This is a genomic window from Peptostreptococcus stomatis DSM 17678 (assembly GCF_000147675.1).
Taxonomy (GTDB): domain Bacteria; phylum Bacillota; class Clostridia; order Peptostreptococcales; family Peptostreptococcaceae; genus Peptostreptococcus; species Peptostreptococcus stomatis.
The window spans coordinates 1-56738 of the sequence record NZ_ADGQ01000002.1; the positions used below are offsets into that span (position 1 = coordinate 1).

Consider the following 56738-nt stretch of genomic DNA (forward strand, 5'->3'; position numbering starts at 1 on the left):
AATCCCCCTAGTGGGTGGAGTCTTGTCCTATATTCTCTTCTTAAAATTTAAGATGGGACTTGAGGCAGATCTTCTAAAAGCAGTATTTGTGGGAGTTGTTTTGACTGCTACTTCTGTAAGTATTACAATAGAAGCTTTGAAAGAGTTAGGCTATGCCAATAGCAGGATAGGTAATGCCATCTTGGGAGCAGCTATAGTAGATGACATAATAGGAATTATAATTTTGACATTTGTGACTAGTTTTAAGGATGCAAATGTCAGTCTATCTAATGTGTTGATAAAGATAGTTTTATACTTTATAGCCATCTTTATCTTATCAGTAGTAACAACTTTTCTGGCCAGGTTTTTGGATTTCAAGACGGACCAGAGAAGGGTATCTATACATGTATTTGCCCTGGTAATGTTGGTTGCATACATATCAGAAAAGTATGTTGGTATAGCAGATATTACAGGTGCCTATTTGGTAGGTATGATTTTTAGTAGGTTTAGTGTTAGAAATGAGATTGTTAGAAAGATGAACGTTCTCTCCTATCTATTCTTTGCCCCCCTATTCTTTGCAAGTATTGGGCTAAAGACACATTTGGGAAAGTTTAATAGCAATGTTTTATGGTTTTCTATTATTCTTGTAATTGTGGCTATCATTACCAAGATAGTTGGTGCTGGTTTTGGTGCCTTAATCTGTAAGTATGACAAGTATGAGGCTTTAAATATTGGTATTGGTATGGTATCAAGAGGAGAGGTAGCCTTAATAGTTGCAGAAAAAGGGCATCGGTTGGGCCTTATTCAGGAATCCATGTTCTCTCCGGTAATACTAATGGTGGTAGTAACTACTATATTTGCCCCGGTACTATTGAAGCATACTTTGAAATACCTAGGCAAGGGTAAGGTAGAGACAGGTGACTTGCCTGTATAAGAATTCTTCTGTTGGATAGACAAGCTTGTAGAGAAAAAAATAATTTTTATAAGGGGGACAGGATCCCTCTTTTTTATGAAATTTATTAGGAAGATTCTTTAGGGCATAAAAAAATCATAGGTAATTTACCTATGATTTTAAGCGTCCTCGAGAGGATTCGAACCTCCGACCCCTCGCTTAGGAGGCGAGTGCTCTATCCAGCTGAGCTACGGGGACATATTATCAACTGTTACTATAACATATTAACATAAAATTGTATAAATTACCACCGTAAATTTAAAATATGGGTATCAAATTTTGATATAAAGTTTGATGAAGACGTATTTAACTGAATATAATAAGCCATAGTTTGAGATATTTTTAGCAAAGGTATAGGAAATTGACCTTGTACTTAAATTCTTTACTAGATTAAAAAGCCTATATTTGACAATAAATAATCAGGTTAGAAAATAAGAATACAGAGCCAGAAGCTCTGTATTCTTACGAAAAATATCAGGTTTAAATAATACTCTTATGTTCTAAATAAGTTGGTTTGAGTGTACAAGTATGTTTGTTATTTATCTGTCCTTGTACTTATATTATAGCACTTATAAATAAAAGGTCAATAGCTTTTAATGTTTTTTTTATAATATAATTTTTACTGTATTCTTCATATTTTACTTAATTAACCAGAATAAGATGTTTGTTTTCAAAAATGTGATTTTATTAACTTTAATATTACGGAATTTTTTGAAAATAAACAAATATTCTTAAAATTTCTTTTTTTATTGATTGGTAAAGATGGATGTATATAAAGTTGACGACTAAACTTGAATATAAAAAGCAGGTAGCCTAGTCTACCTGCTTCATCATACGTTTAAGTATATCCAATTCTAACTTTTTCATCTTTATATCTATGTTGGCTATTACCACTACTAGATAAATCCTATCTTCCATCTCGTCCCACTTGTAGGCAGAAGAAGTCTGGATAGTGTATTTTGGGAAAAAGGCCAGGAAGTCTTTTGTAAGAGACTGGGCCTTGGAAAATATATCATCCACTAGCCTGCTCTTATCCCAGTCAAATTTTATACCGGGTTCAAGGTCTTGTGTAGGTATAGATAGCTTAAAGGCCATAACATCTTCCCTCTTGGTAGCCTTGGTGAGGTCTGTTTCCACCCTGAATAAGGTTTTTTCCTGGATTTTATTTTTTATATCATCGCTGCTGATTAGATCTTCCCTAAAAAGTACGTACATAGTCCGCTCCTATAAAATAAAAATGTTAAAAATTAATAAAAAGCACGCCTAGTAGGATTCGAACCCACAACTCACAGATCCGAAGTCTGCAGCTCTATCCAGTTGAGCTATAGGCGCACATTAGACAAGAATATTATATCATAGGACCCCGGTCTAGACAACTTGACTTTTGATTAGCAGTATGCTATAAAGAACTTAATAAAAATTTAAATTTTAATGAGGATATGACTCTTCTATCAGGTCATAGGAATTAAATAGAATGATTAATTTTGAAGGGGTGTCTGTGGCACCTCTTTTTTTAAGGAGAATCAAATGAGAAAAAAAGTGTTAGGAAGATTTTTGAAGTATATATCAATAGACACCCAGTCAGATCCAGAGTCTAAAACCAGTCCATCTACAAGCAAGCAATTTGACCTTGCTAGAATATTAGTTGCAGAGTTGGAAGAAATGGGGCTAGAGGATATTAGCCTGGATGAAAGATGCTATGTCATGGCCAAGTTGCCGGCTAATGAGGATGACCTTGTAGCAATAGGTTTTATCGCTCATATGGATACTAGCCCAGACATGTCAGGTAAGGATGTCAAGCCTAGGTTTATAGAAAACTATGATGGTGGGGATATAATCTTGAATGAAGAAAAGGGAATAGTTACGAGCCTAAAAGATTATCCGGAGATAGGGGACTTCAAGGGACAGACTATAATAGTAACAGATGGAAATACCCTCCTAGGGGCAGATGATAAGGCTGGAATAGCTGAGATTATGACGGGCCTGGAATACCTGGTTGAAAATCCCCATATAAGGCATGGGGATATAATGGTGGCCTTTACCCCAGATGAGGAGATAGGCTGTGGGGCCGATTATTTTGATGTAGAAAAGTTTGGTGCCAAGTATGCCTACACCTTTGACGGGGGCCAGCTTGGAGAGCTAGAGTATGAAAACTTCAATGCTGCATCTGCCGTGGTAAAAATACAGGGAAGGAATGTCCATCCAGGTTCAGCCAAGGGTAAGATGGTCAATTCCATCTATATAGCAGGCCAGGTTATGGAGGCCTTTCCAGAAAACAAAAGGCCGGAGACGACAGAGGGTTATGAGGGCTTCTTCCATCTGAATGATATCAAGGGGTCTACAGAGGAGACAGTCCTTAACTATATAATAAGGGACCACGATAGGGATAAGTTTGAAGAAATGAAAGACTTTTTTGAAACAAGAATTTCCAACCTATCTAAGGAGCATGGTGGTAGGATTAGCCTTACAATCGAAGACTCCTACTACAATATGAGAGAGGTAATTGAAGACCACATGGAAGTGGTAGATATAGCGGTCAAGGCAATGGAAAACCTGGATATAGAGCCAAGAATAATCCCTATAAGGGGAGGGACTGATGGTTCTAGACTATCCTTTATGGGCCTACCTTGTCCAAACCTCTTTGCCGGGGGGATCAATTTCCACGGCAGGAATGAAATGATAAGTGTGGAGGCCCTGGAGGCTGGCGCTAATTTGTTGGTAGAGATTGCCAAGGAGTGGGCCGCTAAATAGCTTGTAATAATGTTTGACACGGACTTAAAAAGTGGGTATAATAGGGGCTAGAGTTTTCTTGTCACCTGCTTAAAAAACAAGATATAGAGTTTTCTTGTCACCTACTTAAAAAACAAGATATAGAGTTTTCTTGTCACCTACTTAAAAAACAAGGATGTGGTTAAATGAATCGTTATAGTGTAATTGACGATAAAAATCCAAGAGAGATAGTTTTACTGCGTTCTCATCCGTGTAGATGGGGGCGCTGTTTTTTTTGCGATTATATCGCCGATAACTCAATTGATGAAGAAGAAATGATTAGTGTGAATAAGAAGGTCCTAGAAGATGTCAAGGGCTCGTATGGCAGACTGGAGGTAATTAATTCAGCCTCAGTCTTTGAATTGCCTAAAGAGACCCTAAAAGACATCAAAGAGGTATGTAAGGCCAAGGGTATCAGGGAGATATTCTTTGAAGCCTACTACAACTACAGGACTAGGTTAGATGAAATTAGGGACTTTTTTGATGGGATAGAGGTATCCTTCAAGTGTGGAATTGAAAGTTTTGATGATGATTTCAGAAATGGCTACTTGAACAAGAATATATACTTCAAGGATGCTAAAGAGGTGGCTTCATATTTTGACAATATATGTCTCCTAGTGGGTATAGAGGGACAGACGAGAGAGATGATAGACAGGGACATGAAACTTCTACAGGAGAATTTTAAGAGGGGCTGTATCAATATATATGTGGAGAATACTACTCCGGTAAAGACGGACCAGTCTATAATTGACTACTTTAGGGACCAGTATTCCTATATGGAAGATATGGAAAATATTGAAATTCTCTGGGACAATACTGATTTTGGTGTAGGAGGAGAATAGGAATATGAATACAAAAACTTTAGTAAAGAGGAAGGTACTGGTAAGACAGGCCATGATAGCTGCTATTTATGCGGTGCTTACATGGATGATTCCATCCCTATCTTATGGACCAATCCAGTTTAGGATATCAGAGGTAATGACCCTATTGGCATTTTTCAATCCTGAATATATAGTGGGATTGACAGTGGGATGTGCAATTTCAAATCTACTGTCATCACTGGGTATGATAGATGTGGTAGTTGGGACCCTGGCCTCTTTCTTGGCCTTGACTGCTATGTCCAAGATAAAAAATATATGGATAGCATCCTTGATGCCAGCAGTCTTTAGTATCTTGATAGGCTTGGAGATAGTCTTTGTTTCTCCGGAGCCAGTATCATTTATATTGGTGACTGCCCAGATAATGTTGTCTGAATTCATAATAGTAACAGTCTTGGGTGTACCCCTATTTAAGAACCTGATGAAGAACTCTACTTTTAAGAATTTAATTTATTAGTTCTTCGAATCTCAAAGTTTATTCACTATATAGCCACCTAGGAAAAATCAATCTGGGTGGCTATAAAAATAAGTGGGTGAAAAAACATTGAAATCATTGACAAAAGAAAGATAGTATGGTATTTTATTTTAGACGGCCGAATAGAGTCGTCAATTTGAGGTGTAAAAAATACAATTTTTGGAAGGTAATAGTTACTTGATTTTTTCAGGAAGCTATATCATCATATATAAAATCAAATTTGGAGGTGTAACAGATGAGAGTTAAAGTAACTTTAGCGTGTACAGAATGTAGTCAGAGAAACTACAACACAACTAAGAATAAGAAGAACAATCCTGACAGAATTGAACTACAGAAGTATTGTAAGTTCTGTAAGAAGCACACTACTCATAAGGAAACTAAGTAATATAGCTAAGTAAAGGATGTGAGTTAATGGCAAAGGAAAATGTACAAGTATCAGAAAAAAAAGTAGGGTTTATAAAGGGTACAGGTCAGGAACTTAGGAAAGTAACTTGGCCCACAGTTGGAGAACTTGCAGGTAAGACTGGTGTAGTACTTGGAGTTGTTATTGTGTCTACCCTATTTGTATGGCTAGTAGATTTAGGATTATCAAAGGCACTTAGTCTATTGATTAAGTAGTCGGTTGATCTTAAGCGTTGAAAGGAATATTTTGATGTCAGAAGAAAGAGATATGCAATGGTATGTTGTTCATACTTATTCCGGTCATGAAAACAAAGTAAAAACTACAATTGAAAACACTGTAAAGAACAGGGGAATGGAAAATATTATCGAACAGGTAATAGTTCCTACAGAAGATGTAGTAACAACTACAAAGACTGGCAAGGAAAAGATGGTTCAGAGAAAGGTATTTCCAAGTTACGTTATTGTAAAGATGGAGATGACTGATGAATCTTGGTATGTTGTCAGAAACACTAAGGGGGTAACTGGGTTTGTAGGACCTGGATCAAAACCAGTTCCACTAACAGTTGATGAGGTAAGGGCTATGGGAATAGAACTTCCGGCATCAAAGATTGTCAGCGGTGAAATAGATTTAAACCCTGGCGATACAGTAAGAGTAATTAGTGGTGCTTTTGTCGACAATGTCGGAGAAGTAGAAGATGTAAACATTGAGAAAAAAGAAGTAAAAGTCTATGTAAATGCATTTGGTAGGAAGGCTTTAGTAACACTAGGGCTTGAAAATATAGAAAAAATATAAGGAGGTGCAACACAATGGCTAAGAAAATAATAGGTCAGATTAAGCTACAGATACCTGCAGGAAAGGCCACTCCAGCTCCACCAGTTGGTCCAGCACTAGGACAGCACGGTGTGAATATAATGGCTTTCACAAAGGAATTTAATGCTAAGACAGCAGATCAGGCAGGCATGATTATACCAGTTGTAATCAGTGTATACCAGGATAGGTCTTTTAGTTTCATAACTAAGACTCCACCAGCTGCTATACTAATCAAGAAGGCTATCAACCTACAGTCAGGTTCTGGGGAACCAAACAAGAAGAAGGTTGGTAAGATAACATCAGCTCAGGTTAGGGAAATAGCTGAGTTAAAGATGAAGGACTTAAATGCTGCTACAGTTGAATCAGCTATGAAGATGATCGCTGGTACTGCTAGAAGTATGGGTGTAGAAGTAGTTGACTAATAAATAGTTGACAACACTGTAAAGACGGTGTCTTTATTAGTGGGAGGTTAAAAACCGTATTACCACAAGGAGGATTATTAAAATGGCAAGAAAAGGTAAGAGATACGCTGAGGCGTTTGCAAAAGTAGACAGAAGTGTTTACTATGATGCTTCACAGGCTCTAGGACTAGTAGTTGAAACTGCAAGTGCTAAGTTTGATGAAACAGTAGAAGCCCACATCAAGTTGGGTGTTGACTCTAGACATGCTGACCAGCAGGTTAGAGGTGCTATCGTGTTACCACACGGTACAGGTAAGACAAAGAGAGTATTGGTTTTCGCTAAGGGTGAAAAGGCTAAGGAAGCAGAAGCTGCAGGAGCTGATTTTGTAGGTGCTGAAGAACTAGTTCAGAAGATCCAGGGAGAAAACTGGTTTGACTTTGATATAGTTGTTGCTACTCCAGATATGATGGGTGTAGTAGGTAGACTAGGTAGAGTACTTGGTCCTAAGGGATTAATGCCAAATCCTAAGTCTGGTACAGTTACATTTGATGTAGCTAAGGCTATTGATGAAATCAAGGCTGGTAAGGTTGAATATAGACTAGATAAGACTAACATCATCCACGTTCCAGTTGGTAAGGCATCTTTCGGCCAGGAAAAATTATTCGATAACTTCAAGGTTCTAATAGAGGCTATAATCAAGGCTAAGCCATCTGCTGCTAAGGGTCAGTACCTTAGAAGCGTAACAGTTGCTTCTTCAATGGGACCTGGTGTAAAAGTAAACCCAGTTAGAGTTACTGAATAATAAAAATACTGTTGACACAGGTTGACATATATGATATATTGTCAATGTTAAAGAAGAATAGATTTGCCGTAGACAGTGGGTGCCTAAGCTTAATTTCCCACCGAGGTTGCGATATACGTGATACTTGCGCCCTTGTTGTCTGCTGATAACAAGGGCTTTAATATTTATACGGTGAGTGCTAAACTTTATTTTTGTGAAGGAGGTGCACTAAGAATATGAGTAAGGCTATAGAATTAAAATCAGCTGTAGTTGCTGAAATAGCAGAAAAGTTTGAAAAGGCTGCTTCTGTTATCGTTGTAGATTACAAGGGATTAACAGTTGAACAGGTTACAGATTTGAGAAGTCAGATGAGAGAAGCTGGTGTTGATTACAAGGTATACAAGAATACTTTGGTAAGAAGAGCTGCTAGCCAGATCGAAGGAGATGTATATGCTAACTTCAACGATGAGCTACTAGTAGGTCCAAACGCAATAGCATTCGGTTATGAAGATGCAGTTGCTCCAGCTAGAGTACTTAAGGCTTTCATGGATAAGAATCCTGACAAGATCACTCTAAAGATGGGTGTAGTCGAAGGTGAATTCTACGATGAAGCAAAGATCGTTTCTCTTGCGTCTATACCATCAAGAGAAGAACTTATCGCAAAACTTCTTGGCAGCTTGAAGGCTCCAATGTCAAACTTTGTTTACCTATTGGATGCTCTTGCAAAGAAGCAGGACGAAGAAGTTACAGAAGCTTAATAAATCTACCTATAAGGCGGGTTGAGGCTGCCGGTTTGGTAGTATAAATCAGCGAGAAATCGCATAAGACAAATTTTAATTTAGAAAAACAAATAATACACGGAGGTGCAATATAATGACAATAGAACAGATTTTAGAAGCTATAGAAAACATGAAAGTGTTAGAATTAAATGAATTAGTTAAGGCTGCAGAAGAAAAATTCGGTGTATCTGCTTCAGCTCCAGTTATGGTTGCTGGTGCTGCAGGTGGTGCGGCTGCAGGTGGAGAAGAAAAGAGCGAATTCGATGTTATCCTAGCATCAGCTGGTTCTTCAAAGGTTGGAGTAATCAAGGAAGTTAGAGCTATAACAGGTCTTGGTCTTAAGGAAGCTAAGGAAGTTGTTGACAACGCTCCAAAGTCTGTTAAGGAAGGCGTATCTAAGGAAGAAGCTGAGCAGATCAAGGAAAAATTGGAAGCTGCTGGTGCAACAGTAGAAGTTAAATAATTAAAGATTTAATTTGCTTATTAAAAGGGTTGTCTGTATCGTTAGGATCGGGCGGCTCTTTTTTAATATAAGCCTAAGGCACTAACCTAGTATTTTCTAGTCAAAACCCGGAAGAAGGGGGTTTTTGGACTTATAGTGAGGTAAATTATGAAAGAATATAGATTTATATTGGGTGGTTATACCAGGAGGTCTAACAAGGGTATACATATCCTTAATATAGGTATTGACGGATTAGGCCATGAAAAGGCAGATAATAAAGGATGTATGAATTCAAGCTTAGCTGGTAAGGAAAAGCTTGCTTGTGATAAGCTTCTTGGACCTAGGGCTAAGGACCAGAGTAGGCTCCTCTTGGAGATAGAAGACCCTTCCTATATGGCTCTTGAGGCCAATAAACTTTTTGTCCTTAGCTCTAGGGATGAAGGTGGAGTCCTAGCCTACGATTTTGATAAGGAGAGGGGACAACTTGATTTTATAAGTGAGGTGGGCAAGTTGGGCAAGGCTCCCTGCCACCTGTATTTTGACCAGAAAAAATCTCTTTTATATGCCAGCAACTACCACCTGGGAAGGTTGGATATCCTATCCTTGGACAAGGTTGGATTGAGCCTGGCCAAGTCCATAGGGCTTGAGGGATCTGGTCCTGTTAGTCCCAACCAGGATGGGCCTAGGTGCCATATGGCTATCAAGGACCCCAATGATAAATATACCTTAGTTGTAAATTTAGGGGGAGATAGGATTGATACCTATTGTATTGATGATAATAGGGCAGTTCTGGTTGCAAGCTACCAGACAAGGCCTGGTATGGGGCCTAGGCATATGGTCTTTGGTCCGGACTCGAAGTATGCATACCTGATGGGGGAATTAGACTCCACAGTTGAGGTTCTAGCCTATGATGATGTCAAGGGTATATTAAGACATGTAAATAGGGTTTCAAGCCTTCCTGTGGGCTCTGAGAGCTTCACAGGCAATAGTGGGGCAGCTATCAAGGTAAGCAAGATAAAAAATAAGGCGGGTAAGTATAACCTATATGTATCCAATAGGGGGCATGATAGCCTTAGTGTATACGAATTAGGTGACGAGGGTGGCATAAGATTTTTACAAAATATAGGGAGTGGTGGAAAAAATCCTAGAGACTTTGCCCTTAGCCCGGATGAAAAATTTATCCTAGTAGGTCACCAGGATTCAAATGATATAGTCCTATTTGAAAGATTGGGAGATGGGAGCCTAGTAAAGAGCAAGAGACTTGACTCTAGACTAGATGAAATTGTGTGTATCATCCCTCTTGATTAGTTTATTGATTGCCTGAATTTAGGTATTTTTGGAAAAAAGGATCTAAATGGGGGATAAATCTGTGTATATGTGGATAAATTAGTCAATTTTTCCACAAATTCTACTTTTTTTATCATTCAGTTATGGTATAATTAAGTATTAGAATATAAGTGTGTTTTGCAATATGCAGTTCAGGAACTTTTAAGGTAATTAATAAGGAATTTATAAAATAGAAATGGGAAGATGTATATGAGAAAAAGTAAGCTTTTAGCACTTAGTGCTGCGATGATTATGACTAGTGCCACGGCATATGGGGCATATGCTGCAGATTCTGCTAGGTCAGGCAAAGCCAGTATAGAGTGGACATTGTCATTTATAAAGAAGCAAGAAAATCAGCGTATTGACGATGTGGAAGAAGAAATCAATAAGGTAAATAAGGATACTTCTATTACTAAGTTTAATATGACCAAGGCCAAATCAAGGTTTGATGATGTGGTCTTTCTTGGGGACTCAATAACAGAATATTTGAAACAGGCTAATATACTAGGACCTACTAGCGTTCTAGCTAGTAAGGGTGAACATGTAAACCAGGCCAGTAAGCACTTAAATGAGATTAAAAACTTAAAACCAAAGCAGATAGTAATCCTTTATGGGGCAAATGACCTAAATACCCAGACACCTGAGGCCTTCAAGGAGAATTACATTAGTTTGGTTAAGAAGATTAAAAAGCTTGACCCGGGAGTGAAGGTATATCTACAGGCCCCTTTACCTGTAAATGAGACTATTACAAGGGCCAAGGATGACAGAATCAACAATGAAAATGTAAAGATTCTGATACAGAAAACCAAGGCTGTTGCATCTGCTACAGGTGCCAACTACCTACCTTCAGATGGCTTGATAACATCAAAAAATCTGTATGAACCGGATGGTATCCATCTAAAGTATGATTTTTACAAGAATTGGCTATACTTCTTGAGTGAAAATATATAAGGGGGGGTGTACTGATTGGATAATAATGATAAAAATAAGAAAAATCCAGCCAAGGAGCCAAATCCGAGCCAGGGCGTAAATTACGAACAGACTGCCAGGCTTAGGATAATAAAGAGCGAGGACATAGAGGCGGATTTGAAGGGGAAGACTATTAAGAATAAGCTAAACAGGATTAAACCTATGAAGACTAGTTCTATCTACAAGAAAAAGTATATGGCCCTAATCTTGGTGGTGATTTTGGTCTTTGTATTGGCCTACCAGTTTGTAAAGGTTAGAAATCTTGATTTTGCAACGCTTGGATCCAATATTGAAAAAAGAATAAGCATGGATAACTTTGTCAAGGGCAATGACCTTAGCCTGAGGAAGTTATATGGTATAAACAAGATAGAGGTGGAAAAGTATATTTCATATGTGCCTAAGAGCAATATGTTGGCCAATGAAATCCTTATAGTAAAGGCCAAGCCAGAGTATGCAGATACCATTTTTTTAAGAATACAAAAGAGGGTGGATGACCAGTCAAAGAGCTTCAAAAACTATGCGCCAGACCAGTATAAGATAATGAGTTCTAGTCTTTTGAAGAAGAAGGGCGACTACATCTATTTTATATCTTATGAGAACGTAGACTTGATAAATAAAATAATCAAGGCAAATTATGAGTAAGGGAGGGAAGATAATTGAGTTTTACTAGTTTAACATTTTTATTTTATTTCTTCCCGATAGCAATTATATTATATTCCATAGTACCAAAGAGGTTTAAAAATGGCCTATTGTTGCTACTGAGTTTATTCTTTTACAGTTGGGGAGACCCTAGGTACCTATTGTTGATTATGGTATCTGTAGTAGTTACTTGGTTTGGAATCAGGTTTATCCACTCCAGGCGAAAAAAGAGGGAAGAGGCCAAATTTTATTTTGTGTGTCTATTGGTATTTAATTTAGCAATATTGGCATTTTTTAAATATTATGGATTCCTGATAGACAACATAAATACGATATTCAGGACTAATCTACAGATAGTAGAGATAGGCCTTCCTTTTGGTATATCCTTCTATACATTTAAGATAATTTCATATATGGCTGATGTCTATACAGGCAAGACTCCTCCTCAGAAGAGTTTTACAGACTTCGCCTTATATGTATGCATATTCCCTCAAATAGGGGCTGGTCCTATAGTCCAGTATTCGTATATGGCCAAGGAACTATTGGTGAGAAGACCATCTCCAGACCTATTTGGTAGGGGGGTAGAAAAATTTATACTGGGACTAGGTAAAAAGGTCCTAATAGCCAATAACCTAGCTTTGGTATGGGCCAGCGTAAAGGCTAGTCCGGACTTAAAGATGTCTGCTATAACAGCCTGGTTGGGTATTATAGCCTTTACCCTACAGATATACTTCGACTTTAGTGGTTATTCAGATATGGCTATAGGTCTAGGTAATATGTTTGGCTTTAAGTGGGCAGAAAACTTTAACTATCCATATATTTCCAAGAGCGCAACAGAATTTTGGAGAAGGTGGCATATATCACTTGGAAACTGGTTCAAGACTTATATATACTTCCCTCTGGGTGGTAGTAAGTGTTCGGCTAAAAAGCACCTAAGGAATATATTTGTAGTATGGATGGTTACAGGTTTATGGCATGGTGCCAGCTGGAACTTTGTGGTATGGGGTCTATATTTTGGCCTTATTATATACCTAGAAAAAGTCAAATTAGCTAAGATATTGCAGAAGTTAAGTCCAAAAATCCAGCTTTTCTACTGCTTGTTAATAGTAGTTTTAGGTTGGGTAATGTTTGACCTGCAGGGAATATCCCAGATAGCTAGCTTCTATAGTAGGCTACTGGTATTCGGATCTAGTGGATTTATAGATGGAAATGCCCTATACATACTAAAAACTTCATGGAAGTTATTTGTATTGGCTATTATAGGTGCTAGTCCTTTTGTTTTAGGCTTGATAAACAATGTAAAGAGTAGGTTTGGCAGGGGTGGATATGCCTTCTTGTCAGTATGCTATCTATTGATAGTACTTCTATCAGTAGCATCCTTGGTAGGAGATAGCTATAGCCCATTCTTATACTTTAAATTTTAGGTGGAGGTGAAATAAATGAATAAAAAAATACGTTATGAAGAACCGAAGATGCCTGAAAGCCTAAGAAAACTAATGGAAATAGAGAATGATCCACCTAGGAAAAAGAAGAAAAAGAGACCTGAAGAAGGTCCTAGAAGTACAAAAACTGCAAAAAAGAGGCCTAGTCAAAAGAGCTCTGCCAATAAAACCAAGAAGACTAGACCTAGTCAGGAAAGACAGGAAAGGACTAAAAAGTCAAGTAGTCAGCCGATAAAACAGCCTACAAGAAAGGTTGCTAAACCAGCTACAAAGCAGGTATCAAAGCAGGCTACAAAGACTAGACCTAGGCCAAATCAGAAGGCCCAGCCAACTAGAAATGCTAGGCCAAGACCAGATCAAGAAGGCCAGAGAAGGCCAGAGAAGGCTAGACCAAGCCAGACTAGACCAAATCAGAAGGCAATCCAGTCTAAAAAGAGGCCAAATAAGGCGGTCAGACCAGCAAAAAGAAGGTCTAGAAACTTTAAGGCCATTCCTTCGACTATCATATATGGACTTACCCTGCTTATAAACTTCTTGGTATCAGGGGGTGACAAGGGCAAGTATATAAAGGGTGACAGAAGAGAAAAGTTGGATAAGACCTTTTATAGGATTCTACCAGTAGCCTTCGTAGGATTGACTATTTTGATAATGTTGGCGGTCCTAGTTCACAGGGACCAGGCCACATCCATAGCAGAAAACAGGGAGTTAGAGCAAAGGCCTAAGTTTACTATTTCATCATTTATAACTGGTAAGTACTCTGATAAACAGGCCGTACATATGTCAGACCAATTCCCAAATAGGGCAGGTTTTATAAAGACCAAGGCCAACCTAGACAGGTTGATGGGCAAGAAGGAGATAAATGGTGTATATCTGGGCTCAGACGGATACCTGATGGAAGGTTTCAAGGCTGAAAATCCAAATATCACCAAGCTAAAGGTTGATGCAATCAATAAGTTTGCTAACTCAAATAAGAAACTAAAGGTATCTATGATGCTTGTACCTAACAAGGTTGATGTTTATAGTCACCTAATGCCTAAAAACGCTCCTGTGGACTCTCAGACGGATTATTTGAAGGCTGTAACATCCATGTTGAGCAACAAGGTGAGGATGGTAGATGTAGAACAGACATTTAATAAGCTTAAGAATAGTGAGCAGTTATACTATAAGACTGACCATCATTGGACTACAGATGGTGCCTTCTATGCATATACAGATTTTTGCAAGGCACTTAATATAGAGCCAACTAGTCAGAACAACTTTAACAGGTCACAAGCCTCTGATTCATTTAGGGGTAGCCTATACTACAAGACAGGGGCAGAAATTGGTAAGCCAGAGGATATATACCTATACCTAACACAGGACAATGCACCTGTAATTACAAAGTATTACGATACTAAGAAGAAGGTGCCAAGTCTTTATGACTCATCAAAGTTATCGGCCAGGGACCAGTATGAGGTCTTTACAGGAGGTAACCACTCTCAGATTAAGATCAGGACGAGTGTAGAGACAGAGAGGAAGATTTTAGTTATAAAGGACTCATACGCCAATGCTATGATACCTTTCCTAGCTACTAGCTTCTCAGAGATAAGCGTAGTTGATATGAGGTACTTTACTGGAAGTCTTAGTGATGTCATTAACAATAATGATGTGACAGATGTCCTATTCTTGTACAATGTTAATACCTTCAATGCGGACTCATCTATATTGAGTATAAATGAGTAATGAGACTAATATCTTATCTGCCTTATTTAAACAAATAAAAAATCGCCCTTAAGCGACTTTGATAAAGAGGGGGGCTTGTATTCTAGATATATTGATAAGAATACAAGCCCTCCTTCTATGGTTTATTTTATACTTCTATGGTCTAATTTTTATAATTTGCTTTTACAAGTTACTCCCAAAGATTTTTTTCATCCTTAGGGATGGAGTAGTTTCTGTGCTTTCGTATAGCCATGACTAAGAAGATAAGTCCAGAAACAATAAGACCTAGGTCGACAATGATTGTAAACACAAATGGAAGGCCCCTATCTTTTACAGTATTCAAAGTACTATACAATAGAAAAATTCCCAAAATCAACTGACTTATGCCGATGCTGAAAAAATGAGCGTATCGCTTGCTTATTTGATTTCTAATTTCCTTGCTGTCGGTATAGAGGTCCAAAGGGCCATCGGCAGTATTCTTTCTAAGATAGACCCTGCCAGCATAGTCTGAAACAACTGATATGCCACTTTCTTCCAAAAATGCAAGATAGTTCTTCCTCTTATAACCAGTATAATTTGGAATATCGATCTTGTACTGGTATTTGGTTGGTGAAACATCTTCAAATTCGTATTCGCCATTGTGGTAACCAATTAACATAAGGCCATTTTCACCCTCTTGGTTCAACCATTCTTCTTCTTTTTGGATGTCCAAAAAAGACTTTTTAACGATAGTTTTCATTTGCTGCCTCCTTTACTTTCTTTGCATTTTGTAACATTTCTTCTAAGCGAACCAAGTCCCTTTCAAAGAATTCCTTTCCTGTATCCGTGATTATGTACTCTTTTTTTCTATCTTGTGGATATTCATCCAAGGCTTTGATCCAGCCCCTTTTTTGAAGGGTGTCCAAGGCTCCGTAGAGGGATCCTGCTCCTAAATTAAGGCGGTCATCTGTCATCTGGGCTATATCCTTCATAAGGGCGTAACCGTGTGCGGGACTGTGAAGTCGTAATAGGATGTAAAAGATAGATTCGGTAAGAGCACCACTGTTTGCTGTTCTTCCCATGTTTTCCCCTTTCTATTACACTATATGATATATCTTTATCTGTAATATATCACAATCCGTAATATATGTCAAGGGCCAAAAGCATAAAATTGGACTATAAAAAAGGAGAATCAGGATTTTTCCTGTCTCTCCTGGGTAAATATTCAATTTTAATAAGGGATTTGTAAGCCATACATATAAACTTGTCAATATGAGACTCTAATCGGGCATATTAGAGAAAATATCCGCTATGCTATCCTTTACCTTGTCACGCTCATTCAAAGGCCTCCTAGGGGCATTCTGTGAGCTCATAAAGGGGGCATTCTGTTGAAAGCCACCACCACTTATAATTCCCCTTAGGAAAGTGACCTCATTTTTTATATATTTAAACTCTATTAACATCCTTTCAAGGGCCTGGCTCTTGGTGGAGATGTTGTTGTCATCCATATAATCCTGTATCAAGTCGTCGAGGTCCGGACTAATGTATGACGTTAATCTGATTCTATTATTTTTCAAGTCCTATCCACCAACCTCTTATTTTTCAAGCTTTACGCCAACTTCATACAGACCCTTTGCAGTGGCCATCTGGCTGTCGTCTACCACCTTGTACTTGGCATTTAGTTTAAGGTTTAGGGCAGTTCCACCTGATACAAATATCTCCATTTCACCTAGGTTGTTCCAGGTTTCTTCGATAATTTCATTAGTATCATCTGAAGTCAATTTATAGGCTAGTTCCTTTAGTTCTGGATAGTCATCTGCTGTGTCTATTTCAGGTAAACTCTTAGTAATACCAATGTCTACAAGTCTTTTCTGAACTATTTTTAGGGCGTTTTGATTACCTGATTCAATAGTTGTACTTAGCTTGTCGTTGAACTTGAAGCCCTTGTCAAAGTAACTAAGCTCAGTAGTTCTGAAGCCTATATTTACCATACCAACTGGATTGTTTTCATTGATTCTGTTGCCCATTGCATAGATAAGAGCAGAGTCTGCCTCCCTAAATATATTTACATTTTCTATTTTTATAGTCTTAACACTGTTGTTTATCTTGTTCTTTACAACTATTGTAGAGTCCCTATATTCTTTTTCAACTTCTTTAAGAGTGGACTTTTTGAAGATCTTGTATGGGACGCCCAGGATAAGGCTGACACTGTCAGATACTGCAATCTCGCTTAGGGCAGCACTTATAAGGATTCTTACAACTGGTGAAACCTTGCTATCACCAGCATTCCTAATGCATTTCATACTTTCTTTTTCAGATAGGTCTCCTACAAAATATTCGTTACCATCCAGCTCTATATAGATTGGGTTTTTCTTGTAGTCTTCTAGAGATATGTTTCTACCATCCCCATATACGCTCTTGAAAAGGCATGAATATTCCTTGTCATTATATAGGGAATAACCCTTTACGTAGCCTCTACCTATGTCTAATCCTATTATTTGTGTGTCCATTTTTTCTTCCTCCCTCTTTTTCTTTTTAGTGGTAGCTGTTTTAAGCCCTTCACTTACTGATTCATCTTTTTTATTTTCTTCATATTCATCTTCTACTGGCTTTCCTGTGGATTTTTCTATATTTTTATTTGAAAAATTCCCTTCTAAAGCCGGATTTTTGTTATCAAGGTTGCTTGTAGCTATATTTTTGTCTTGAATTTCTTTTTTAGTCATAATCCTATAACTCCTTTACCTCATAATTATAACATATTAGTTCCTAAATAGCTACACTTTTATATAAATATACATAAATAGTTCCTTAAAAAGTACTATTTATGTAGCTAAAAGTGTATATTTAGTTCCTAATATGTAACTAATTTAATCTATTATAAAAATACAGTTCCTATTTAGGTACTAATATGGTAATTATAGAGGCTGTTTTTGAAGATAAAATTAAAAGCAGAAATTAGGGAAAAAACAGGAAGAATATCCAATACATTATTAATATACTAGTTTTAATAAATTTATAATGTATACGAATTTTAAAAAGGTATTTAGGTATGGGGAGTAGAAAAATATAGGTATAAAGAATCATGAGATAGATTGAGGAATAGGCCTAAGAGATGAAGTGGGGTCTTACTTATATGGGAATATATCAACTAATGTGTGGAGGACGGTAAAGATGAATAATATAATGGACTATTTAGACTGGAGAGGGGATATAAGCTTTGACCAAGATGGAATAAATGAAGTAGATAATCTAATCTTTTCTATGGTATCATATCTGAATTTTGATATGCTGAGAGGGGCTAATAGCCTAGAGGAGGCCTCTAAAGCCTATGCTGAGTCTAAAAAAAGAGGGACAGGCAAGGAGACAAGAGATTTTATAAAGAAGATAGAAAAGCTTTTAAATAGGCTTGGTCAGGTAGAAAGGTATAGGTCGGTAAGAATATCAGACTACATATACAAGTATGACCATGACAATGAAAGTCAATTTTGTGCCATGACCTTTGCTTTTGGAAACTGGATATATGTAGCCTATAGGGGGACTGATGACAGTTTAGTAGGTTTTAAGGAAGATTTTAATATGTGTTTCTCCGCCCCTGTAATGGCCCAGAAGGATGCTGTGACCTACCTAAGGCATATCCTGGATAAATACAAGGATCAGGAGGTCTATACAGGTGGACATTCTAAGGGAGGTAATCTAGCGGTCTATGCCCATGTAGGTATAGAAGAAGCATACAGAAAGAGGGTTGTTCAAATATATAATAATGATGGTCCGGGTTTTACCGAAGAAATACTAAAGACTCCTGAATATAAGGAAACTGCCAAGAAAGTAGTAAAACTTCTACCCCAGGGATCTGTAGTTGGCATACTCATGGATGATGAAGAAGAGTACTTCATAGTAAATGCCAGGGGTGATAATGGTATAATCCAGCATGATGGCCTTAACTGGGATGTTAAAGGTAGAAAGTTTGTTAAGAAAGACAAGTTCACAGACCAGTCTACCTATATCAACCGTACCCTGAAGATATGGCTTGCCAGTCTTGACAGGGATGAAAGGGGTAAATTTGTAGACGAATTCTATGACCTGATAGTGAAATCAACAGATGCAAACATGTTGGGCGATATATCTGGTAAGGAGGTCCAGGCAGCCCTGGCTATGATTAAGAATCTAAGAAGTATGGATGAAGAAAACAGGGAAATACTGGCATCAGCAATGAAGAAACTCCTAAAAAGTAATTCGAAGTCTATAGGTAAGATTTCAGTGAGGAAGAGGTTCAAGAAAAAGGCAGAAGAAATCATGAAAATAAACAAGTAACACCATTGCTGTAAAAGACAGTCAAACTCAAAAAAATCTTGTAATAGACCCCTATTTATGGTAAGATAATCTGTAAGGTGCAAGAGAGGTCGTACAGAGATGCGACTGCACTAAAAAATAGATTAAGTCTTTTAAGCTGGTCCAGAGAGACTGGTAAGGATAGGACCTGAGAGGTCTAAAATAGAGGATTGTGTTAAACAATCCTAGCTTATGGAGCGTATTTTATCCTTATACCCTTGTATCTCAACTGGGTGTAAGGATTTTTTTGTACCTAAAAGCCTTAATCAGACAGGAGAGAATGTATGATAAGTGGAAAGAGTAAGTTGATGGTGGCAATAGACACCGACAACTATGAAAAGGCAGTAGAACTAATTGACAAACTGGATAATAGTGTAGAGATTTTTAAGCTGGGACTAGAAAACTATATAGCATCTAGGGGGAAGACTCTGGACTACCTAAAATCTAAGGGTAAGAGGGTATTTTTGGACTTGAAATTCCATGATATACCTAATACCATGATGTCGGCTGTAAGGGCCTGTATCAAGGATGGTGTCTGGCTGATGACAATTCATGTATCAGACTACGAAGGAATGAAGATGTGTGCAGATATAGCCAAGGAAGAAGCGGCTAGGCTGGGCATAGAAAAACCCTTAATTGTGGGTGTAACAGTATTGACATCTATGAGTGATGAAGACCTGGCAAGTGTGGGTTGTAACCTATCTACCAGGGAGGCAGCAATAAAGAGGGCCAAGCTGGCCAAGGAGGCAGGCCTAGACGGTGTTGTATGCTCAGCCCAGGAGGTAGAAGATATAGTAGCAGCCTGTGGTGATGACTTCGTGACAGTGTGTCCAGGCATCAGGCCAAAGTCTGCTGAAGTTGGCGACCAAAAGAGGGTTGTAACACCTAGCCAGGCTATAAAAAACGGGGCCAAGCTCCTGGTAGTAGGCAGACCTATAACTAGGGCAGAAGACCCGGCAAAGGCGGCAGACCTTATAGTTGAAGAGATAGAAAAGGCATTAGTATAAATCTTGACCAGGTACTATGGCCAATTAGGGTGGTAGGAGTACCTAGTCTCATTAAAAGGAGAGCATCAAATGAAGGGAAGATTAATTTTAGAAGACGGAACGATTTTTGAAGGCAAGGCCTTTGGTTATATTGAAGATAGCGTTGGAGAAGTAGTATTCAACACTTCTATGACAGGCTACCAGGAAATACTTACTGACCCATCATACTATGGTCAGATAGTAACTATTACATATCCCCTGGTAGGTAACTATGGTATAAACCTGGAAGACAAGGAGTCAGACGGGGTGATGGTAAGTGGCTTTATAGTTAGGGAAAAGAGTGATATGCCATCAAACTTCAGGTGTGAGATGGATATAGACACCTACCTAAAGCAGAGCAAGGTAATAGGCCTAGAAGGTATAGATACAAGGGCCCTTACAAAGATTCTAAGAAATAAGGGAACAATGAGGGGGGTAATAACTACTGAACATACTAAGCTATCTGATGTTAAGTCAAGGATAGAGTCTTTTGACAATAGTCAGGCTGTCAGGATGGTAGGTAGGAAGGCCGTAGAACATATAGAAGGGCCAGGTAAGAGGGTGGCCATAATGGACTTCGGTGTGAAGGAAAATATAATTAGAAACTTTGCAGGAAGAGGCTGTGATATTACAATCTTCCCAGCAGAGACTGGCTATGAAGAAGTTCTGGCTATAGATCCAGACCTTATATTCCTCTCAAACGGGCCTGGAGACCCTGCAGACCTTGAAGATATAGTTGAAAATGTTAGACAGATGATAGGCAAGAAGCCAATAGTTGGCATATGCCTAGGCCATCAGATTCTAGCAATTGCCCTTGGTGGTAAGACCGGTAAGCTAAAGTTTGGCCACAGGGGAGGAAACCACCCGGTTAAGGACTTTGAAGAAAATAAGATATTTATCACATCTCAAAATCACGGCTACTATGTAACTGAGGTTCCTCAGGATATGACGGTTACCCAGGTCAACCTAAATGACAATACTGTTGAGGGTATGAGGCACAATACACTTCCAATTTATAGTGTCCAGTACCATCCAGAGGCTTGTCCGGGACCACTTGATAGTGAGTATGTATTTGATAAATTTTTAGAGATAGCAGAGTAGGGAGGAGTTAAAGATGCCTAAAATAGAGAGTATAAAGAAAACATTAGTATTGGGTTCAGGTCCAATTATCATAGGCCAGGCTGCAGAATTTGACTATTCTGGAACACAGGCTTGTCAGGCCCTAAAGGAAGAAGGGATAGAGGTAGTTCTAATAAACTCAAACCCAGCTACTATAATGACTGACCAGGAAATAGCTGACCATATATATATAGAGCCTTTGACTCTAGACTTTATAGAAAAAATAATTGAAAAGGAAAGACCAGACAGTCTTTTGGCAGGTATGGGTGGTCAGACAGGCCTAAACCTGGCAGTAGACCTATATGAAGCAGGTATCCTGGACAAGTACGGGGTAAAGATAATCGGTACATCTGTTGAATCTATCAAGAAGGGTGAAGATAGGGATACCTTTAGAGAGGTAATGAGGGAAATAGGCCAGCCGGTAATAGAGAGTGACATAGTTACAACCCTAGAAGAGGGTCTAGCCTATGCAAATAGAATCGGCTATCCAGTAGTTGTTAGGCCGGCCTATACACTTGGAGGTACAGGTGGTGGTATAGCAGAGACAGAGGAAGAATTGAGAGAAACCCTGACTCATGGTCTAGAGCTAAGCCCGGTAACTCAGTGCTTGTTAGAAAAGTCTATCAAGGGTTGGAAGGAAATAGAATACGAGGTGATGAGGGACTCTAATGGTAACTGTATTACAGTTTGTAATATGGAAAACATAGACCCAGTAGGTGTACATACAGGAGACTCAATAGTTGTAGCACCTAGCCAGACCCTATCTAACCTAGAATATCAGATGCTAAGGACAGCATCACTAGATATAATAGATGCCATAGGAGTTGAGGGTGGTTGTAATGTCCAGTTGGCCCTAAATCCTAAGAGTCTGGAATATGCAATTATAGAAATAAACCCAAGAGTATCTAGGTCGTCAGCCCTAGCATCTAAGGCTACAGGTTATCCAATAGCCAAGGTTGCAGCCAAGATAGCCCTAGGATACACACTAGATGAAATAGAAAATGCAGTAACTAAGAAGACAAATGCCTGCTTTGAGCCTACCCTAGACTATGTGGTAGTTAAGATACCTAAGTGGCCATTTGACAAGTTTAAGCATGCCAACAGAAAGCTTGGAACTAAGATGATGGCTACCGGTGAAATAATGAGTATAGGTTCAAACTTTGAATCAGCCTTTCTAAAGGGAATCAGGTCCCTAGAAACAGGCAAGTTCTCACTAGTTCACAAGGCATCAGAGGGCAAGACTCTAGCCCAGCTAAAGGAAAGTATAGTAGTTCCAGATGATGAGAGAATATTCGACCTGGCTGAGATGATCAGGAGGGGCTACAAGCTAGAGATGATATCTACTATTACAGGTGTGGATGAATGGTTCCTAAACAAGTTCAAGTGGATAGTAGACCAGGAAGAAAAGTTAAGAGTCATGAAGATTGAAGACCTTAACAAGGAATACCTTCTAGAACTAAAGAAGAAGGGCTTCTCTGACAAGGGTATGGCAGACCTTATGAAGATAGACACAGAAGACCTGGTAGAGTTGAGAAAGCTATATAAGATCAGGCCTTCTTACAAGATGGTTGATACTTGTGCAGGTGAATTTGATGCCGTATCACCTTATTACTACTCAACTTATGAAGAGTATGATGAAGTAGAAATCAGCGACAAGAGAAAGGTCATCGTTCTAGGTTCAGGGCCTATAAGGATAGGCCAGGGTATAGAGTTTGACTATTGTTCAGTACATGCTGTAATGGCACTCAGGAAGTTGGGAATAGAGACTATAATCATCAACAACAACCCAGAAACAGTAAGTACAGACTTTGATACATCTGACAAGCTATACTTTGAACCATTGACAGAAGAAGACGTATACCACATCATAGAAAAGGAAAAGCCAGAGGGAGTAATCCTACAGTTTGGTGGCCAGACAGCTATAAAGCTAGCTAAATTCCTTAGTGAAAAGGGTGTAAAGATCCTGGGAACAGACTTCAAGGATATAGATGCAGCAGAAGATAGGGAAAAGTTCGAAGACCTATTAGAAAGCTTGAATATAAATAGACCTAAGGGTAAGGGTGTATGGTCAGTGGCTGAAGGTGTAGAGGTTGCTACACAGCTTGGTTATCCAGTCCTAGTTAGACCATCATATGTCCTAGGAGGCCAGGGTATGGAGATAACTTATGATGAAGTAAGGTTGACTCAGTACCTAGAAGACGCCTTTGATAGGGACCCTATGAACCCTGTCTTGATAGACAAGTACTTGACTGGTAGGGAGATAGAGGTTGATGCTATCTGCGATGGTAAGGATATACTGATACCAGGTATTATGGAGCACTTGGAGAGGGCAGGAGTCCACTCTGGAGACTCTATAACAATGTATCCTAGCCAGGGTATATCAGACAAGATAAAGGACAAGATATATGAATATACAAAGATGATGGCCCTTAACTTGAATGTAGTAGGTATGGTAAACATTCAGTTTATAGAATACAAGGATGAGCTTTATATTATAGAGGTAAACCCAAGAGCCAGCCGTACAGTACCATATATCTCAAAGGTAAGTGGTGTACCAATTATAGACCTGGCTACTAAGTGTATGATAGGCTATGACCTAAAAGACCTAGGCTTCGGCACAGGAGTCTACAAGACACCTTCACACGTATGCGTAAAGGTACCTGTATTCTCTATGTCAAAGTTATCTAAGGTAGAGGTAAGCCTAGGACCAGAAATGAAGTCTACAGGTGAAGTATTGGGTGTAGGAGAGACTCTTGAAGAGGCCCTATACAAAGGCTTCTTGGCATCAGGCCAGAGGGTATCTGAAGAAAAGAAGAAGGTCCTAGCCACTGTTAACAACAACGACAAGGCAGAGTTCATAGAATTGGCTAAGGACATGCAGGATATAGGTTATACATTTGTAGCCACTCAGGGAACTGCCAAGTCCCTAGATGAAGCAGGTGTTAAGTGTGAGGTAGTAAACAGGGTAGAAGAGCCTAGACCAAACATACTTGATGTAATCAGAAACAAGGAAGTTGATATGGTTATCAATACACCAACAAAGGGTAACGACTCTACTAGAGACGGTTTCAAGATGAGGAGAACTGCCATAGAGTTCCAGACAGAGATAATGACTTCTCTAGATACATTAAAGGCTATGGTAGCAGTAAATAGAAGGCATATAGATTCACAGGACAAGAGGGTATATAGCCTGAGAGAAATCAATAAATAAGACCCTTACTGCCCTCATTGCGGTCAAAGAATATAGTTTTTTGAATTTTGGAGACCATAAAGCTAACTAGCTTTATGGTCTTTTTTTATAGGCTTTTCATATTCCTGCCAGGGTAGATTTATAAAAAGGTGCTTGAAATTAGCTATCACTTCATATATCATATAGTTATAGCTTTAAATATTTAAATTTGTATAGATATATATTTTCTACATTAGGAGGTGGATGTAAATGAAATCAAGAAATAAGGTAATATTCCCTCTTCTAGTTGTACTAATAACTATATCGTCTTCTTTTTACGCTTATAGTAATACTCATATAAGCCAAGAGGACGAAAGAAAGATCAGGGAAACCAGTGAAAGTTTTATAAAGACTGATTTTTCTAGCCTGAGAGGTAGCAACGATTTTTCAACTCTTGGAAATGATAAATTCAAGGAATACTTGAGAGTCAGAAATGATATCAAGAGGGCCTATGCTGAGCTTATAAGGTCAGACTCTCAAACCGAGAAGCTAGATTATAAGTTTAAATTTATAGAGATTTCTAGGGTAGGAAAGTATGTCAAGGTAGATCTAGATACAAGTGAAATAGGATTAGACCCTATAGAGGTTTCATATGCTGGTAAGAAGGTGAGTACTAAGAGTGGTAGGACTAACCATTCTATCATTTATCTTGCAAAGATAGGAGACCAGTACAAGGTTATTTCTGCCAGGATGGATACGGAAGCCGACCTTATTGATGATGAATTTAATGCCAATAAAGAATTAGGTTTTGAAGATGGTTTTGCCGATAATGATGGCTTGACTAGTAAAAATCTAAAGAAGATGTTGAAGGCTATGGAAGAACGTAAAGGAAGACTCTTGGACTATTATAAGAAAAAGGGAATATAAATAAAAAAGGCGTAACACTCATTTTTTGGGAGAGTGCACGCCTTTTTGCTTTATGATCTTATTAACTCTAAATATATACTAAATGAAGTACATAGAACCTTCAGCAGCCAACCTTTCGTTTAGGTTGATCACCTTTGAACTAGTATTCTTTATCTTTACAATCTTGCCGGGTATACCTACGACTGTAGCCCCGTTTGGTATATCGTGTAGGACTACGCTATTGGCACCGACCTTGACCTCGTTTCCAAGTGTCACAGGACCTAATACCTTGGCTCCTGAGCCTATTATAACGTCATTACCTACTGTAGGGTGCCTTTTGCCTGTGTGGTTGCCTGTGCCCCCTAGAGTGACTCCCTGATAGATTGTAACCCTATTACCTACCTCTGCAGTTTCTCCGATTACAACACCCATACCATGGTCTATCATGATACTATGGCCTATAGTGGCTCCTGGGTGGATTTCTATACCAGTTAGGAACCTAAATATCTGGGATACCAGCCTGGCTAGGAATTTTAAGCCCATATTGCTAAGGGCATGGGATATGCTGTGGCCTATTAGGGCATGGACAGATGGATATATGATAAATACCATCAGTCTATTCAAAAATTTTATCTTACCCCTGCTGGATGCAGGGTCATTAGCTATAATATAATCAATGTTCTTTATAAATTTCATCTACATCACCATCTCAATCTCAAACAAAATACTCGGCGACATCCGATTAAAATATACCCATTGACATATACTTATCTGCGCCATCTGGAGCAACTGTAACGATCTTCTTATTTGGGAACCTTTCAGCCAACCTCTTGGCAGCAGCTATATTAGCTCCGGCAGATATACCTAGTAGAATACCCTCATCATTGGCTACTTGTCTTACCATTTCATAGGCCTCGTCATCAGAAATTAAGATTAGATCATCTACAATATCAGCAAAGTAGTTCTTTGGTATAAAGTTCGCACCAATTCCCTGAATCTTATGTGGTCCAGCCTGGCCCTTTGTAATAATTGGAGAGGCTTCTGGCTCGATACCATAAACCTTAACATTAGGATTCTGGTCCTTTAGGTAAGACCCTATACCTGAAAGTGTACCACCAGTACCTATACCAGCCACAAATATATCCACATCCTTTAATTCGGTGTATATTTCTGGTCCAGTTGTCTTGTAGTGGTAGTCAGGATTGTCCCTGTTGTCGAACTGGCCTAGAGACTTGTAATCACCAGTGGCTAGTAGCTCGTTCATCTTGTCTATGGTTCCCTGCATGCCCTTGGCTGCCTCAGTCAAAATAAGCTCAGCCCCATAGGCCTTAATCATGCTTCTTCTTTCGACGCTCATGGATTCAGGCATTATTATAGTTACCTGGTAGCCCCTGCTCTTACCAATCATGGCAGTAGCTATACCAGTATTTCCACTAGTTGCTTCAACGATTCTATCACCAGCCTTCAATAGGCCCTTTTCTTCGGCACCTAGTATCATACCTAGGACTGCACGGTCCTTAATAGATCCTCCTGGATTCTTGTTCTCCAATTTTACAAATATGTTTTTGTCTATTTTTTCCAAATTTATAAGTGGTGTATTTCCTATTAATTCTATTACGTTCTTTTTCATCTTTATTTCTCCTTATCTTATCTGTTGTTGAGGTAACTAGGCTATGGGGCCTGAGTATTCCTGTGAAATTATAGCGGAATATACCTATATTTTTCATTGCACAGGTATATTTCTGTTACTCTTAGCGATTACAAGAACAGCAACAACAGCAAGAGATGCCTCCAAATGCAGTGAATATGAAATTTTTAGTTTGTAAATTTTTCATTTGAACATCTCCTTTACCTTTTGGTAATCAATAAATAGAAATTTAATTGATAGAACCCTTTTTTGATTTTTCTTTTTAGAAACTTGCCTTTAATCCCTTTGAAATATAAGGAAGTAAGTTTGAAAATTTAATTCCGATTAATTTACTAGGGATTAATAAATATTGTATACCAATAGCTTGGCTTTGTCCATACCTAAAGGGAAAAAAGAAATTAATAAAATATTCGAAAAATTCCCCCTATCACTAGAAATTAATTTGACTATGGAGTATAATATTTTTTAAAATACGAGAAAAGAGGTGTTGTTTATGGGATATATACCAAATTATGACCAAGCCTTGGAAATTTTGAAAAAGTACAACAAGGAAGACTTTCATATACATCATGGCAAGACAGTAGCTGGTGTTATGAGGTACTTTGCAAACAAGTTTGATCCAGATAGGGCAGACTTTTGGGAAGTAGTTGGACTCCTGCACGATTTGGACTTTGAGTTGTATCCAGAAGAACATTGTGTCAAGCAGGTAGACCTAATGAAGGCAGAGGGGCTTGACCAGTCTATTATCGATTCAACTATTAGCCATGGATATGGTCTGACAGGATCTACAGTCAAGCCAGAAAAAGAGATGGAGAAGATATTATTTGCTACTGATGAGCTTACAGGTATTGTTGGGGCAGCTGCCTTGATGAGGCCTTCCAAGAGTGTGTCAGATATGGAGTTAAAGTCCCTAAAGAAAAAGTTCAAGGACAAGAAGTTTGCGGCTGGATGTTCTAGGGATGTGATAAGGCAGGGGGCTGAGGACCTTGGTTGGGAATTGGACCACTTGTTAAATGAAACTCTTGAGGCTATGAAGTGGCTTGAAGAAAATAAATAGGGGGGAGTACTTATGTCAATAGAAAAGGTGAGAGAGTATTTTGATCAGTTTGGTATGAAGGATAGGGTCCTGGAGTTTGATAGGTCTAGTGAGACTGTTGAACTGGCTGCCCAGACTGTCGGTTGTGAGCCAAAGCAGATAACCAAGACCATGTCTTTTTTGGTTGGGGATGACCCAATTTTGATATGCCTGGCAGGTGATGCCAAAATAGCCAATGCCAAGTATAAGAAACAGTTTGGAATGAAGGCCAAGATGATTTCTTTTGATGATGTGGAAGACCTTATAGGCCACCAGGTCGGGGGAGTATGTCCCTTTGCCATCAAGGAGGGGGTCAAGGTCTACCTGGATGAGTCCCTAAAGAGGTTTGAAACTGTCTATCCGGCTGCAGGTAGCGGTAACTCTGCCATAGAGCTAACTATACCGGAGCTGGAGAAGTATTCCAATTATACAGAATGGATAGATATAGCCAAGGATTGGGAATAATCCCATTAAGTAAAAATTTGAAGAAGTAGAAAAATTATATATGACCATATAAAAAGGGCGACCGCATCCAAATGGATGTAGGGTCGCCCTTTTCTGTGTCTTTATAGACCTGCCATGGGTACTGGCAGGATATTTTAATATATTTTCTAGGCATTTGTAGGTGGTATATAAACCCTAGTTGCCAATTCGTCATCAATCATAAATAGGTTAGTCTCGTTGTCGCCTGCTCTCTTGATCTTCTTAACTAGGTTAGTGAAGTTTTCTTCTTCTTCAACCTGTTCGTCAACAAACCATCTCAAGAAACTCATAGTAGCGTGTTCCTTTTCTTCAAGGGCTATATTGGCTATTTCATATATTCTCCTAGTGACCTCCTGTTCGTGCTTTAGGCCTTCTTCAAAGATTTCTAGCAGGCCCTTGTATTCTTCCCTAGGCCTATCTATAGCCCCTAGGGTAACCCTACCACCCTTCTGGAAGACATAGTCATACATCTTTCTTGCATGGTCTAGCTCTTCCTGGGCCTGGATTTTGAAGAAGTTTGCTGCTCCTGAAAAATCCAAGTCTTCAGCATAGGCAGCCATGGCCAGGTATGTGTAGGCTGAATAAAATTCAAAATTAATTTGCTCGTTTATTGCTTTTTCTAAAGTCTTACTTAACATTAAGACACCCCTTTCTCGCTTTAAGCGTATCATTATATATATTTTATACCAAAAAGACAGATATGATAAGGGTTATTTTATGTATTATTATGAGATTATCCAAGATATATATAAACTTCTAGATTATTTGAAAAAGCTTACGAAAATAAAGTATAATAAAACATTTTTAAAGTTATTGGGAGTTAATACCAAAATACTATAAGGTTTAAAGGGGGTGGTTTATAAAAAAGTTTAATAAAGGTGGTTTTTTGGAAAACAAATCGATTTGACTATTGGAAGTAATAGTACTAGTATGTAAGTATATAGATAAAATATACACCTTTATATAAAGTATATAAAGATTTAGTAGTGGATTTATGAAAAGAGGTGTCACATTATGGGAATTGCGCACAGTTTAGAAAGAGCAGTAGCCAGCAAGGGGATTGAAGCAGTTATAAAGAGCTTGAAGTCCAAGAATAATGATGAAAAGGAAAAAGCAATGCTAAATCTTGTGGATATCTATCAAAAATTTGCTGGAAGTATGTTCGAAGAGTCTACCTACGATACGGTTAGGGAGATGATTAGGGACAAGGATGGAAAGTGGATTAATTATGCTTATGGTCTTTTAGATAGGGTTGATACAAATGTATTGAAGATGACAGCCCTAAACTTAGGCTTCACTTCTTCCTATTACGGCAAAAAAATCATAAATGAAAAAAGGCTTGAACATGGATGTAACGTGCCATGGTTGATTCTGATGGATCCTACTAGTGCCTGTAATTTAAAGTGCAAGGGATGTTGGGCAGCTGAGTATGGTCATAACCAAAGTCTAAGCTTTGAAGAGTTAGACGATATTATTGAACAGGGCAAAAAGCTAGGTATATATTTTTATATGTATACAGGCGGAGAGCCTTTGATGAGAAAGAAAGACTTGATTAGACTTTGTGATAAACACAGAGACTGCTATTTCTTGGCCTTTACAAATGGTACACTTATTGATGATGACTTTGCCAATGAGGTTGCTAGGGTAGGTAATTTTTCAGTAGCCTTGAGTATAGAAGGCTTTGAAGAGACTAACGATGCCAGGAGAGGTAAGGGGATATATCAGTCTACCTTGAAGGCCATGGATATAATGAAGGCCCATGGACTGGTATATGGCACATCTATCTGTTATACTAGTCAAAATTTGGAAACTGTAGTATCTGATGAATTCATGGACTTGTTAATTGACAAGGGTGTGATGTATAGTTGGTTCTTTAACTACATGCCAGTTGGAAATGATGCGGTTCCTGAATTGATACCTAGTCCTGAACAGAGAGAATATATATATCACAGGATTAGAGAAATCAGAGCTAAAGATGGTGGAAAGCCGATTATGTTAATAGACTTCCAGAATGATGGTGAATTTATTGGTGGATGTATAGCTGGTGGTAGAAACTATCTACATATAAATTCTGCCGGAGATGTAGAGCCTTGTGTATTTATACACTATTCAAATGCAAATATAAGAGAAAAGTCTTTATTAGAATGTTTGAAACAACCTATATTTATGGAATACAGGGCTGGACAACCTTTTAATGATAACCATCTAAGACCATGTCCAATGTTGGAAAATCCAGAGTTGTTGAGAGAAATGGTAAAGAGGTCTGGAGCTCATTCGACTGACCTGATATCACCAGAGACTGTGGAGCATTTGACTGATAAGTGCAGGCCTTATGCTGATTCATGGAAGCCTACAGCAGATAGGCTATGGTCTGAAAGTTTAGATAAAAAAATGAAGGCCAATAAAAATATATCAGACCACAAGCAGGTGATATAAACACATATATTAGATATAAAAGTCAGAAATATATCAGAAATATAGATGTATTTTAATATATAATCTGTATTTCATAACCTTATATATAGAACTGCCGGTTTCATAAGAGGCCGGCAGTTCTTCTTTTTAGCCTATCATTATTGCTATTATCCACCATAGTCTGTATAATATGAGTAGTGTAATTGTTGAAATTTAGAAGTTTTAAAGGAGAAAATATGTTATTACTTGCAGACAAGTGGAAAGAATATGAATTAATAGATTTAGGTGGTGGAGAAAAGCTGGAACGTTGGGGAGATTATGTCCTAAGAAGGCCAGATCCCCAGGTAATCTGGCCTGTAGAAAGAGAGTGGTCCCTATGGAAGAATCCGCATGGCCACTACCACAGGAGCAATAGGGGTGGTGGTAGCTGGGAGGTTAAGAAAAAATACCCAGACCAGTGGACTATCAACTACGGGCCACTAAAGTTTAAAATCAAGCCAACAGGCTTCAAGCATACAGGCCTATTTCCTGAGCAGGCAGCCAATTGGGATTGGATGATAGACAAGATAAGGACTGCCAAGAGACCTATAAAGGTCCTAAACTTATTTGCCTATACTGGTGGGGCATCTGTGGCCTGTGCCTATGCTGGTGCAGAGGTATGCCATGTAGATGCTGCCAAGGGTATGGTAAACTGGGCCAAGGAAAATATAGACCTATCTGGCTTAAAGGACAGGACAGTCAGGTTTATAGTAGATGATGTGGTTAAGTTTGTGGAGAGAGAAATCAGGCGTGGCAACAAGTATGATGCCATTATAATGGACCCACCTTCTTATGGCAGGGGCCCTAAGGGAGAAGTTTGGAAGATAGAGGACAAGTTGTTTGAATTTGTGAGTTTGTGTATGCAGGTCTTATCAGACAAACCCCTTTTCTTTTTGATTAACTCATATACTACGGGCTTTTCACCAATTGTTCTGGAAAATGTATTAGAAACAACTATTGGCAAGAAGGCCAAGGGTGGAAAGATATATGCCGGTGAAGTCGGCATACCAGCATCTAGAAACGGTATGGTCCTACCTTGTGGTATATTTGGCAGATGGGAAAGATAGGAAGCGATAAGATGGATTTAAAGGTGATATATGAGGACAACCATCTCTTGGTGGTGGAGAAGCCCGTAAATGTCCTTTCACAGGCGGATAATACTCAAGATATAGATATGGTGTCTATGTGTAAGGTCTATGTAAAGGAAAAGTACAAGAAGCCGGGTAACGTCTATATAGGCCTGGTCCACAGGCTAGATAGACCAGTCGGAGGGGTTATGGTTTTTGCAAAAACTTCAAAGGCGGCATCAAGGCTGTCAGACCAAGTAAGGACTAGGACTATGAAGAAGACCTACAGGACAGTGGTTGTGGGCAAGTGTCAAAAAGCTGGGGATTGTGTGGATTACTTGTACAAGAATACAAAAACCAATATGGTAAAGATTGTTGATAAGTCCAACAAGGATGGTAAGATGGCCAGCCTATCCTATAAGAAGTTGGGGGAAACCTATTCTGATAAGGACAAGCTAGATTATTCCCTTCTTGAGGTAGACCTGCATACAGGCAGGCCCCACCAGATCAGGGTCCAGTTTTCTAGCCGTAATCACCCCCTTTATGGGGACCAGAGGTATTCTAAGTTCTCTAAGGTTGGCCAGCAGATAGCCCTTTGGTCAGCCAGGATAGAGTTGGTCCATCCGACAACCAAGGAAGTAATGGCCTTTGAAGCTAAGATGCCAAATGCCTACCCCTGGAATATCTTTTAGGAGGCCAGTATGATTGATTACGGTGGTTTTTATATAGACAGGCCAGTAGGCAATAATGCCTTCTCCTATCAAGAGAGGGCCAAGAAGAGAATATATGTACCTAAATTGATAGATGCCAGGATAGACCAGGTAGAGCTTGGTGGACCGGCAGCCTTTATAGAGGTTGAAGACGGACAGGAGAAGGAGTGTCTTGGTATGAAAAATATCTACCACCTGGTGGATAGGGAGATTACTGAAATGGGCAAGGAAGTCTACCTCTTTGACAACCACAACCATGCCTTTTTCTTTTGGTGTCAGGCCCTAAAGAGGGGCCTTATGGAGAGGGGGCAGGTCCTCCTGCATGTGGACCAGCACAAGGATACCAGGATACCTCCAGACTATGATGTGGATATAGGGGACTTGGAGGACGTGAAAAGGTACACCAATGAGGTCTTAAATGTGGGGTCCTTTATCAAACCAGCCCTACACCATGGTATATTTTCAGACCTTATGATAGTTGACTCAACCTACTCTATGGATATGGAATACCCAGAGTCTTATGTCTTGGATATAGACCTGGATTTTTTCTCTAGGGATATGGATTATATAGATTACGACCTAAAAATAGGTAGGATCAAGGAATATATAGAGGGGGCAAGCCTAATTACAATAGCAACTAGCCCCTACTTTATCGAGCAGGAGAGGGCCCTAAAGGCACTTAGGGACCTATTTGACTTATAAGGCAGATTATACCCTAAGGCAGAAGCCACCTACTCTAGGCCTTCTATTATGTGAGTCTAGAAAAAAGGTGGATATTATGTTATCATTAGGGGTGTAACTATAAAATAATGTGAAACAATATGGAGGTAATTATGTTATTTCAAGAATGGAAGAATATTAGTGAAAATCAGGCAAGTGAAGAGGCCGAAGTAAAGTTCTGGGAAGAGTTTTTAAGGGCTGAAACTTATATATACAATGATATATTAAACAACAAGACTCAGCTTGTAGCTGGAAAGGTATCAGACCTTGCAGAAAAATACAATACTAGCCCTGAGTACTTTATGGGATTTTTAGATGGTATAAATGAAAGTATAGAAATGACCCAGGATTTGGAAAAGATAGAACTGGATACTCAAATCAATATTAAGATAGACTGGGAAAAACTATATTACAACATGGTAAATGTTGAAGCCCACTGGCTATATGGCCTAAAGGGTTGGGAAGATATTCTGACAGAAAAGGTCAGAAAGCAGATAAAGAAAGACCACAACAGGTCAAAGATGGTTATCAAGGATGATAAGGTAGGAAGAAATGACCTATGTCCATGTGGTAGTGGTAAGAAGTACAAGAAGTGTTGTGGAAAGTAGTATAGAGGCTTATTAGATAAAAAACACAAAAAAACATAAAAAAAATAGAAAATAAATTGACAAAAACATTTTCATGATGTAGAATATACTGTTATACCTTGACTCGAACCTTAAAATATGCTATAATGAGGCATAGACTGAAAGGATAGGTGATACTTTTGGCAACAACAGCTACATTAGACAATATCAGGCATACTCTTGAGAAGTATGTGGGCAGGAAAATTTTGCTAAAGGCAAACAAGGGAAGAAAGCAGATAGTCACAAAGCAGGGTATACTGGAAACTCTATATCCAAGTGTATTTGTAATCAAAGTAGGTCATGGAGATGAAGGCTTTGAGAGGGTGGCATATAGCTACTCTGATTTATTGACTGAAACAGTCAAGATAAAAGTGTTTAAAAATAAGGCAAGTTAGAAGATAAGAGATTGGGTAAAGTTACACAATCTCTTTTTTATTTGAAGGCACAAGACCCTATCCTAAAACTTATCATATTTTTTCGACCAAGAGGACCCTATTCTAGGTGAGAAAAAATATACCGACCTCCCAGCTTAGGTTTAAATATCTAAGCTGGGAGGTCGGTACTTTTATGTGTAAGTTTTATACGAGCGTACTTATCCTTATAGGGGAAAATTGAAAGTTCTTATACTACTTAAAAAAATAACTTATAATAGCAATTATCCATAAGTGGGCCGGATAGAAAACATAGAAGAAATATTTTGTAAACTTGCTATTTTTACCACGCTGGCCATTATAAAGGTATAGGAAGGGCAATACAGAAATAAAGAACCAGTCAGAGTTGAATAAAATCATTTCTATATTAGTTCTTGGATTATCATAAATAAAGGCTCCATTTAGGTACAAGACTGCAAGAAGGATTGTAGCGATGGTATAAACCACATTTCTTTTTTTAGGAGAATTCCTAAATATATAGGTAATAAGCATAAAAGGAATTAGAATTAAACCACCTTCTGATAACATAATTCCTATAAGTAAAACGATAGCACCCAATACAACTCGTAAAAATTTTAGTGGTAGGCCTTCTTGACTAGTAGCCTTCTTAATTGGTCGACTTATTATATTTAGAAGTAAAACACCTAGGGCCAGAGTTAAAAATATATTATTGTTGACATGGATATCCTTGCTCTTTAGTAGAAATTCTATAAGGAAATTTCCAAGCTGCATAAATGTTGCCCAGACAAATAGCCTTATATTGTACTTGGTTTGGTTTCTAGTGTGTAGAAAGCCTTCCACCGCATTAAATGCGAACCAAGCACCTACACATCGTGTCATGACATGAAAGATTCCTTCCCATAGGGGTGGAACCAAGCCAGGTATATGTGGTAAATGATCCAGGACCATAAGCGATGCCATAAATAACTTAATTTGAAACGCATTTGCTTTATATCCTTTTATATTTTCTTGATACATGTTCGTAACCTCCTTTGTTCTTATGTGTCCAGTATAGTTGATAGCCTAAAAAATAGAAATTGAAAAATATTACAGAAGGTGACAATTTTGCAATCTTTATCCAAACTAAAGATTTAAATTTGTAAAGCATATCCCAAAAAGTAATATTTTATGCTAGCTTTATATGATATAATAAGTAAAGCGAAATAATGCATATTGAATACAATAAGACAAGTATAAAAAATAGTAGGCCATGCCTATTAGGAGTGATGATATGGACAGTATTAGACTGAGGGCTATGGGTAAGATAAACCTATCCATAGATATAAGGGGTATATTAGATGATGGTTACCATGATGTTGAAATGGTAATGCAGTCTGTGAACTTAGCAGACAAGCTGCTGATTAGGAAGTCTAGTGGGAATTTCTCTATGAAGTGTTCCAACTCAGATGTACCGGTTGGCAAGAAAAATATAATATACAAGACTTGGATGCTGATGAAAAATAAATATAAGATAGATGGTGGAATAGAGGTCTTTCTAGAAAAGAATATTCCTATTGCTGCTGGTATGGCAGGAGGAAGTGCCAATTCAGCAGCTGTCTTTGTGGGTATAAACAGGTTGTTTGAGCTGGGGCTAAGTGATGAGGACCTGATAGACCTGTCCAAGGAATTGGGGTCCGATATAGCCTTTTGTGTTAAGGGGGGAACCTATTTGGCTACAGGTAGGGGGACTGATTTGAAAAAGTTAGATGACCTGGACCTTGACTTGGATGTCTTGGTGTGTAGGCCAAATATTTTTGTATCCACCAAGAAGGTCTACAAAAAGTTTGATAGTTTGTATGAAAGAAATATAGAAATAGATAGGCCTGACAATGAAAAGTTGATTGAGGCAATTAAAAATAAGAATATGGATCTTTTGGTGTCCAGTATGTCTAATGTACTGGAACCAGTAACAAAAGAGTGGTGTTCAGATATAGGAAGTATAGAGAAAATAATGCTTGAGGAAGGTGCAGAAAAGGCTATGATGAGTGGTAGTGGACCGACAGTATTTGGTTTTTTTAAGGACAAAAAAAAGGCCAAGAAGTGTGCGAATATCTTGAGAAAGCAATATTTACAGACCCACTTAACATCTATGTCCAGCAAGGGGGTAGAGATATATGGGAATAAATAAATTGAACCTGGATGACTATAAACCTCTAAGAGAGGTTGTTTTTGAAAATATAAGGAAGGCTATTATAGAGGGTGTCCTAAAGCCAGGAGAAAGACTCATGGAAATCCAGTTGTCTGAACAGTTGGGTGTCAGCAGGACCCCTGTCAGAGAGGCCATAAGGATGTTAGAATTAGAAGGCTTGGTGGTCATGCTTCCAAGGAAGGGGGCCTATGTAGCCAATATTAGTAAAAAGGACCTTATGGATATCCTAGAAGTAAGGGTGGGTCTAGAGGGTCTGGCGGCATATTGTGCTACAGACAGGATGACCAAGGACCATATAAAGAAGTTGGAAACAATCTCTCAAGAGTTGGAAGAGGCCGTCTACAAGAATGATGTAGGGACCATGCTAGCCAAGGATGAGGAATTCCATACCCTTATATTTGAGGCGACTGGTAACAAGAGGCTCATTAGCATGATGATCAACATATGGGAGACTGTCTACAGGTTTAGGCTCATGTACATGTCCGACTATAGTTCGGCTGTGAATATAGTGGATGAGCATAAGAAGATAATTGAAGCTTTTAAGAAAGGAAAGGCTAATCTTGCAGAGAAGCTAGCCAAGGAACATATAGAGCTAGCCCAGCAATTTATGATAGAAAAGCTAATGCAGGATGACAGGGTGTAGTTTATGGATAATAGGGCAATAGGAGTGTTTGACTCTGGTTTAGGGGGTCTGACAGTCCTTAAGGAAATAAATAAATACTTGCCAAATGAAGATACTATATACTTTGGTGATACAGCCAGGGTTCCGTACGGGTCTAGGTCTAAGGAGACTATAATAAAGTATACCTTCCAGGCCATAAACTTTTTGGCAAGTCAAAATGTAAAGGCTATTGTAATTGCATGTAATACTGCATCTGCAAGGGCCTTGCTAGAAGCAAGAGAAGAATACGATATACCGATTATGGGTGTTATAGAGGCAGGGGCAAGAACTGCCGTATATTCAACCAGAAACAAGGTTGTAGGTGTGATAGGAACAACTGCTACAGTCAGGTCTAAGGCCTACAACAAGGCTATAAAAGCAAAGGATTCTGGCATAAGGGTTATAGGTAAGGCTTGTCCAATATTTGTACCCCTGGTTGAGGAGGGTTGGTCCAACAAGGAAATATCCACTATGGCAGCCCATATGTACCTGGATTCTTTAGTGGAAAAGGGTATAGACTCCCTGGTATTGGGCTGTACCCATTACCCGATCCTAAAGAGGACTATTGGAGAGGTGGTAGGCAAGGATGTAAAATTGATAAATCCAGCCAAGGAAACTGCCCTGGACTTAAAGGATGTCCTAGAGAAGAGGGATATGATGAACGATTCAGACCAGAAGGGGTCTTGTAAGTACTTCGTATCCGATATAAATGAACAATTCTCAAAGGTGGCATCTGAATTTTTAAAGAAAAAGATAAAGAATGAGAATTTAGAAAAGGTAGAGATACACAAGTACTAGCGGATGGAATGAGGTGAAAATATGAAGGTAAAACTCAAGATAAAGACATCCCAATATTTAGACGGAAGTGACTTTCAGACCATAGAATCTTATTACAAGGGTGAGCAGATAGAAAAGAATGGCAATATTTACATAACCTTTTCAGAATTTGACACATCAAAGGAGAGGTCCAGTACCATAAAGATATCTGATGAGGAGGTCCTCCTACTTAAGTCTGGAGATATTACGACCAGGATGAAGTTCAGGGAAGATAGGGACTTCAGGTCCAAGTACAGGACTCCATATGGTGTATTTGATATGAACCTACATACTTATAAGATATCCAAGAGGATATCAGACAAGGAACTCAAGTTGAATTTGGACTATAAGATATCCATAAGTGGGCTCATGAATGCCAACAACAGGTTGGAGATGAAGGTAGTTCCGGAGGTGTAGTATGGTATATGATAGGATGAAACAAACTGTACTAGACCATCAACTAATTGAAGATGGTGACGGCATAGTAGTAGGCCTGTCTGGTGGCCCAGATTCGGTCTGCCTATTGCATACCCTGTATAGGTTGTCAAAAGAGAAGGATATAAAGATTTATGCAGTCCACCTAAATCATATGATAAGGGGGCTGGATGCCTTTTTAGACTCCCTCTATGTGATGAAGCTATGTCAGAGTCTATATATTCCTTGCTTTATAAGGACCATTGATGTACCAAAGTACTGTCAGGAAAATAAGTTGGGCCTGGAAGATGGGGCAAGAAAGTTGAGATACCAGGTATTTTCTGAGGTAAGAGACAGGCTTGGTGCCAAGAAGATAGCCATAGGTCACAATAAGAATGACCAGGCAGAAACTATACTTATGAGGATAATGAGGGGGACAGGCCTTCAGGGTTTGAGGGGTATAGAATACAAGAGAAAAGACGGGGTTATTAGGCCTATTCTAGATATCGACAGGGAATCTATAGAGGCATATTGTATGGAACACAAGCTCTTGCCTAGGATAGATTCCAGCAACCTGGAGCCTATATACTCAAGAAACAAGATAAGGCTAAAGATTTTGCCTTATATGAAATCTGAATTTAACGACAATATAGTGGAAAGCATAGTCAGGATGGGTGACAGCCTAAGGGTTGACAGTGACTATATAAACTTCCAGGTGGATAAGATAGCTGAATATGCGGTAAAGACCTACAAGGACGGGTCTTATATATTTGTCGATTATATAAAGGATACCCATCCAGCAATCAAGACTAGGATAGTAATTATGGCCATTAGGAGTCTCCTTGGAAATGTGACTTCCATAGAAAAAAAGCACATAGATGAAGTACTAGAATTGATGCCGGGAGAGAAGCGCTACAAAAAGTTAGACCTGCCAAGAGGCCTACATGCCTACAGGTTTGCCGATTACATCCTCATAAGTCAAAAGGAAATCAGGATAGAAGATGTTGAATACGACTACAAGATAAACCCTGGTACTTCTCAATACATAGAGGAGATCGATAAAACTTTGAGGACAAGGTTGATAAGTCAAAACGATTTTGATAGGAGTAACTTTAAGAGTGGTAAACAATACATTGATTTTGACAAAATAAAGGGTCATATTAGATTGAGAAATCGTCGTCAAGGTGATAAAATAAAATTGTTAGGTGGAACTAAGAAGGTTAAAGACCTGTTTATAGGCCTTAAGGTGCCTAGGGAGGAAAGGTCTTTTGTACCATTTGTAGTGAACAATGATACTGTTGTGTCTATATATGGCTATAGGATAAATGTGGACTACAAGGTAGACGATGATACAAAGAGGATTTTAGAGATATCAATCGACTAAGATGTCGATTGTGGAGGAGGTAAAATTTGAAGAGAGCATTAAGAGGGGCAGGTTTATACCTAATCCTACTGTTGGTTATATTCTTTGGCGTTCGATATAGTGCAAACCAGACAGTGGATGTCAAGAATATGGAATTTTCCAAAGTGTACAAGGAACTAAAGGCAGGTAATATAAAGACCTTGCACATAGTTGATGAAACAGGTATAGAAGGAACCCTAAAGAATTCAAAGGTAAAATTTAAGTCCTATATACCAAGTGAGGTTAAGGGTGAAGAGCTATCTAAGGATCTACTAAAGAGTGTTCAAAAGAATAACCTGGTTCTTGAAGGGGAGTCAAAACCAAAAACTCCTTGGATAGTAGAAATGATACCAACAATACTACTGTTGATATTTATGGCTGTGGCATTTTTCGTACTGATGAACCAGAGTCAAGGTGGAGGTGGGGGAAGAATGATGAACTTCTCCAAGTCCAAGGCGAAACTTCACAAGGGTGATGAAAAGGTAAATGTGGTATTTGATGATGTCGCAGGTTTGAGTGAGGAAAAGGATGAATTACAGGAAGTAGTAGACTTTTTGAAGAATCCAAAGAAATATATGGACCTAGGTGCCAGAATACCTAAGGGTATCCTGATGGTAGGGCCTCCAGGTACAGGCAAGACCTACCTATCAAAGGCAGTTGCTGGTGAGGCAGGGGTTCCATTTTTCAGCATCAGTGGTTCTGACTTCGTAGAAATGTTTGTAGGTGTCGGTGCATCAAGAGTAAGAGACCTATTTGAACAGGCCAAGAAAGAGTCTCCAGCCATAGTATTTATAGACGAAATAGATGCGGTTGGTAGAAAGAGGGGGGCAGGCCTGGGAGGCGGTCACGATGAGAGAGAACAGACCCTAAACCAGCTACTAGTAGAGATGGATGGCTTTGGTATAAACCAAGGTATAATCATAATGGCTGCTACTAATAGACCGGATATATTGGACCCGGCCCTACTTAGACCTGGTAGGTTTGATAGGCAGATAGTTGTTGGTAGGCCAGATGTTAAGGGGAGGGAGGCCATCTTCAAGGTTCACTCTAAAAATAAGCCTTTAACAGATGATGTAGACCTGTCTGTTCTGGCTAAATTTACGGCAGGCTTCACGCCAGCAGACATAGAGAATGTAATGAATGAAGCTGCTATCTTAACTGCTAGAAAAAGAGAAAATAAGATTTCTATGGAAACGATAGAAGAAGCTATCACTAAGACGGTGGTGGGCGTTGCCAAGAAGTCTAGGATAATTACTGAAAAGGAAAGAATTTTAACAGCCTATCATGAGGCTGGTCATGCTGTTTGTGCCCATGTCCTAAACTTGATGGACCCTGTCCACCAGGTTACTATCATACCGAGGGGTATGGCAGGTGGATTTACTATGCAGTTGCCTACAGAAGACAAGTATTATGCGACAAGGGGAGAAATGTTGCAGGAGTTGATAGTCCTATTGGGTGGTAGGGTCTCAGAGGAGATTAACCTGGATGATATATCGACAGGAGCATCAAATGACCTAGAGAGGGTAACCAGTCTGGCTAGGAGCATGGTAACTAAATATGGTATGAGTAGCAAGTTAGGTCCACTGACATTCGATTCAAATGATGAAGTCTTCCTAGGAAATAGTATAGGTCACTCTAGACAGTATTCTGAGGAAGTTGCATCTCAAATAGATATAGAGGTAAGGAAGATAGTTGTGGATGCCTATGAAAAAACTAGGGAAATCCTGAATGATAACCAGGATAGGCTGGATTATATAGCCAAGGCCTTGTTAGAGTATGAAACTCTTAATGATAAGCAGTTTGAAGAGGCCTTTGAAATGAAACTGGAACTTGGTCAAAACAACAAGTCTGAAGAGGCCGGCACTCCAGAAAAACCTGCAAATGACAATAAACCTGTCATTTCTGAAGATACTGGCAGTGAAAACATGCTACTTGCTTCTCAAGACCTTGTAAGTGAAGACAAGGCTACAATTTCTCAGGATTTAGCAAGTGATGACAAGCCAATTGGTAGTGACAATCCTGTAAGTGAAGATAGAAGAGATGAAGAGTAAATCATGAATAGTAAGGGGGTTGGGTATTTATAACCAGCCCTTTTAATATACAAAATTTACTTGAACTTTTTTATAAATAGGATATTATAGGCCCATACATGATATAATATAGGGGTAGGGTAACTACGAATCAATTTTTGAACGGGGGTTTGATTATTATGAGTAATAAGGCAAGAGTAAGCGAATTTTTAGGCAAGGCTGGTGTGTATTATCTAACTACAGTAGATGGTAACAAGCCTAAGTGTAGACCAATTGGTTTCCAGATGTTGGTTGATGATGAAATATATTTTTGTGTAGGAGATTTCAAGGAAGTTTACAAACAGATGCAGGCCAATCCATACGTAGAAATATGCGCTACAATAGAAACTGACTTTATCCGTTACTTTGGTAAGGCAGTATTTGTTGAATCAGCAGACCTAGAAGCCAAGGCCTTTGAGGTACTACCAATGTTAAAGCAGCTATACAACGAAAAGACAGGCTTTAAGATGAAGATCTTCAAGCTAGAAGAAGCTGTTGCTGAGTTCAGGTCAATGATGAAGGTTGAAGAAAGAATAGAATTCTAAGAGACCAAATTTATTGATCTGGGGGACTAGAGTTTAAGAGCTCAAGTGTAAAAGTAAACGTAAGACGATGTAAATAAAACAGAGGTCAGCATTCTCCTTTTTAGGCATAGAATACAACCTCTGTTTTTTATTGATATTTATACTAATATAAATTATAATAAAAATAATAATCGTTATAATAAAAACATGATATTTGAAAGGGGTTTTATATGAAAAAAAGAGTTACTTTTATTCTATCATTTATTATTATATTTTCAATATCAATTATAATTTTTGCATCGCCAACAGCTTTCAATAATAAAATTGAAAAAAGTGAAGATGAAAACTTAAAAAATGTGGTTGAAAGTTTTATTTCTAGTAATATGTCAGTAACATTTTTATCAAAAGGAAATTATGACATGGTCGATAAAGATGCTATTTTTTTCAAAGAATATCTTATCAAAAGAAATAAGGCAATGGATTTAATATTAAGAAAGTCAAAAGAAGTTACAGTTACTGGAAATTCTACAAACGAAGAAACTTTATTCGAAGAATATGATATTTCCGATGATGAAAATAATGAAAACATCAAAAATATATCTGTAAAGGTTACAGAGCTATTTAACTATAAAGGGGAAGAGTCTAAACCAAAAGCATCCATAAGTTATAATGTAAAATTGCTTATGGTAAAAAGAGAAGATGGATGGAAAGTTTGGGTAGCAGATACTGATAACAAATTATCCAATCCGTATGATTCAAATTACGATATATTTTCAAAAGTCCCTCGTCCTGTTTCAGATGTAAATGCAAACTCAGATGTGAGAAGAACTTTTAAACATAATAACATGGGAAAAAATCTTTATGATCTTAATAAGTATTCATCTGATTGGGAAAAAAATATAGTTGATGCTTATAAAAATAAAGTTGATTTAGAAAAGTTTCATTCCGTAGATGATGAAATTACTTACGAGTCTCATAAAAAATAAAGATATGGTTAGTGTGAAGGCTAGCAAAAAGCAGGGGATGCAGGATTAATTTACATACCCACAAAATCCGCAGACCCTGCTTGAAGATAGCCATTTAAACTATATATAAGAATCTAGTCCTCTGACGGAAATTTCTCCAGTAAAGACCTCTTCCAAGAAACCTAATTCATTTCTAACTATCAAATTACCGTATTCATCTATATTTTCAGCAAAGACCTTGTCCTTTTGTCCATCCCTAATCAAGTAGATTTCCTTGCCAAGGACTGCTGACTTGTCCTTTAGTATCCCTAATATACGGGTATAGTCCTTGTTTTTGAAATCCTCATAAAGGTCTTCAAAGTCTATAAAGAAGGCCCTTAAAAGGTCTAGGTCTTGAATTTGGTACCCTTCATTGGCCAGGGATGTAGCAACCGTGCTTATGGACTCTTCAAAGGTCTTAGGACCAATATTTACCCCTATTCCAACTATTATATAGGAAATACTCTCTATCTCTGCCCTCATCTCTGTTAGGATGCCAGCTATCTTTCTCCCATTTAAAACCAGGTCATTGGGCCATTTTATCTGGCAGGCTACACCGAGCCTTTCCAGGCTAGTAGCCAGGGCTGCACCTGCTACCTGGGTAAGGAAGGAGGCCCTACTAATAGGTATGGAAGGTTTAAGTATTGTAGAAAAATAAATTCCCTGGTCATTGTCAGAAACCCATACCTTGCCAGACCTACCCTTTCCCTGAGTTTGTTCCTTGGATACCACTACAGAGCCCTCAGAAGCCTGATTGGCTATGGTATTGGCATATATATTGGTAGAGTCAATGGAATCAAAGTAGTAGACCTCCTGGCCCATGTAGGAAGTCTTTAGCTTGTGTTTTATCTCGTAGGAGCTAAGCCCCCTTTTTTCTTTTCGATGTAGCCTGTATCCGTGTCCAGCCTTCGATTCTATGTCAAAACCTTCGCCCTTTAAGGCCTTGATATGTTTCCAAATAGAGGCCCTCGATAGGCCTAATATATCTGACATATATTCTCCGGATATATATTTATCTGAATTATCTATTAGTATATTTATCACCTTTTCTCTGGTTTTAGTCATCGTGTCACCGTCCTAATAAAAATTTGGTATTATATATATTATACTATCATATATATCATTTGATGGGGGTATTTTATTGTAATAAAATTATAAAGTTAAGTAATACTTGGTAATAATATAATAATTATTATATATGGTTGACTAGGAATAAAAAAATTTCTGTACCTAAAGGTATATTAATGATATAATGAAAACGTCATAAAAGGGCAGTTTCAAGCCTGTAGACAAGTATTTGTAAAAATTTTGAAAATAATTTTTAATAATTAAGAATAAAGGAATGGTAAATATATATGTTATTGGTTTTTGATATAGGAAATACAAATATGGTATTAGGTGTATACGATGGAGATAACCTAGTCAGGGATTGGAGAATAAACACAGACTTGAATAAGACTTCTGATGAATACGGTGTACTTATTAAGAACTTGTTTGATGCAAGTGATATATCTTTGAGTGTAATAGATTCAATTATAGTGTCATCAGTAGTGCCAGCTGTAATGCACTCTTTGGAAAACTTCTGTAGGAAGTACTGTAACATTAGTCCCTTGGTGGTAGGTCCGGGTATAAAGACCGGTCTGAACATCAAATATGAAGACCCTAAGATGGTTGGTGCAGACAGGATAGTAAATGCTGTTGCAGCCATATCAAAGTATAATTGCCCGGTTATAATTATAGACTTTGGTACAGCGACTACATATTGTGCCGTATCCAAGAGGGGCGAGTATATAGGAGGGGCAATTTCTCCGGGTATGAAGATTTCTAGTGAGGCCCTTTTCCAAAAGGCATCTAAGCTTCCTAGGGTGGAGCTAGTTACTCCTGATACAGTTATTTGTAAGGATACAGTATCAGCCATGCAGTCTGGTATAATATATGGTTATGCTGGCCAGGTAGAAAAAATAGTAGGCCTAATGAAGAAGGAATTAAAGGATGAGGAGACTCTGGTAATTGCTACTGGTGGTTTAGCCAATATGATATCCCAGGAAACAGATGCTATAGATGTCATAGATCCTAATCTTACCTTGGAGGGCCTAAGGATAATATATGAGAAGAATATATAGGAAGGATAAAGTATATATAGTTCTTTTATTTAGATAGGAGAAGCAATATAGTGAAATTTAGAGATTTTGAAGTTGAAAATGAAGTTTTTTTAGCACCAATGGCAGGAGTAACAGACCTGCCATTTAGGTTAATATGCAAAGAATTAGGCTGTGGCCTTCTCTATACGGAGATGATAAATGCCAAGGCCCTTTGCTATGATGATAAAAATACAAAGAAGATGCTTAATATATTAGACGAGGAGCATCCGGTTGCCGTCCAGATATTTGGAAGTGAACCTGAATTTATGGGCAAGGCAGCCCAAATTTTGAATGACTACCCGAATGAAATCCTGGATATAAATATGGGATGTCCTGCACCTAAGGTAGTAAAAAATGGTGATGGTTCTGCCCTTATGAGAAATCCCAAGCTTGCAGGACAAGTCCTAGATCAGGTTGTAAAAAACTCAAAGAAGCCAGTGACTCTAAAGATACGCAAGGGATGGGACGACAATTCTGTAAATGCCCTTGAAATAGCCAAAATAGCAGAAGACTGTGGTATATGTGCCATTACAATACACGGTAGGACCAGGGAGCAGTATTATTCTGGTCAGGCTGACTGGGATATTATAGGAGAGGTAAAGTCACAAATATCAATACCAGTTATAGGTAATGGAGATGTCACTAGTGTCGAGGATGCAATTAGGATCAAGGACCATACTGGCTGTGATGCCATTATGATAGGTAGGGGGGCCCAGGGCAATCCTTGGATATTTAAGAGGATAGACCACTATATGAAGACAGGCCAGCTATTAGACCCACCTAGCAAGGATGAGAAGATAGATATAGCCATTAAACACATGGACCTAGCTATAAAGGAGCATGGTGAATATGTGGCTGTCAGGGAAATGCGTAAACATATAGGTTGGTACCTAAAGGGGATGAAACATTCTGCGAGACTTAGGGACCAGATAAACCATATGGTCACTGCGAAAGAGGTAATAGATACCTTGAACCAGTATAGGAACTACTAGGGGGAAATATATGAACAAGCTGATGGATTTTGACCAGGCTATTGACCTGATAAAAGATGGGGATACAGTAGCCTTTTCTGGATTTATGCTGGCAACTGCTGCCAGGGAGATGATGGTAAAAATTGGACAGAGGTACCTAAATGAAGGGAAACCTAAAAACCTAACCCTATATCAGGGAGCTGGTCTTGGTAACAACAATGACCAAGGCATATGTGAGTTATCATATCCAGGCCTGATAAAGAGGTATGTGACAGCCCATTTTGCCAATAATAGACCAATGATAGAAATGGTCCTGAAAAATGAGGTTGAGGCCTATAACTTTCCCCAGGGGGTAATTGCCCACCTATACAGGCAGGCAGCAGGTGGAAAGGACTTTGAGATAAGCAGGATTGGCCTAAAAACCTACTGCGATCCCAGGTTAAGGGGTGGCAAGGTCAATGAAGCTGCCAGGGAAGACCTTGTAGACCTAATAGAAATAGATGGAAAAGAGTATTTGAAGTACAAGGTTCCCAATTATGATATAGGTATTATCAGGGGGACAAGTGCGGATGAATTTGGAAATATAAGTATGGAGGAGGAATCATCCATAATAGATTCCCTGGATGTTGCCATGGCTGTCAAGGCTTGTGGTGGTAAGGTTATAGTCCAGGTGAAAAATATAGTTTCTTCTCAATCTATCAATAGGCAGGACGTGGTGGATTTATAGATATTACCCAGTCTACCAAGGATATAGTCTTTTGTGGAACCATGACTGCTGGTGGCCTGGTAACAGAAGTTAGGGATGGTAGGTTAGTTATAGTCCAGGAAGGCAAAAAGAAAAAATTTATAGAGACTATAGAAGAGATTACTTTCAGTGCAGAAGAGAGTCTTGAGAGTGGCCAGAATGTAATTTTTGTGACAGAAAGGTGTGTTTTTGCCCTGAGAGAGGGTGGAATAGAGCTTGTGGAAATAGCACCTGGTGTAGACTTGGATAAGGATATCCTAGGTCAGATGGACTTTAGACCTATGATAGCAGAGGACCTAAAAGTCATGGATTTAAGGATATACCAAGAAGGCCTGATGGGCATAAAATAAAAGTGGATTTTAAAGATCCAATATTATATTGTAATTAAATATAATAGTAAGTAGAATTCAGTAAAGAGGTTAGGAGGTAGTTTTTATGGTTAAGGAAGTTTATAAGAATATATATACCTTTCAGGTGGTTTTGCCCAAGAGTCCCCTAAAGGCTACAAATATTTATATAATCAAGGATAGGGACAAGAACCTAGTCTTGGATACGGGTTACCACACACAGGAGACCCTAGATTCTATGTTAGCAGGTCTAGCAGACCTTGGTCTTGAAATGTCGGATACAGACTTGTTTATTAGCCATATGCATGCCGACCATTCTGGCCTGGCATCAAACTTTAAGAGTGCTGGTTGTAAGGTCTATGCCAGTGCTACCGATGGAAAGATAATCAACGATGCTGCCAATGGTAGCTACTGGCAGCTTTTGTATAAGCTTCTAGACTACTTTAATGTGACTGGCGGTGAAATAATGTTAGAAGACCACCCAGGCTATTTATTCCAGGCACCCGATGAGGTAGACATGGACATAGTAGCACCAGGAGACATAATAAGAACGGGCGAATATGAATTTGAAGTAATGGACCTAAAGGGGCACACACCGGGACATATAGGCCTATATGAAAAGAAGCACAAGATATTTTTCTGTGGTGATACAATCCTAGAGACGATTACTCCTAATATCACATTCTGGGGCTTTGAAGAGGGGGATGCCCTGAATACCTATATGAATACCCTGCTAGGTTTGAGAAAGATGGATTTTGACCATGTATTTTCAACACATAGGGACCCGGTATTAGACTATATAAAGAGGATTGATGAGATTATAGACCACCATATCTTGAGGCTACAGGAAATACTAGATGCCATGGAACCTGGTGTAGAATACACTATCAGGGACCTATCTCCTAGGATTACCTGGAGGATTAAGGCGGATTCTTGGGATGATTTCCCACCAGCCCAGAAGTTCTTTGCATCCGGTGAAACAATGGCCCATGTATTTCATATGGTAAAGAGGGGACAGGTCCATATGGATGAAAGGGAGGGAGTCCTATACTTTACCAAGTTAGACGATAAGTATGACCCTAGCTGGTTAAAAAGGGTATAATGAGTAACTAGATTATTATTTGTTACATTATATTATGAATAAATAATAATCTACATAGTGAAAACCTAGGTAAATAATGCTAAAATACGAATATATAGTGAAACAAATCGTCCTTTTTCATCTAAGTGGAAGATACTTGTTTTCAATGAGTATATATCATCAAGTAGGGGTAAAAATATACAAATAAAAAATAGGAGGTCAGATATGGACAGGAAATTTTACGAAGAAATGCTGACAAGGCATCAAAATAAGGATATAGATTCAGAAAAGATGTGGGATATGAGGGCCGCTAGTTTCAATGAAGCAGTAAAAACGGACAAGTCGGGCTTTGTAGATGAGGTAGTGAACAGGCTGGCAGAGGCCGGTATACTAGAGGGTGCCAGCGTGCTTGATATAGGTGGAGGTAGTGGTAGGTATGCCATCCCTATGGCAAGACTAGCCCAGTCGGTGACTATGACTGATATTTCTAAAAATATGCTGGACTTGGCAAGAGAGAATGCTAATAGTCAGGGAATAGATAATATAAATTACGAAAAGATGGTATGGGAGACAGCAGACTTGGCCAAGATAGGTTGGGATGCTAAGTTTGACCTAGCCTTTGCATCAATGTGCCCAGCAGTTAGGACTCCGCAAGGTCTCAAGAATATGGTATACTCATCAAGGAAGTACTGCCTGATAAACCAGTTTATAGAGGCAACAGATTCGCTGAGCGACTTTTTGATTGAGAGGTCAGGAGTCAAGAGAGGATATAATCCCCACAATGATAGGAATGCTGTCATGGCTAGCTTTAATCTTTTATGGATGGATGGCTATAGCCCAGAGATTTCCTACCTGACTAGGGAAGATAGGGATGTTCTGTCTGTTGAAGATATATTGAGGGGCTATGCCTTTGTCTTTGAGGATATTAGGGAAAAAACGGGGCTTGAAGCTGAGGACTTGATCAGGGAGTACAAGGAGACTTATTGTCCTGAGAGTCAGGGTATAGAGGTTGCTAGCAGGACTGTGCTGGCTATGATTCTGTGGAAGGTATAAGATACAAAAAGGCAACATCCATAACTATAAGTTTGCTATGGATGCTGCCGCATAATTTAATAGATTTTGTTGATTTAAATTATCACCAACGTTATTTGACATAGAGCCATTTTTTAAAAGAGAATAGTAATACTACCTTTAATTATGCTATATTTTGTTTAAATTATTTATTTTCTAGCAGATCAAATTCCTTGGCTAGGGCCTGGACAGCATCCTGGCACTTGTCTGATTCTACTATTACAGAAATTGTAATTTCAGAAGTTGATATCATGTCTATATTTACTCCAGCTCCAGCTAGGGCAGAGAACATCCTAGATGCTATATTTGTATGAGTCATCATACCAGCACCTACTATACTCACTTTGGCCAGATTATCAGTTATTACTACTGACCTGGCACCTATTTCCTTTACAACCTTTTCTAGGGCATCCTGGGCCTCTTTAGCTTCCTCTATAGAGCAAGTAAAGGCTATATCGTTCATATTTTCTGTCTGGGCAGACTGGACTATCATCTGTATATTTATATCTAATTTTGATATTTCTCCAAATATCCTGGCAGCTATACCAGGCTTATCAGGTACTCCAAAGACAACGACCTTGGCCACATTGAAGTCGTGGGCTATACCTGTTATTATTCCGTTATGTTCCATAGAAGTATCCTCCTTGACTACTGTTCCTAAATTATGATTAAAACTTGATCTAACATGGACGGCTACCTTGTGAGTCTTTGCCAACTCAACAGAGCGGTGTTGCAATACCTTGGCACCTAAGATAGCGAGTTCTAGCATCTCATCATAAGACACAACCTTTAACTTTTTAGCCTTAGGTACTATTCTTGGGTCACATGAGTATACACCATCAACATCTGTGAAAATCTCACATAGGTCTGCATCTACTGCAGCAGCAATTGCTACTGCTGATGTATCCGAGCCACCCCTACCAAGGGTAGTGATATCGTAGTCAGCATTTTCACCCTGGAAGCCGGCAACTATGATTATATTATCTTCTTCAAGTTCCTTTTTCAACCTGTCAGCTGCCACATTTTTGATCCTGGCCTTGCTATGGTAGGCATCTGTCATAATACCTGCCTGGGGGCCTGATAGGGAGATTGCCTTTTCTCCCATGGCCTGTATAGCCATAGCTAAAAGTGACATGGATATCTGTTCACCAGTAGACAGGAGTCTATCCATTTCTCTTTTGGGAGGCACTTCTGATATTTCCCTAGCCATTTGTATCAGCTTGTCTGTAGTCTTACCCATGGCAGACACAATGGCTATAACCTTGTTACCATCCCTCTTAGTTTCGACTATTCTCCTTGCTACATTTAGGATTCTTTCCTTGTCGGCAAGAGAACTTCCTCCGTATTTTTGTACAATTAGTCCCATTTAGACCACCTCACAGACTGCACCCTGGCTGCAAGGTGCTATTATTTTGCTAGTTCCACTTATGGAATATTTCTGGCTGACCTCTTCAAAGGCCCTCTTGACATGGGGGGCAGAGTCGTGGTCACAGTAGGCTATGATAGTTGAACCAGACCCACTCAATGAAAAGGCAAAGGCTCCAACTTCTAGGGCAGAGGCCTTAAAGTCATCAAAGTTCTTGATTAGGCTCTTTCTATAAGGTTCATGAAGCCTGTCTACCATAGTCTGACCTATTAGGTCCTTGTTTCCAGTCATAAAACCTGCCAGCATTAGGCTCAGGTGACCACTAGTATGGACTGCATCTGCCATACTTATAGACTGGGGCAGGACAGCCCTTGACATGCTAGTAGATACATCATAATCAGGTATAAATATGACACAAGTCAGATCATCAAACGGCTTGATAGAGTGGTAGATAACCTGGTCGTCAGGTGCCTTTGTAGATAGGACTATATTTCCCATTAGGGCTGGGGCCACATTGTCAGGATGACCCTCTATCTGAGTAGCCAGTTTTAAAATTTCATCTTGGTTAAGATTTGCACCTACCAGGTAATTTGCTACTAGTAGACCACCCACTATGGCTGAGGCACTAGACCCCATCCCTCTGGCCAGGGGGATATCATTTATAATTTCAAGCTTATATCCCTTTGGGTACTTGTCAACGTACTTAAAGAGATGGTTCATAGACCTTACAACTAGGTTAGCTTCATGGTCTTGGTTAACTAATTTTTCGCTTTCTAGTCCCTTGATAGAAAGGGAAATTTTGTCATCTTCCTGGCACTGGAATGTTGAATACTGTGATAGGGCCATACCTAATACGTCATATCCAGGCCCCATATTTGCTGTAGTTGCTGGTACTTTTACTCTAATCATAAGACCACCTAACCTTCTATTAACTTCAGTACACTTTCCAGGTTGGCTGGAATAGACTGAGGTTTAACTGCTGATTCTAGGCAAGTATCTGGATCTTTTAGGCCGTTACCAGTTAGGATACAAACTACCCTTGCCCCCTTTTCAATATCCCCATTTTTTACTGACTGGATGACACCGGCTAGGGATGCTGCTGAGGCAGGCTCTGCAAATATACCTTCTTGGTTTGAAAGTAGCTTGTAGGCTGCCAGGATTTCTTCATCTGTAACTGCCTTAATAGATCCTCCAGATTCGTCCCTAGCTGCCAGGGCCTTGTCCCAAGATGCTGGATTTCCTATTCTTATAGCTGTTGCCACAGTATCAGGATTTTCAAAAGGATGGCCCTCTACTATTGGAGAAGCCCCCTTGGCCTGGTAACCCTTCATCTTAGGTAGTCTTGTAGACTTTTCTGCTTCCTTGTACTCCTTAAAGCCCTTCCAGTAGGCAGTAATATTACCCGCATTGCCGACTGGTATAGCCAGGTAGTCTGGTGCATCACCCAGGTCATCCACTATTTCAAAGGCACCTGTTTTCTGGCCCTCTATCCTGTATGGGTTTAGGGAATTGACCAGGGTAATAGGGTGGGACTCAGTAATTTCCTTGACTAGGTTTAGGGCATCATCAAAGTTACCCTGGATAGCTACCACCTGGGCCCCATACTGTAGGGCCTGGGCTAACTTGCCCATTGCTATATAGCCATCTGGTATTAGGACTATAGTCCTTAGGCCATACCTAGCACCGTAAGCAGCAGCTGAGGCTGATGTATTTCCTGTACTGGCACACATGATAGTATCTGACCCTTCTTCTATTGCCTTGGCGATTGCCATAAACATGCCACGGTCCTTGAATGAGCCTGTAGGATTTAGACCTTCAAATTTGAAGTATAGGTCTATGCCAAGCTCCTTACTTAGGTTTAAACTCTTAATTAGGGGAGTGTTACCCTCGTATAGGGATACTAAAGGTGTATTTTCATTAACTGGTAAAAATTCCTTATATTGATTTATTAATCCTTGCCATTTCATATATTAAATCTCCTTTTATCTAAATATCTTCTTCTATTCTAATAACTGTTATCGAATTACTGATATCTTCCAAGTCCTTGATTGCTTTTTTGAAATCTTTCTCTCTCACTCTTTCTGTTACAATTACAAATTGATCTACATTGACCAGGTTTTGACCTAAATCAGTGTTTTCAGGTATTTTATCTATATCGGATATCTCTAGGTTTCTATTAGTTTTATCCATTGACCTTATCTTGAGACCCTTTTTATCAAGTAGGTCTACTAGACCACCCTGACCAAGTTTGTCGTGGTCTGTAACCAGTCTGATGTAGTAGGCAAAGTCAAGATCTTCAATATCTATTAGGTCCTTGTTTCCCATACTAGCATAGGCTAATTCCGGTTTTGTCTGAGATAAGATAGCCTTGCCAATAGCTATTATATCGCTTACAACGGCTGAACCTGTTGGATTTCCACCAGCTCCCCTACCATAGTACATCGTCTGACCTAGGTAGTCTCCATCTATATATACAGCATTGAATTCATACTGAACTCCTGCCAGAGGGTGGTTTTCTCCTATTAGGACTGGGTGAACTCTAGCAACGATACCACGGTCCTTATTTTCAGCTATAGCCAATAATTTAATTTTATAACCTAATTTCTTTGCTTGATTAATGTCTTCTAGAGATATGTTTCTAATTCCTGATACGTATACTTGATCTGATTTTACAAGATTGTGAAAACCAAGGCTAGCAAGTATTGCACACTTCCTTGCTGCATCTAGGCCATCAAGGTCAGCACTTGGGTCTGCCTCTAAATAACCTAGGGCTTTGGCATCTTCTATGATTGATTCCAATGATAAACTTTCTATTTCCATTCGAGTGAGAATATAATTTGTAGAACCATTTACGATTCCGCTGATTTTATTTATATGATTTCCTGTAAGGGAAGTTTGTAGAGTTCTTAGAATAGGGATTCCACCGGCAACTGCGGCTTCAAAAAAGAAATGACAATTGTTTTGTTTGGCGAGTTCTGATAATTCTTTGCCGTAGAGGGCTATTAAGTCTTTATTTGCCGAAACAACGTGTTTTCCATTTTTAAAGGCGGCTTCGATAATTTCCTTGGATTTCTCTATTCCTCCCATTACTTCAACCACTATATCTATCTTTGGGTCTAGAAGAATGTCTTCGGGCCTGGAGGTAAGTATGCTGTTGGATGTATCAACGGAGCGGGTCTTCCCGGTATCTCTGACACATATTTTACTTATCTGCGTGGTGCAGCCTAATTGACTCTCCAACAATTCACGGTTGGAGGTAAGTATCTCCACTGTTGAGGAGCCCACGGTCCCGAGACCAAATAATCCTATCTGTAATGTTTTCAAAATAAATTCCTCCTTCTTATCAAAGTTGACCTCGACTACCCTTATGTAGTCGTAAATAAAATAAAACTAGGTTTGTCTTACTTTATGTGTTAAAAAACATTCTAACACTAAATATGGAAAGTTACAAGTTAAAACTTTCATTTGTTGTAAAATTACATTTTTTAAACTTGTTTTTTTGCCTCTAGCATCTCTGCTATTTGGATGGCATTACTAGCTGCTCCCTTTCTGATATTATCTGCTACACACCAGATGTAGAAGCTATTATCTTGGGAAATATCCTTCCTGATTCTTCCGACATAGACCTCATCGTGACCGCTGGCATCTAGTGGCGTAGGGTAGATATTTTCCTGTGGCTTGTCAAGTAGAACTAGGCCTGGGGCATTTTTTAATATTTCCCTGATTTCCTCAACGCTAGTTTCCTTCTTAAATGTTACATTGATGTCTACTGAGTGTGAATTTAAGACTGGTACACGAACACAAGTAGCCGTAATCTTGACATCCTCGCCAAGGGATAAAATCTTCTTAGTCTCATCAATCATCTTCATTTCTTCTTTTGTATAGCCGTTATCCAAGAAGACGTCTATATGTGGAAGAACATTGTTGTAGATTGGGTGAGGGTATTTCTTTGGCTCTTTTCCATCCTGCCCGTTTAATAGGTCGTCTATACCACCCTTGCCTGAGCCTGAAACAGCCTGGTAAGTTGTGTAGGCTACACGGTCTAGACCAAAAGCATCAGCCAACGGTTTTAGTGGGACTACCGACTGGATAGTAGAGCAATTTGGGTTAGCTATTATCTTTCTCTTTAATAGGGGCTCATTGCACTCTGGAACTATAAGGTCTATATCTTCTTCCATCCTCCAAGCACTTGAGTTATCAATCACTATAATTCCCTTGGATTCTGCGATAGGGGCAAACTTACGAGAAGTATCTCCTCCTGCAGAAAAGATTGCGTAATCGATTTCCTTGTCAAAAGAACCTTCGTTTAGTTCTTCTACGATGACATCTTGTCCCCTAAATTGAAGGACCTTTCCTGCTGACCTGGCTGATGCCATAAGGTAGATATTATCAACCCTTAGCTTGCTTTCACCAAGTCTTTCAATCATCTTTGTTCCTACGAGCCCTGTAGCTCCTACAATTGCGAAATTAGCCATAATATAATTTCCTCCTTATGTAAATTTATAAAAAAAGCAAGTGCAGTTAGCCCGCCTTGCTTGATTTGCTAAATCGCATGTATGAATTCCTATAAAGTTTGTAGAATATTATAAGGGATATAAATGCATTTGTAAATAGAAAAGTCTAAAAAATGAATAAATGTGATAAAATTTGTGCAATTTTTTGATATATTATAGGGAGGAGGTGATCTAATGTACTATTCAAGAGAATATAAGTCACCCCTGGGAAAGTTGACCCTAGTGTGTGACCAGAATAAAAAGTATATAGTAGGCCTATGGACTGAAGGTCAAAAGTACTTTGCAGGTGGTCTAGAAGGGGGCCAGATAGTTTCAACCAAGGGTAAATCGTCAAATCACAGTTTAGATATACTGGATGAAGCGGTATCTTGGCTTGATAAGTATTTTTCAGGCCAAAGACCACCTATAGGTGATTTAAAATTAAGGCCAGAGGGGACAGACTTTAGGCAAGGGGTATGGTCAATATTGATGGACATACCCTACGGTCAAGTTACAACTTATGCCGGTATAGCCAGGCAGGTGGCCAAAAAGTTGGGCAGAAAGTCCATGTCAGCCCAGGCAGTTGGTGGAGCAGTAGGCCATAACCCTATATCTATAATTATACCCTGCCATAGGGTCATTGGAAGCCATGGAGACCTGACAGGGTATGCTGGGGGAATGGATAAGAAGACCTGGCTCTTGGACCATGAGGGTATAAAAATCAAGGATGGTAAGGTGGATTGTATGGCCTCGGGGGACAAGATTATTTTTAAAGGAGACATTTAGTAGTAGTAATATTGGCAAAAAAATGATATAATATTTATGATATATAATGTTATACAGCTAAAAAAATTGAATTATTGGAGGTATATGAGTATGAAAAAGTTTGTTGCATTAGCCTTAAGTTTGATTTGTGCCATTTCATTAGTGGCTTGTGGAAGTAAAGACAGGGATAGGGTAGAGGTATATGATAAAAATCAGAAGATGATTTCAGAGA

At 38.9% G+C, this 56738-nt stretch carries 60 protein-coding genes, 2 tRNA genes and 1 other annotated feature (1 of these 63 running past the window's edge); of the genes, 45 read left to right on the forward strand and 17 right to left on the reverse strand.

Features of this window, described 5'->3' with window-relative positions:
* The coding region (locus tag HMPREF0634_RS00235; RefSeq protein WP_040565549.1) for a cation:proton antiporter at window positions 1-913 on the forward strand (913 nt) is incomplete at its 5' end.
* 142 nt (window positions 914-1055) lie between these two features.
* On the opposite strand, the gene HMPREF0634_RS00240 is transcribed toward HMPREF0634_RS00235, so the two are convergent.
* The 3 genes from HMPREF0634_RS00240 to HMPREF0634_RS00250 form a co-directional block, all read right to left on the reverse strand.
* Window positions 1056-1129 (reverse strand) — tRNA-Arg (locus HMPREF0634_RS00240).
* 615 nt (window positions 1130-1744) lie between these two features.
* Window positions 1745-2146 (reverse strand): hypothetical protein, encoded by a 402-nt coding sequence (locus tag HMPREF0634_RS00245; RefSeq protein WP_007787911.1) that lies wholly within the window; start codon window positions 2144-2146, stop codon window positions 1745-1747.
* Between the two features lie 43 nt (window positions 2147-2189).
* Window positions 2190-2263: transfer RNA gene (locus HMPREF0634_RS00250), tRNA-Arg, on the reverse strand.
* Window positions 2264-2458: 195 nt separating this feature from the next.
* Here HMPREF0634_RS00250 and pepT point away from each other — a divergent pair.
* The 15 genes from pepT to HMPREF0634_RS00325 all read left to right on the forward strand — a co-directional run bounded on the left by pepT (window position 2459) and on the right by HMPREF0634_RS00325 (window position 14767).
* Window positions 2459-3682, forward strand: coding sequence for a peptidase T (pepT, locus tag HMPREF0634_RS00255; RefSeq protein ID WP_007787907.1), 1224 nt, complete (start codon window positions 2459-2461; stop codon window positions 3680-3682).
* Window positions 3683-3846: 164 nt separating this feature from the next.
* On the forward strand, window positions 3847-4542 hold the full coding sequence (locus HMPREF0634_RS00260) for a radical SAM protein (RefSeq protein WP_040565550.1): 696 nt from the start codon (window positions 3847-3849) through the stop codon (window positions 4540-4542).
* Window positions 4543-4546: 4 nt separating this feature from the next.
* Entirely contained in the window at window positions 4547-5035 is a 489-nt protein-coding gene (locus HMPREF0634_RS00265; protein ID WP_007787901.1) for a QueT transporter family protein, read from the forward strand.
* Between the two features lie 253 nt (window positions 5036-5288).
* On the forward strand, window positions 5289-5438 hold the full coding sequence (rpmG, locus tag HMPREF0634_RS00270) for a 50S ribosomal protein L33 (protein WP_007787992.1): 150 nt from the start codon (window positions 5289-5291) through the stop codon (window positions 5436-5438).
* A 26-nt stretch (window positions 5439-5464) separates the two neighbouring features.
* Window positions 5465-5671 (forward strand): preprotein translocase subunit SecE, encoded by a 207-nt coding sequence (gene secE, locus HMPREF0634_RS00275; protein ID WP_007787989.1) that lies wholly within the window; start codon window positions 5465-5467, stop codon window positions 5669-5671.
* A gap of 34 nt (window positions 5672-5705) precedes the next feature.
* Window positions 5706-6248 carry a transcription termination/antitermination protein NusG gene (gene nusG / locus HMPREF0634_RS00280; RefSeq protein ID WP_007787987.1) on the forward strand — a complete coding sequence of 181 codons (543 nt, stop codon included), beginning with the start codon at window positions 5706-5708 and terminating at the stop codon, window positions 6246-6248.
* 14 nt (window positions 6249-6262) lie between these two features.
* Window positions 6263-6688 carry a 50S ribosomal protein L11 gene (gene rplK / locus HMPREF0634_RS00285; protein WP_007787943.1) on the forward strand — a complete coding sequence of 142 codons (426 nt, stop codon included), beginning with the start codon at window positions 6263-6265 and terminating at the stop codon, window positions 6686-6688.
* 82 nt (window positions 6689-6770) lie between these two features.
* On the forward strand, window positions 6771-7469 hold the full coding sequence (rplA, locus tag HMPREF0634_RS00290) for a 50S ribosomal protein L1 (protein ID WP_007787998.1): 699 nt from the start codon (window positions 6771-6773) through the stop codon (window positions 7467-7469).
* A 48-nt stretch (window positions 7470-7517) separates the two neighbouring features.
* Window positions 7518-7639 (forward strand) — a sequence feature (ribosomal protein L10 leader region).
* Between the two features lie 45 nt (window positions 7640-7684).
* Window positions 7685-8206: a 50S ribosomal protein L10 gene (gene rplJ, locus HMPREF0634_RS00295; protein WP_007787978.1), complete on the forward strand. Its 522-nt coding sequence runs from the start codon at window positions 7685-7687 to the stop codon at window positions 8204-8206.
* A 115-nt stretch (window positions 8207-8321) separates the two neighbouring features.
* Window positions 8322-8690, forward strand: a complete 369-nt coding sequence (gene rplL / locus HMPREF0634_RS00300; RefSeq protein ID WP_007787921.1) for a 50S ribosomal protein L7/L12 — start codon at window positions 8322-8324, stop codon at window positions 8688-8690.
* Between the two features lie 147 nt (window positions 8691-8837).
* The gene (locus tag HMPREF0634_RS00305; RefSeq protein WP_007788002.1) at window positions 8838-9977 is read left to right on the forward strand and encodes a lactonase family protein; all 1140 of its coding nucleotides are present in this window, start codon (window positions 8838-8840) and stop codon (window positions 9975-9977) included.
* Between the two features lie 228 nt (window positions 9978-10205).
* Window positions 10206-10946, forward strand: a complete 741-nt coding sequence (locus HMPREF0634_RS00310) for a GDSL-type esterase/lipase family protein (protein ID WP_040565551.1) — start codon at window positions 10206-10208, stop codon at window positions 10944-10946.
* A 15-nt stretch (window positions 10947-10961) separates the two neighbouring features.
* Complete coding sequence (locus tag HMPREF0634_RS00315) at window positions 10962-11606, forward strand: DUF4358 domain-containing protein (RefSeq protein ID WP_050786317.1); 645 nt, start codon at window positions 10962-10964, stop codon at window positions 11604-11606.
* Between the two features lie 14 nt (window positions 11607-11620).
* Complete coding sequence (locus HMPREF0634_RS00320) at window positions 11621-13027, forward strand: MBOAT family O-acyltransferase (RefSeq protein ID WP_007787980.1); 1407 nt, start codon at window positions 11621-11623, stop codon at window positions 13025-13027.
* 15 nt (window positions 13028-13042) lie between these two features.
* Window positions 13043-14767 (forward strand): DHHW family protein, encoded by a 1725-nt coding sequence (locus HMPREF0634_RS00325; protein WP_007787947.1) that lies wholly within the window; start codon window positions 13043-13045, stop codon window positions 14765-14767.
* A 169-nt stretch (window positions 14768-14936) separates the two neighbouring features.
* Here the strand turns inward: HMPREF0634_RS00325 and HMPREF0634_RS00330 are convergent, their stop codons facing one another.
* From HMPREF0634_RS00330 to HMPREF0634_RS00345, 4 genes are all read right to left on the reverse strand, one after another.
* On the reverse strand, window positions 14937-15485 hold the full coding sequence (locus HMPREF0634_RS00330; RefSeq protein WP_007787930.1) for a DUF2812 domain-containing protein: 549 nt from the start codon (window positions 15483-15485) through the stop codon (window positions 14937-14939).
* A complete protein-coding gene (locus HMPREF0634_RS00335) occupies window positions 15469-15807 on the reverse strand; it encodes a PadR family transcriptional regulator (RefSeq protein WP_007787993.1) in 339 nt (112 codons plus the stop codon). The genes HMPREF0634_RS00330 and HMPREF0634_RS00335 overlap by 17 nt, the downstream gene beginning before the upstream one ends.
* 198 nt (window positions 15808-16005) lie before the next feature.
* A complete protein-coding gene (locus HMPREF0634_RS00340) occupies window positions 16006-16302 on the reverse strand; it encodes a hypothetical protein (RefSeq protein WP_040565552.1) in 297 nt (98 codons plus the stop codon).
* A gap of 18 nt (window positions 16303-16320) precedes the next feature.
* Window positions 16321-17448 carry a ParM/StbA family protein gene (locus HMPREF0634_RS00345; protein WP_243440488.1) on the reverse strand — a complete coding sequence of 376 codons (1128 nt, stop codon included), beginning with the start codon at window positions 17446-17448 and terminating at the stop codon, window positions 16321-16323.
* 448 nt (window positions 17449-17896) lie between these two features.
* Here HMPREF0634_RS00345 and HMPREF0634_RS00350 point away from each other — a divergent pair, with 448 nt between their 5' ends.
* From HMPREF0634_RS00350 to HMPREF0634_RS00370, 5 genes are all read left to right on the forward strand, one after another.
* Window positions 17897-19036 (forward strand): Mbeg1-like protein, encoded by a 1140-nt coding sequence (locus HMPREF0634_RS00350; protein ID WP_007787982.1) that lies wholly within the window; start codon window positions 17897-17899, stop codon window positions 19034-19036.
* Window positions 19037-19338: 302 nt separating this feature from the next.
* Window positions 19339-20061 (forward strand): orotidine-5'-phosphate decarboxylase, encoded by a 723-nt coding sequence (gene pyrF, locus HMPREF0634_RS00355; RefSeq protein WP_007787970.1) that lies wholly within the window; start codon window positions 19339-19341, stop codon window positions 20059-20061.
* A 69-nt stretch (window positions 20062-20130) separates the two neighbouring features.
* Window positions 20131-21180 carry a glutamine-hydrolyzing carbamoyl-phosphate synthase small subunit gene (carA, locus tag HMPREF0634_RS00360; protein WP_007787925.1) on the forward strand — a complete coding sequence of 350 codons (1050 nt, stop codon included), beginning with the start codon at window positions 20131-20133 and terminating at the stop codon, window positions 21178-21180.
* A gap of 13 nt (window positions 21181-21193) precedes the next feature.
* Window positions 21194-24409 carry a carbamoyl-phosphate synthase large subunit gene (carB, locus tag HMPREF0634_RS00365; protein ID WP_007787928.1) on the forward strand — a complete coding sequence of 1072 codons (3216 nt, stop codon included), beginning with the start codon at window positions 21194-21196 and terminating at the stop codon, window positions 24407-24409.
* 228 nt (window positions 24410-24637) lie between these two features.
* On the forward strand, window positions 24638-25294 hold the full coding sequence (locus tag HMPREF0634_RS00370) for a hypothetical protein (protein WP_040565553.1): 657 nt from the start codon (window positions 24638-24640) through the stop codon (window positions 25292-25294).
* Window positions 25295-25372: 78 nt separating this feature from the next.
* Here HMPREF0634_RS00370 and cysE read toward each other — a convergent pair whose 3' ends face one another.
* Both cysE and cysK read right to left on the reverse strand, forming a co-directional pair.
* Complete coding sequence (gene cysE, locus HMPREF0634_RS00375; RefSeq protein WP_007787916.1) at window positions 25373-25969, reverse strand: serine O-acetyltransferase; 597 nt, start codon at window positions 25967-25969, stop codon at window positions 25373-25375.
* Window positions 25970-26015: 46 nt separating this feature from the next.
* The gene (gene cysK, locus HMPREF0634_RS00380) at window positions 26016-26903 is read right to left on the reverse strand and encodes a cysteine synthase A (protein WP_007787988.1); all 888 of its coding nucleotides are present in this window, start codon (window positions 26901-26903) and stop codon (window positions 26016-26018) included.
* A gap of 511 nt (window positions 26904-27414) precedes the next feature.
* Here cysK and HMPREF0634_RS00385 point away from each other — a divergent pair.
* Window positions 27415-27978: a hypothetical protein gene (locus HMPREF0634_RS00385; RefSeq protein ID WP_007787955.1), complete on the forward strand. Its 564-nt coding sequence runs from the start codon at window positions 27415-27417 to the stop codon at window positions 27976-27978.
* A 12-nt stretch (window positions 27979-27990) separates the two neighbouring features.
* On the forward strand, window positions 27991-28461 hold the full coding sequence (locus HMPREF0634_RS00390; RefSeq protein WP_007787903.1) for a YbaK/EbsC family protein: 471 nt from the start codon (window positions 27991-27993) through the stop codon (window positions 28459-28461).
* A 146-nt stretch (window positions 28462-28607) separates the two neighbouring features.
* Here the strand turns inward: HMPREF0634_RS00390 and HMPREF0634_RS00395 are convergent, their stop codons facing one another.
* Window positions 28608-29117 carry a ferritin gene (locus HMPREF0634_RS00395; protein ID WP_007787973.1) on the reverse strand — a complete coding sequence of 170 codons (510 nt, stop codon included), beginning with the start codon at window positions 29115-29117 and terminating at the stop codon, window positions 28608-28610.
* Window positions 29118-29493: 376 nt separating this feature from the next.
* On the opposite strand from HMPREF0634_RS00395, the gene HMPREF0634_RS00400 reads away from it, so the two are divergent.
* From HMPREF0634_RS00400 to HMPREF0634_RS00425, 6 genes are all read left to right on the forward strand, one after another.
* Window positions 29494-30915, forward strand: a complete 1422-nt coding sequence (locus HMPREF0634_RS00400; protein WP_007787900.1) for a radical SAM protein — start codon at window positions 29494-29496, stop codon at window positions 30913-30915.
* A 215-nt stretch (window positions 30916-31130) separates the two neighbouring features.
* Window positions 31131-32000 (forward strand): class I SAM-dependent methyltransferase, encoded by an 870-nt coding sequence (locus HMPREF0634_RS00405; protein ID WP_007787919.1) that lies wholly within the window; start codon window positions 31131-31133, stop codon window positions 31998-32000.
* Between the two features lie 11 nt (window positions 32001-32011).
* On the forward strand, window positions 32012-32692 hold the full coding sequence (locus tag HMPREF0634_RS00410) for an RluA family pseudouridine synthase (RefSeq protein ID WP_007788009.1): 681 nt from the start codon (window positions 32012-32014) through the stop codon (window positions 32690-32692).
* A gap of 9 nt (window positions 32693-32701) precedes the next feature.
* Window positions 32702-33412 carry a peptide arginase family protein gene (locus HMPREF0634_RS00415; RefSeq protein WP_007788000.1) on the forward strand — a complete coding sequence of 237 codons (711 nt, stop codon included), beginning with the start codon at window positions 32702-32704 and terminating at the stop codon, window positions 33410-33412.
* 131 nt (window positions 33413-33543) lie between these two features.
* Complete coding sequence (locus tag HMPREF0634_RS00420; RefSeq protein WP_007788001.1) at window positions 33544-34038, forward strand: SEC-C metal-binding domain-containing protein; 495 nt, start codon at window positions 33544-33546, stop codon at window positions 34036-34038.
* A 158-nt stretch (window positions 34039-34196) separates the two neighbouring features.
* Window positions 34197-34451, forward strand: coding sequence for a Veg family protein (locus tag HMPREF0634_RS00425; protein WP_007788004.1), 255 nt, complete (start codon window positions 34197-34199; stop codon window positions 34449-34451).
* 231 nt (window positions 34452-34682) lie between these two features.
* On the opposite strand, the gene HMPREF0634_RS00430 is transcribed toward HMPREF0634_RS00425, so the two are convergent.
* Window positions 34683-35465, reverse strand: a complete 783-nt coding sequence (locus HMPREF0634_RS00430) for a TraX family protein (RefSeq protein WP_007787938.1) — start codon at window positions 35463-35465, stop codon at window positions 34683-34685.
* 253 nt (window positions 35466-35718) lie between these two features.
* Here HMPREF0634_RS00430 and ispE point away from each other — a divergent pair, with 253 nt between their 5' ends.
* The 8 genes from ispE (at window position 35719) to HMPREF0634_RS00470 (ending at window position 43508) form a co-directional block, all read left to right on the forward strand.
* Window positions 35719-36615 (forward strand): 4-(cytidine 5'-diphospho)-2-C-methyl-D-erythritol kinase, encoded by an 897-nt coding sequence (gene ispE / locus HMPREF0634_RS00435; RefSeq protein WP_007787905.1) that lies wholly within the window; start codon window positions 35719-35721, stop codon window positions 36613-36615.
* Entirely contained in the window at window positions 36602-37279 is a 678-nt protein-coding gene (locus HMPREF0634_RS00440) for a GntR family transcriptional regulator (RefSeq protein ID WP_007787937.1), read from the forward strand. The genes ispE and HMPREF0634_RS00440 overlap by 14 nt, the downstream gene beginning before the upstream one ends.
* Window positions 37280-37282: 3 nt before the next feature.
* Window positions 37283-38095, forward strand: a complete 813-nt coding sequence (murI, locus tag HMPREF0634_RS00445; protein WP_007787941.1) for a glutamate racemase — start codon at window positions 37283-37285, stop codon at window positions 38093-38095.
* 21 nt (window positions 38096-38116) lie between these two features.
* Window positions 38117-38530 carry a DUF1934 domain-containing protein gene (locus HMPREF0634_RS00450; RefSeq protein ID WP_007787945.1) on the forward strand — a complete coding sequence of 138 codons (414 nt, stop codon included), beginning with the start codon at window positions 38117-38119 and terminating at the stop codon, window positions 38528-38530.
* Window position 38531: 1 nt separating this feature from the next.
* The gene (tilS, locus tag HMPREF0634_RS00455; RefSeq protein WP_007787991.1) at window positions 38532-39911 is read left to right on the forward strand and encodes a tRNA lysidine(34) synthetase TilS; all 1380 of its coding nucleotides are present in this window, start codon (window positions 38532-38534) and stop codon (window positions 39909-39911) included.
* 26 nt (window positions 39912-39937) lie between these two features.
* Complete coding sequence (ftsH, locus tag HMPREF0634_RS00460; protein ID WP_007787995.1) at window positions 39938-41980, forward strand: ATP-dependent zinc metalloprotease FtsH; 2043 nt, start codon at window positions 39938-39940, stop codon at window positions 41978-41980.
* A gap of 158 nt (window positions 41981-42138) precedes the next feature.
* Window positions 42139-42543 (forward strand): pyridoxamine 5'-phosphate oxidase family protein, encoded by a 405-nt coding sequence (locus HMPREF0634_RS00465; protein WP_007787962.1) that lies wholly within the window; start codon window positions 42139-42141, stop codon window positions 42541-42543.
* Between the two features lie 209 nt (window positions 42544-42752).
* On the forward strand, window positions 42753-43508 hold the full coding sequence (locus HMPREF0634_RS00470; RefSeq protein WP_040565555.1) for a hypothetical protein: 756 nt from the start codon (window positions 42753-42755) through the stop codon (window positions 43506-43508).
* A gap of 99 nt (window positions 43509-43607) precedes the next feature.
* On the opposite strand, the gene HMPREF0634_RS00475 is transcribed toward HMPREF0634_RS00470, so the two are convergent.
* Complete coding sequence (locus tag HMPREF0634_RS00475) at window positions 43608-44591, reverse strand: biotin--[acetyl-CoA-carboxylase] ligase (RefSeq protein ID WP_007787975.1); 984 nt, start codon at window positions 44589-44591, stop codon at window positions 43608-43610.
* A 290-nt stretch (window positions 44592-44881) separates the two neighbouring features.
* Between HMPREF0634_RS00475 and HMPREF0634_RS00480 the strand changes: the two genes are divergently transcribed.
* The 6 genes from HMPREF0634_RS00480 to HMPREF0634_RS00500 all read left to right on the forward strand — a co-directional run bounded on the left by HMPREF0634_RS00480 (window position 44882) and on the right by HMPREF0634_RS00500 (window position 49864).
* Window positions 44882-45649, forward strand: a complete 768-nt coding sequence (locus HMPREF0634_RS00480) for a type III pantothenate kinase (RefSeq protein ID WP_007787960.1) — start codon at window positions 44882-44884, stop codon at window positions 45647-45649.
* A gap of 50 nt (window positions 45650-45699) precedes the next feature.
* On the forward strand, window positions 45700-46659 hold the full coding sequence (gene dusB / locus HMPREF0634_RS00485; protein WP_007787940.1) for a tRNA dihydrouridine synthase DusB: 960 nt from the start codon (window positions 45700-45702) through the stop codon (window positions 46657-46659).
* A gap of 10 nt (window positions 46660-46669) precedes the next feature.
* Entirely contained in the window at window positions 46670-47365 is a 696-nt protein-coding gene (locus tag HMPREF0634_RS00490) for a CoA-transferase (protein ID WP_007787996.1), read from the forward strand.
* Between the two features lie 41 nt (window positions 47366-47406).
* A complete protein-coding gene (locus HMPREF0634_RS09890; protein WP_007787927.1) occupies window positions 47407-47733 on the forward strand; it encodes a hypothetical protein in 327 nt (108 codons plus the stop codon).
* 85 nt (window positions 47734-47818) lie between these two features.
* Entirely contained in the window at window positions 47819-48832 is a 1014-nt protein-coding gene (locus HMPREF0634_RS00495; RefSeq protein ID WP_007787994.1) for an MBL fold metallo-hydrolase, read from the forward strand.
* A 279-nt stretch (window positions 48833-49111) separates the two neighbouring features.
* Window positions 49112-49864: a methyltransferase domain-containing protein gene (locus tag HMPREF0634_RS00500; RefSeq protein ID WP_442630119.1), complete on the forward strand. Its 753-nt coding sequence runs from the start codon at window positions 49112-49114 to the stop codon at window positions 49862-49864.
* Between the two features lie 163 nt (window positions 49865-50027).
* On the opposite strand, the gene HMPREF0634_RS00505 is transcribed toward HMPREF0634_RS00500, so the two are convergent.
* The 5 genes from HMPREF0634_RS00505 to HMPREF0634_RS00525 all read right to left on the reverse strand — a co-directional run bounded on the left by HMPREF0634_RS00505 (window position 50028) and on the right by HMPREF0634_RS00525 (window position 55723).
* On the reverse strand, window positions 50028-51248 hold the full coding sequence (locus HMPREF0634_RS00505; protein WP_007787918.1) for an aspartate kinase: 1221 nt from the start codon (window positions 51246-51248) through the stop codon (window positions 50028-50030).
* Window positions 51249-52157: a homoserine kinase gene (gene thrB, locus HMPREF0634_RS00510; protein WP_007787909.1), complete on the reverse strand. Its 909-nt coding sequence runs from the start codon at window positions 52155-52157 to the stop codon at window positions 51249-51251. It lies immediately after the preceding gene.
* 8 nt (window positions 52158-52165) lie between these two features.
* Entirely contained in the window at window positions 52166-53215 is a 1050-nt protein-coding gene (gene thrC / locus HMPREF0634_RS00515) for a threonine synthase (RefSeq protein WP_007787967.1), read from the reverse strand.
* Window positions 53216-53234: 19 nt separating this feature from the next.
* A complete protein-coding gene (locus HMPREF0634_RS00520) occupies window positions 53235-54572 on the reverse strand; it encodes a homoserine dehydrogenase (RefSeq protein ID WP_007787985.1) in 1338 nt (445 codons plus the stop codon).
* A gap of 161 nt (window positions 54573-54733) precedes the next feature.
* Window positions 54734-55723 carry an aspartate-semialdehyde dehydrogenase gene (locus HMPREF0634_RS00525; protein WP_007787951.1) on the reverse strand — a complete coding sequence of 330 codons (990 nt, stop codon included), beginning with the start codon at window positions 55721-55723 and terminating at the stop codon, window positions 54734-54736.
* A 213-nt stretch (window positions 55724-55936) separates the two neighbouring features.
* Here HMPREF0634_RS00525 and HMPREF0634_RS00530 point away from each other — a divergent pair, with 213 nt between their 5' ends.
* Complete coding sequence (locus HMPREF0634_RS00530; RefSeq protein WP_007787949.1) at window positions 55937-56527, forward strand: methylated-DNA--[protein]-cysteine S-methyltransferase; 591 nt, start codon at window positions 55937-55939, stop codon at window positions 56525-56527.
* A gap of 90 nt (window positions 56528-56617) precedes the next feature.
* Window positions 56618-56738: the 5' end (the start) of a hypothetical protein gene (locus HMPREF0634_RS00535; RefSeq protein ID WP_050786318.1), read on the forward strand. It continues 284 nt past the right edge of the window; only the first 121 of its 405 coding nucleotides appear in the window; its start codon is at window positions 56618-56620; its stop codon lies beyond the right edge, outside the window.

What these genes read in the sequence shown, in the direction of transcription:
- HMPREF0634_RS00245 (WP_007787911.1), bottom strand. Translation starts at nt 2,146, where the DNA reads ATGTACGTACTTTTTAGGGAAGATCTAATCAGCAGCGATGATATAAAA.
- pepT (WP_007787907.1), top strand. Translation starts at nt 2,459, where the DNA reads ATGAGAAAAAAAGTGTTAGGAAGATTTTTGAAGTATATATCAATAGAC.
- HMPREF0634_RS00260 (WP_040565550.1), top strand. Translation starts at nt 3,847, where the DNA reads ATGAATCGTTATAGTGTAATTGACGATAAAAATCCAAGAGAGATAGTT.
- HMPREF0634_RS00265 (WP_007787901.1), top strand. Translation starts at nt 4,547, where the DNA reads ATGAATACAAAAACTTTAGTAAAGAGGAAGGTACTGGTAAGACAGGCC.
- rpmG (WP_007787992.1), top strand. Translation starts at nt 5,289, where the DNA reads ATGAGAGTTAAAGTAACTTTAGCGTGTACAGAATGTAGTCAGAGAAAC.
- secE (WP_007787989.1), top strand. Translation starts at nt 5,465, where the DNA reads ATGGCAAAGGAAAATGTACAAGTATCAGAAAAAAAAGTAGGGTTTATA.
- nusG (WP_007787987.1), top strand. Translation starts at nt 5,706, where the DNA reads ATGTCAGAAGAAAGAGATATGCAATGGTATGTTGTTCATACTTATTCC.
- rplK (WP_007787943.1), top strand. Translation starts at nt 6,263, where the DNA reads ATGGCTAAGAAAATAATAGGTCAGATTAAGCTACAGATACCTGCAGGA.
- rplA (WP_007787998.1), top strand. Translation starts at nt 6,771, where the DNA reads ATGGCAAGAAAAGGTAAGAGATACGCTGAGGCGTTTGCAAAAGTAGAC.
- rplJ (WP_007787978.1), top strand. Translation starts at nt 7,685, where the DNA reads ATGAGTAAGGCTATAGAATTAAAATCAGCTGTAGTTGCTGAAATAGCA.
- rplL (WP_007787921.1), top strand. Translation starts at nt 8,322, where the DNA reads ATGACAATAGAACAGATTTTAGAAGCTATAGAAAACATGAAAGTGTTA.
- HMPREF0634_RS00305 (WP_007788002.1), top strand. Translation starts at nt 8,838, where the DNA reads ATGAAAGAATATAGATTTATATTGGGTGGTTATACCAGGAGGTCTAAC.
- HMPREF0634_RS00310 (WP_040565551.1), top strand. Translation starts at nt 10,206, where the DNA reads ATGAGAAAAAGTAAGCTTTTAGCACTTAGTGCTGCGATGATTATGACT.
- HMPREF0634_RS00325 (WP_007787947.1), top strand. Translation starts at nt 13,043, where the DNA reads ATGAATAAAAAAATACGTTATGAAGAACCGAAGATGCCTGAAAGCCTA.
- HMPREF0634_RS00330 (WP_007787930.1), bottom strand. Translation starts at nt 15,485, where the DNA reads ATGAAAACTATCGTTAAAAAGTCTTTTTTGGACATCCAAAAAGAAGAA.
- HMPREF0634_RS00335 (WP_007787993.1), bottom strand. Translation starts at nt 15,807, where the DNA reads ATGGGAAGAACAGCAAACAGTGGTGCTCTTACCGAATCTATCTTTTAC.
- HMPREF0634_RS00345 (WP_243440488.1), bottom strand. Translation starts at nt 17,448, where the DNA reads ATGACTAAAAAAGAAATTCAAGACAAAAATATAGCTACAAGCAACCTT.
- HMPREF0634_RS00350 (WP_007787982.1), top strand. Translation starts at nt 17,897, where the DNA reads ATGAATAATATAATGGACTATTTAGACTGGAGAGGGGATATAAGCTTT.
- pyrF (WP_007787970.1), top strand. Translation starts at nt 19,339, where the DNA reads ATGATAAGTGGAAAGAGTAAGTTGATGGTGGCAATAGACACCGACAAC.
- carA (WP_007787925.1), top strand. Translation starts at nt 20,131, where the DNA reads ATGAAGGGAAGATTAATTTTAGAAGACGGAACGATTTTTGAAGGCAAG.
- carB (WP_007787928.1), top strand. Translation starts at nt 21,194, where the DNA reads ATGCCTAAAATAGAGAGTATAAAGAAAACATTAGTATTGGGTTCAGGT.
- HMPREF0634_RS00370 (WP_040565553.1), top strand. Translation starts at nt 24,638, where the DNA reads ATGAAATCAAGAAATAAGGTAATATTCCCTCTTCTAGTTGTACTAATA.
- cysE (WP_007787916.1), bottom strand. Translation starts at nt 25,969, where the DNA reads ATGAAATTTATAAAGAACATTGATTATATTATAGCTAATGACCCTGCA.
- cysK (WP_007787988.1), bottom strand. Translation starts at nt 26,903, where the DNA reads ATGAAAAAGAACGTAATAGAATTAATAGGAAATACACCACTTATAAAT.
- HMPREF0634_RS00385 (WP_007787955.1), top strand. Translation starts at nt 27,415, where the DNA reads ATGGGATATATACCAAATTATGACCAAGCCTTGGAAATTTTGAAAAAG.
- HMPREF0634_RS00390 (WP_007787903.1), top strand. Translation starts at nt 27,991, where the DNA reads ATGTCAATAGAAAAGGTGAGAGAGTATTTTGATCAGTTTGGTATGAAG.
- HMPREF0634_RS00395 (WP_007787973.1), bottom strand. Translation starts at nt 29,117, where the DNA reads ATGTTAAGTAAGACTTTAGAAAAAGCAATAAACGAGCAAATTAATTTT.
- HMPREF0634_RS00400 (WP_007787900.1), top strand. Translation starts at nt 29,494, where the DNA reads ATGGGAATTGCGCACAGTTTAGAAAGAGCAGTAGCCAGCAAGGGGATT.
- HMPREF0634_RS00405 (WP_007787919.1), top strand. Translation starts at nt 31,131, where the DNA reads ATGTTATTACTTGCAGACAAGTGGAAAGAATATGAATTAATAGATTTA.
- HMPREF0634_RS00410 (WP_007788009.1), top strand. Translation starts at nt 32,012, where the DNA reads ATGGATTTAAAGGTGATATATGAGGACAACCATCTCTTGGTGGTGGAG.
- HMPREF0634_RS00415 (WP_007788000.1), top strand. Translation starts at nt 32,702, where the DNA reads ATGATTGATTACGGTGGTTTTTATATAGACAGGCCAGTAGGCAATAAT.
- HMPREF0634_RS00420 (WP_007788001.1), top strand. Translation starts at nt 33,544, where the DNA reads ATGTTATTTCAAGAATGGAAGAATATTAGTGAAAATCAGGCAAGTGAA.
- HMPREF0634_RS00430 (WP_007787938.1), bottom strand. Translation starts at nt 35,465, where the DNA reads ATGTATCAAGAAAATATAAAAGGATATAAAGCAAATGCGTTTCAAATT.
- ispE (WP_007787905.1), top strand. Translation starts at nt 35,719, where the DNA reads ATGGACAGTATTAGACTGAGGGCTATGGGTAAGATAAACCTATCCATA.
- HMPREF0634_RS00440 (WP_007787937.1), top strand. Translation starts at nt 36,602, where the DNA reads ATGGGAATAAATAAATTGAACCTGGATGACTATAAACCTCTAAGAGAG.
- murI (WP_007787941.1), top strand. Translation starts at nt 37,283, where the DNA reads ATGGATAATAGGGCAATAGGAGTGTTTGACTCTGGTTTAGGGGGTCTG.
- HMPREF0634_RS00450 (WP_007787945.1), top strand. Translation starts at nt 38,117, where the DNA reads ATGAAGGTAAAACTCAAGATAAAGACATCCCAATATTTAGACGGAAGT.
- tilS (WP_007787991.1), top strand. Translation starts at nt 38,532, where the DNA reads ATGGTATATGATAGGATGAAACAAACTGTACTAGACCATCAACTAATT.
- HMPREF0634_RS00465 (WP_007787962.1), top strand. Translation starts at nt 42,139, where the DNA reads ATGAGTAATAAGGCAAGAGTAAGCGAATTTTTAGGCAAGGCTGGTGTG.
- HMPREF0634_RS00470 (WP_040565555.1), top strand. Translation starts at nt 42,753, where the DNA reads ATGAAAAAAAGAGTTACTTTTATTCTATCATTTATTATTATATTTTCA.
- HMPREF0634_RS00475 (WP_007787975.1), bottom strand. Translation starts at nt 44,591, where the DNA reads ATGACTAAAACCAGAGAAAAGGTGATAAATATACTAATAGATAATTCA.
- HMPREF0634_RS00480 (WP_007787960.1), top strand. Translation starts at nt 44,882, where the DNA reads ATGTTATTGGTTTTTGATATAGGAAATACAAATATGGTATTAGGTGTA.
- HMPREF0634_RS00490 (WP_007787996.1), top strand. Translation starts at nt 46,670, where the DNA reads ATGAACAAGCTGATGGATTTTGACCAGGCTATTGACCTGATAAAAGAT.
- HMPREF0634_RS09890 (WP_007787927.1), top strand. Translation starts at nt 47,407, where the DNA reads ATGACTGCTGGTGGCCTGGTAACAGAAGTTAGGGATGGTAGGTTAGTT.
- HMPREF0634_RS00495 (WP_007787994.1), top strand. Translation starts at nt 47,819, where the DNA reads ATGGTTAAGGAAGTTTATAAGAATATATATACCTTTCAGGTGGTTTTG.
- HMPREF0634_RS00500 (WP_442630119.1), top strand. Translation starts at nt 49,112, where the DNA reads ATGAGGGCCGCTAGTTTCAATGAAGCAGTAAAAACGGACAAGTCGGGC.
- HMPREF0634_RS00505 (WP_007787918.1), bottom strand. Translation starts at nt 51,248, where the DNA reads ATGGGACTAATTGTACAAAAATACGGAGGAAGTTCTCTTGCCGACAAG.
- thrB (WP_007787909.1), bottom strand. Translation starts at nt 52,157, where the DNA reads ATGATTAGAGTAAAAGTACCAGCAACTACAGCAAATATGGGGCCTGGA.
- thrC (WP_007787967.1), bottom strand. Translation starts at nt 53,215, where the DNA reads ATGAAATGGCAAGGATTAATAAATCAATATAAGGAATTTTTACCAGTT.
- HMPREF0634_RS00525 (WP_007787951.1), bottom strand. Translation starts at nt 55,723, where the DNA reads ATGGCTAATTTCGCAATTGTAGGAGCTACAGGGCTCGTAGGAACAAAG.
- HMPREF0634_RS00530 (WP_007787949.1), top strand. Translation starts at nt 55,937, where the DNA reads ATGTACTATTCAAGAGAATATAAGTCACCCCTGGGAAAGTTGACCCTA.